The organism is Undibacterium sp. 5I2 (genome assembly GCF_035019605.1).
Classification (GTDB): Bacteria; Pseudomonadota; Gammaproteobacteria; order Burkholderiales; family Burkholderiaceae_D; genus Undibacterium.
This window is the reverse complement of the sequence record NZ_JASJVS010000021.1, coordinates 1-57,671: the sequence shown is the minus strand read 5'-3', so window position 1 is coordinate 57,671 and position 57,671 is coordinate 1. Positions and strand designations below refer to the sequence as shown.

General features: G+C 54.0%; 49 protein-coding genes and 1 riboswitch (1 of these 50 running past the window's edge). Of the genes, 22 read left to right on the top strand and 27 right to left on the bottom strand.

Going from position 1 to position 57,671, the window contains the following annotated elements; translation table 11 throughout:
* The 3 genes from QN359_RS09590 to QN359_RS09580 form a co-directional block, all read left to right on the top strand.
* On the top strand, nucleotides 1-714 hold the 3' portion of the coding sequence (locus tag QN359_RS09590; RefSeq protein ID WP_322247653.1) for a FadR/GntR family transcriptional regulator. It extends 45 nt beyond the left edge of the window; the window shows 714 of its 759 coding nt (coding positions 46-759); the start codon falls outside the window, past its left edge; the stop codon is at nucleotides 712-714.
* Between the two features lie 162 nt (nucleotides 715-876).
* Entirely contained in the window at nucleotides 877-1,791 is a 915-nt protein-coding gene (gene kdgD, locus QN359_RS09585; protein ID WP_322247654.1) for a 5-dehydro-4-deoxyglucarate dehydratase, read from the top strand.
* Between the two features lie 128 nt (nucleotides 1,792-1,919).
* Entirely contained in the window at nucleotides 1,920-3,494 is a 1,575-nt protein-coding gene (locus QN359_RS09580; RefSeq protein ID WP_369124409.1) for an aldehyde dehydrogenase (NADP(+)), read from the top strand.
* Between the two features lie 30 nt (nucleotides 3,495-3,524).
* On the opposite strand, the gene QN359_RS09575 is transcribed toward QN359_RS09580, so the two are convergent.
* From QN359_RS09575 to QN359_RS09550, 6 genes are all read right to left on the bottom strand, one after another.
* Nucleotides 3,525-4,661, bottom strand: a complete 1,137-nt coding sequence (locus QN359_RS09575) for an aldose epimerase family protein (protein ID WP_322247655.1) — start codon at nucleotides 4,659-4,661, stop codon at nucleotides 3,525-3,527.
* 57 nt (nucleotides 4,662-4,718) lie between these two features.
* Nucleotides 4,719-6,071, bottom strand: coding sequence for a TRAP transporter large permease (locus tag QN359_RS09570; RefSeq protein ID WP_322247656.1), 1,353 nt, complete (start codon nucleotides 6,069-6,071; stop codon nucleotides 4,719-4,721).
* On the bottom strand, nucleotides 6,071-6,556 hold the full coding sequence (locus QN359_RS09565; protein ID WP_323493326.1) for a TRAP transporter small permease: 486 nt from the start codon (nucleotides 6,554-6,556) through the stop codon (nucleotides 6,071-6,073). The genes QN359_RS09570 and QN359_RS09565 overlap by 1 nt, the downstream gene beginning before the upstream one ends.
* A gap of 61 nt (nucleotides 6,557-6,617) precedes the next feature.
* The gene (locus QN359_RS09560) at nucleotides 6,618-7,613 is read right to left on the bottom strand and encodes a TRAP transporter substrate-binding protein (RefSeq protein WP_416200177.1); all 996 of its coding nucleotides are present in this window, start codon (nucleotides 7,611-7,613) and stop codon (nucleotides 6,618-6,620) included.
* Between the two features lie 8 nt (nucleotides 7,614-7,621).
* Nucleotides 7,622-8,500, bottom strand: coding sequence for an SMP-30/gluconolactonase/LRE family protein (locus QN359_RS09555; RefSeq protein ID WP_322247658.1), 879 nt, complete (start codon nucleotides 8,498-8,500; stop codon nucleotides 7,622-7,624).
* A 7-nt stretch (nucleotides 8,501-8,507) separates the two neighbouring features.
* Nucleotides 8,508-9,314, bottom strand: a complete 807-nt coding sequence (locus QN359_RS09550) for an NAD(P)-dependent oxidoreductase (RefSeq protein WP_322247659.1) — start codon at nucleotides 9,312-9,314, stop codon at nucleotides 8,508-8,510.
* A 594-nt stretch (nucleotides 9,315-9,908) separates the two neighbouring features.
* Between QN359_RS09550 and QN359_RS09545 the strand changes: the two genes are divergently transcribed.
* From QN359_RS09545 to QN359_RS09535, 3 genes are all read left to right on the top strand, one after another.
* On the top strand, nucleotides 9,909-11,030 hold the full coding sequence (locus tag QN359_RS09545; protein ID WP_322247660.1) for a porin: 1,122 nt from the start codon (nucleotides 9,909-9,911) through the stop codon (nucleotides 11,028-11,030).
* Between the two features lie 277 nt (nucleotides 11,031-11,307).
* The gene (locus QN359_RS09540) at nucleotides 11,308-13,140 is read left to right on the top strand and encodes a DUF4153 domain-containing protein (protein ID WP_322247661.1); all 1,833 of its coding nucleotides are present in this window, start codon (nucleotides 11,308-11,310) and stop codon (nucleotides 13,138-13,140) included.
* A 484-nt stretch (nucleotides 13,141-13,624) separates the two neighbouring features.
* The gene (locus tag QN359_RS09535; RefSeq protein ID WP_322247662.1) at nucleotides 13,625-14,137 is read left to right on the top strand and encodes a GNAT family N-acetyltransferase; all 513 of its coding nucleotides are present in this window, start codon (nucleotides 13,625-13,627) and stop codon (nucleotides 14,135-14,137) included.
* On the opposite strand, the gene QN359_RS09530 is transcribed toward QN359_RS09535, so the two are convergent.
* Complete coding sequence (locus tag QN359_RS09530; protein WP_322247663.1) at nucleotides 14,125-15,624, bottom strand: PLP-dependent aminotransferase family protein; 1,500 nt, start codon at nucleotides 15,622-15,624, stop codon at nucleotides 14,125-14,127. The genes QN359_RS09535 and QN359_RS09530 overlap by 13 nt on opposite strands.
* Before the next feature lie 99 nt (nucleotides 15,625-15,723).
* Here QN359_RS09530 and gabT point away from each other — a divergent pair, with 99 nt between their 5' ends.
* The 6 genes from gabT (at nucleotide 15,724) to QN359_RS09500 (ending at nucleotide 22,912) form a co-directional block, all read left to right on the top strand.
* Nucleotides 15,724-17,007, top strand: coding sequence for a 4-aminobutyrate--2-oxoglutarate transaminase (gene gabT, locus QN359_RS09525; protein WP_322247664.1), 1,284 nt, complete (start codon nucleotides 15,724-15,726; stop codon nucleotides 17,005-17,007).
* 25 nt (nucleotides 17,008-17,032) lie between these two features.
* On the top strand, nucleotides 17,033-18,124 hold the full coding sequence (locus QN359_RS09520) for an ABC transporter ATP-binding protein (protein WP_322247665.1): 1,092 nt from the start codon (nucleotides 17,033-17,035) through the stop codon (nucleotides 18,122-18,124).
* Between the two features lie 73 nt (nucleotides 18,125-18,197).
* Complete coding sequence (locus QN359_RS09515; protein WP_322247666.1) at nucleotides 18,198-19,229, top strand: ABC transporter substrate-binding protein; 1,032 nt, start codon at nucleotides 18,198-18,200, stop codon at nucleotides 19,227-19,229.
* Nucleotides 19,230-19,305: 76 nt separating this feature from the next.
* Nucleotides 19,306-20,592 carry an ABC transporter permease gene (locus QN359_RS09510; RefSeq protein ID WP_322247667.1) on the top strand — a complete coding sequence of 429 codons (1,287 nt, stop codon included), beginning with the start codon at nucleotides 19,306-19,308 and terminating at the stop codon, nucleotides 20,590-20,592.
* A gap of 15 nt (nucleotides 20,593-20,607) precedes the next feature.
* On the top strand, nucleotides 20,608-21,444 hold the full coding sequence (locus QN359_RS09505; protein ID WP_322247668.1) for an ABC transporter permease: 837 nt from the start codon (nucleotides 20,608-20,610) through the stop codon (nucleotides 21,442-21,444).
* 13 nt (nucleotides 21,445-21,457) lie between these two features.
* Complete coding sequence (locus QN359_RS09500; RefSeq protein WP_322247669.1) at nucleotides 21,458-22,912, top strand: NAD-dependent succinate-semialdehyde dehydrogenase; 1,455 nt, start codon at nucleotides 21,458-21,460, stop codon at nucleotides 22,910-22,912.
* Nucleotides 22,913-23,136: 224 nt separating this feature from the next.
* On the opposite strand, the gene QN359_RS09495 is transcribed toward QN359_RS09500, so the two are convergent.
* Nucleotides 23,137-24,330 carry a ParB/RepB/Spo0J family partition protein gene (locus QN359_RS09495; protein WP_322247670.1) on the bottom strand — a complete coding sequence of 398 codons (1,194 nt, stop codon included), beginning with the start codon at nucleotides 24,328-24,330 and terminating at the stop codon, nucleotides 23,137-23,139.
* Between the two features lie 280 nt (nucleotides 24,331-24,610).
* Nucleotides 24,611-25,150 (bottom strand): hypothetical protein, encoded by a 540-nt coding sequence (locus tag QN359_RS09490; protein ID WP_322247671.1) that lies wholly within the window; start codon nucleotides 25,148-25,150, stop codon nucleotides 24,611-24,613.
* A gap of 434 nt (nucleotides 25,151-25,584) precedes the next feature.
* On the opposite strand from QN359_RS09490, the gene QN359_RS09485 reads away from it, so the two are divergent.
* Entirely contained in the window at nucleotides 25,585-25,866 is a 282-nt protein-coding gene (locus QN359_RS09485; RefSeq protein WP_322247672.1) for a hypothetical protein, read from the top strand.
* Here the strand turns inward: QN359_RS09485 and QN359_RS09480 are convergent.
* The 9 genes from QN359_RS09480 to QN359_RS09440 all read right to left on the bottom strand — a co-directional run bounded on the left by QN359_RS09480 (nucleotide 25,848) and on the right by QN359_RS09440 (nucleotide 37,409).
* The gene (locus QN359_RS09480; RefSeq protein ID WP_322247673.1) at nucleotides 25,848-27,101 is read right to left on the bottom strand and encodes an arginase family protein; all 1,254 of its coding nucleotides are present in this window, start codon (nucleotides 27,099-27,101) and stop codon (nucleotides 25,848-25,850) included. The genes QN359_RS09485 and QN359_RS09480 overlap by 19 nt on opposite strands.
* A complete protein-coding gene (locus QN359_RS09475) occupies nucleotides 27,098-27,823 on the bottom strand; it encodes a cupin-like domain-containing protein (protein WP_323493340.1) in 726 nt (241 codons plus the stop codon). Before QN359_RS09475 ends, QN359_RS09480 begins: the two co-directional genes overlap by 4 nt.
* Nucleotides 27,824-27,826: 3 nt before the next feature.
* Nucleotides 27,827-29,695: an ABC transporter ATP-binding protein gene (locus QN359_RS09470; protein ID WP_322247675.1), complete on the bottom strand. Its 1,869-nt coding sequence runs from the start codon at nucleotides 29,693-29,695 to the stop codon at nucleotides 27,827-27,829.
* Nucleotides 29,682-32,162, bottom strand: coding sequence for a hypothetical protein (locus QN359_RS09465; protein WP_322247676.1), 2,481 nt, complete (start codon nucleotides 32,160-32,162; stop codon nucleotides 29,682-29,684). Before QN359_RS09465 ends, QN359_RS09470 begins: the two co-directional genes overlap by 14 nt.
* A gap of 200 nt (nucleotides 32,163-32,362) precedes the next feature.
* Nucleotides 32,363-32,503: a hypothetical protein gene (locus QN359_RS09460; protein ID WP_322247677.1), complete on the bottom strand. Its 141-nt coding sequence runs from the start codon at nucleotides 32,501-32,503 to the stop codon at nucleotides 32,363-32,365.
* A 901-nt stretch (nucleotides 32,504-33,404) separates the two neighbouring features.
* Complete coding sequence (locus QN359_RS09455) at nucleotides 33,405-34,187, bottom strand: 3-hydroxybutyrate dehydrogenase (RefSeq protein WP_322247678.1); 783 nt, start codon at nucleotides 34,185-34,187, stop codon at nucleotides 33,405-33,407.
* 84 nt (nucleotides 34,188-34,271) lie between these two features.
* The gene (locus tag QN359_RS09450; protein WP_322247679.1) at nucleotides 34,272-35,378 is read right to left on the bottom strand and encodes a patatin-like phospholipase family protein; all 1,107 of its coding nucleotides are present in this window, start codon (nucleotides 35,376-35,378) and stop codon (nucleotides 34,272-34,274) included.
* A 139-nt stretch (nucleotides 35,379-35,517) separates the two neighbouring features.
* The gene (locus QN359_RS09445; protein WP_322247680.1) at nucleotides 35,518-36,111 is read right to left on the bottom strand and encodes a hypothetical protein; all 594 of its coding nucleotides are present in this window, start codon (nucleotides 36,109-36,111) and stop codon (nucleotides 35,518-35,520) included.
* A gap of 62 nt (nucleotides 36,112-36,173) precedes the next feature.
* A complete protein-coding gene (locus QN359_RS09440) occupies nucleotides 36,174-37,409 on the bottom strand; it encodes a benzoate/H(+) symporter BenE family transporter (protein WP_322247681.1) in 1,236 nt (411 codons plus the stop codon).
* Between the two features lie 87 nt (nucleotides 37,410-37,496).
* Here QN359_RS09440 and QN359_RS09435 point away from each other — a divergent pair, with 87 nt between their 5' ends.
* Both QN359_RS09435 and QN359_RS09430 read left to right on the top strand, forming a co-directional pair.
* On the top strand, nucleotides 37,497-38,927 hold the full coding sequence (locus QN359_RS09435; protein ID WP_322247682.1) for a PLP-dependent aminotransferase family protein: 1,431 nt from the start codon (nucleotides 37,497-37,499) through the stop codon (nucleotides 38,925-38,927).
* Nucleotides 38,928-39,041: 114 nt separating this feature from the next.
* Entirely contained in the window at nucleotides 39,042-40,238 is a 1,197-nt protein-coding gene (locus QN359_RS09430; RefSeq protein ID WP_416200178.1) for an MFS transporter, read from the top strand.
* A gap of 42 nt (nucleotides 40,239-40,280) precedes the next feature.
* Here QN359_RS09430 and nrdR read toward each other — a convergent pair whose 3' ends face one another.
* Nucleotides 40,281-40,757, bottom strand: a complete 477-nt coding sequence (gene nrdR, locus QN359_RS09425) for a transcriptional regulator NrdR (RefSeq protein ID WP_322247684.1) — start codon at nucleotides 40,755-40,757, stop codon at nucleotides 40,281-40,283.
* 91 nt (nucleotides 40,758-40,848) lie between these two features.
* Entirely contained in the window at nucleotides 40,849-42,099 is a 1,251-nt protein-coding gene (gene glyA, locus QN359_RS09420) for a serine hydroxymethyltransferase (RefSeq protein ID WP_322247685.1), read from the bottom strand.
* 133 nt (nucleotides 42,100-42,232) lie between these two features.
* Nucleotides 42,233-42,363: riboswitch (ZMP/ZTP riboswitch) on the bottom strand.
* 181 nt (nucleotides 42,364-42,544) lie between these two features.
* Between glyA and QN359_RS09415 the strand changes: the two genes are divergently transcribed.
* Genes QN359_RS09415 through QN359_RS09390 form a run of 6 tightly spaced genes read left to right on the top strand, consistent with a single transcriptional unit; the run spans nucleotide 42,545 to nucleotide 50,877 of the window.
* Nucleotides 42,545-43,300 carry an SDR family NAD(P)-dependent oxidoreductase gene (locus QN359_RS09415; protein WP_322247686.1) on the top strand — a complete coding sequence of 252 codons (756 nt, stop codon included), beginning with the start codon at nucleotides 42,545-42,547 and terminating at the stop codon, nucleotides 43,298-43,300.
* A gap of 36 nt (nucleotides 43,301-43,336) precedes the next feature.
* Complete coding sequence (ybgC, locus tag QN359_RS09410; protein WP_322247687.1) at nucleotides 43,337-43,735, top strand: tol-pal system-associated acyl-CoA thioesterase; 399 nt, start codon at nucleotides 43,337-43,339, stop codon at nucleotides 43,733-43,735.
* 48 nt (nucleotides 43,736-43,783) lie between these two features.
* Complete coding sequence (gene tolQ / locus QN359_RS09405) at nucleotides 43,784-44,479, top strand: protein TolQ (RefSeq protein ID WP_322247688.1); 696 nt, start codon at nucleotides 43,784-43,786, stop codon at nucleotides 44,477-44,479.
* Nucleotides 44,480-44,492: 13 nt separating this feature from the next.
* On the top strand, nucleotides 44,493-44,930 hold the full coding sequence (locus QN359_RS09400; RefSeq protein WP_322247689.1) for a biopolymer transporter ExbD: 438 nt from the start codon (nucleotides 44,493-44,495) through the stop codon (nucleotides 44,928-44,930).
* Between the two features lie 9 nt (nucleotides 44,931-44,939).
* Nucleotides 44,940-46,766: an autotransporter assembly complex protein TamA gene (locus tag QN359_RS09395; protein WP_322247690.1), complete on the top strand. Its 1,827-nt coding sequence runs from the start codon at nucleotides 44,940-44,942 to the stop codon at nucleotides 46,764-46,766.
* Nucleotide 46,767: 1 nt separating this feature from the next.
* Nucleotides 46,768-50,877 carry a translocation/assembly module TamB domain-containing protein gene (locus QN359_RS09390; protein WP_322247691.1) on the top strand — a complete coding sequence of 1,370 codons (4,110 nt, stop codon included), beginning with the start codon at nucleotides 46,768-46,770 and terminating at the stop codon, nucleotides 50,875-50,877.
* A gap of 114 nt (nucleotides 50,878-50,991) precedes the next feature.
* On the opposite strand, the gene QN359_RS09385 is transcribed toward QN359_RS09390, so the two are convergent.
* From QN359_RS09385 to QN359_RS09360, 6 genes are all read right to left on the bottom strand, one after another.
* Nucleotides 50,992-51,792 (bottom strand): hypothetical protein, encoded by an 801-nt coding sequence (locus tag QN359_RS09385; RefSeq protein ID WP_322247692.1) that lies wholly within the window; start codon nucleotides 51,790-51,792, stop codon nucleotides 50,992-50,994.
* 307 nt (nucleotides 51,793-52,099) lie between these two features.
* Nucleotides 52,100-52,435, bottom strand: coding sequence for a hypothetical protein (locus QN359_RS09380; protein WP_322247693.1), 336 nt, complete (start codon nucleotides 52,433-52,435; stop codon nucleotides 52,100-52,102).
* A 91-nt stretch (nucleotides 52,436-52,526) separates the two neighbouring features.
* Nucleotides 52,527-52,661 (bottom strand): hypothetical protein, encoded by a 135-nt coding sequence (locus tag QN359_RS09375; RefSeq protein WP_323493401.1) that lies wholly within the window; start codon nucleotides 52,659-52,661, stop codon nucleotides 52,527-52,529.
* Nucleotides 52,662-52,687: 26 nt separating this feature from the next.
* Nucleotides 52,688-52,951 carry a hypothetical protein gene (locus tag QN359_RS09370; RefSeq protein WP_322247695.1) on the bottom strand — a complete coding sequence of 88 codons (264 nt, stop codon included), beginning with the start codon at nucleotides 52,949-52,951 and terminating at the stop codon, nucleotides 52,688-52,690.
* Nucleotides 52,951-53,631, bottom strand: a complete 681-nt coding sequence (locus QN359_RS09365; protein WP_322247696.1) for a DUF6624 domain-containing protein — start codon at nucleotides 53,629-53,631, stop codon at nucleotides 52,951-52,953. The genes QN359_RS09370 and QN359_RS09365 overlap by 1 nt, the downstream gene beginning before the upstream one ends.
* 370 nt (nucleotides 53,632-54,001) lie before the next feature.
* On the bottom strand, nucleotides 54,002-54,187 hold the full coding sequence (locus QN359_RS09360) for an RRXRR domain-containing protein (RefSeq protein ID WP_323493570.1): 186 nt from the start codon (nucleotides 54,185-54,187) through the stop codon (nucleotides 54,002-54,004).
* Between the two features lie 707 nt (nucleotides 54,188-54,894).
* Between QN359_RS09360 and QN359_RS09355 the strand changes: the two genes are divergently transcribed.
* Nucleotides 54,895-55,446 (top strand): translocation/assembly module TamB domain-containing protein, encoded by a 552-nt coding sequence (locus QN359_RS09355; protein WP_322247698.1) that lies wholly within the window; start codon nucleotides 54,895-54,897, stop codon nucleotides 55,444-55,446.
* Nucleotides 55,447-56,395: 949 nt separating this feature from the next.
* Here QN359_RS09355 and QN359_RS09350 read toward each other — a convergent pair.
* Nucleotides 56,396-57,451: an IS110 family transposase gene (locus QN359_RS09350; RefSeq protein WP_322247699.1), complete on the bottom strand. Its 1,056-nt coding sequence runs from the start codon at nucleotides 57,449-57,451 to the stop codon at nucleotides 56,396-56,398.
* Nucleotides 57,452-57,671: the final 220 nt, after the last annotated feature.

The following is a 57,671-nucleotide window of genomic DNA, read 5'->3' as shown; positions in this document are numbered from 1 at the left end:
AAACACCGCAACCTGGCGCAAAGCGTGGTGGCGGCCATGACAGCTGCGATGCAAGATGGCAGCATTGCACCCGGCGATAAATTACCCACCGAATCGGAAATCATGCGCTTGCAAGGCGTCAGCCGCACCGTTGTGCGCGAGGCGATTTCGCATATGCAGGCGGCCGGCTTGGTGGAGACGCGCCATGGTATCGGCACCTTTGCCCTGGCACCGCAAGCGAGCCAGCATCTCGGGCTCGACCCGAGCACCGTGGTAACCATGCGCGATGTGCTGGCAATTCTGGAATTGCGCATCAGCTTGGAAACCGAGGCAGCCGGCTTGGCAGCGGGCCGTCGTAGTGAGCCGCAACTGCGGCAATTGCGTACCGCGCTAGACGCGTTTCAGGCTTGCGCGGCAGCGGGTGGCGATACGGTTGCTGCTGATGTGCAATTTCACCTCGAGATCGCGCAAGCTTCGGGAAACCGCTACTTCTACGATATTCTGCATCACCTCGGTACCAACATTATTCCGCGTGCTCGGGTGAATTCAGCCAAGTTGGCGCAGGATGAACCGAATATTTACATGGAGCGCGTCAACCGTGAGCATGAAGATATTCTCAATGCCATCACCCGTCAAGATGCCGAATCGGCACGCGCGGCCATGCGCACCCATCTTAGTAACAGTCGCGAGCGTTTACGTCGCGCCCAAGAGTTGAGTGGGCCGACGGCGCGTTAAGGTGTAGTCCAAGCACCGGCCGTCCGGCGTCCGGTGCTTGCGTGGGGTAAAGCACGCAAATACTTGCACCTTTTCATTTGATGTTGTACGATGACCGATAACAGGCAATGCGAAGGGCCATGCCTTCGTCTTTTTTAACATCTTTTCTCGGCTGACTACACTATGATGAATCCACAAGACCTCAAGCAAATCCTTTCTTCCGGCTTACTATCTTTCCCGATTACCGATTTCGATGCGCAAGGCGACTTCCGTGCCGATACCTACGCCAGTCGCCTCGAGTGGTTGGCACCGTATGGCGCGACGGCCTTGTTTGTGGCTGGTGGTACTGGTGAATTTTTCTCTTTGACACCGGCCGACTATAGCCAAGTGGTGAAAGTAGCGGTAGAAACATGCCGTGGCAAAGTACCGATCTTGGCTGGTGCCGGTGGCCCAACGCGTACCGCGATTGCCTATGCTCAAGAAGCGGAACGCTTGGGCGCGCATGGTATTTTGCTCATGCCACATTATTTGACGGAAGCTTGCCAAGAAGGTTTGGTTGCGCATGTCGAAGCGGTATGCAAATCCGTCAAATTCGGTGTGGTTGTTTACAACCGCAATGTTTGCCGCCTCAATGCGCAATCTTTGCTGCAGTTGGCTGATCGTTGCCCGAATCTGATCGGTTTCAAAGATGGTATCGGCGACATCGAATCGATGGTAACCATACGTCGCAAGCTAGGTGATCGTTTCAGCTACCTTGGTGGCTTGCCGACGGCGGAAGTGTTTGCCTCGGCGTATAAAGCGATTGGTGTGCCGGTGTATTCGTCGGCGGTCTTTAACTTCATTCCAAAAACAGCGATCGATTTTTATGAAGCGGTGAAGAATGATGATTTCGCCACGACCGAACGCATCATCGACAGCTTCTTCTTGCCTTACCTTGAAATCCGTAACAAAAAAGCCGGTTATGCCGTCAGTATCGTCAAGGCCGGTGCCACTTTGGTCGGTCATGATGCTGGCCCGGTGCGCAGTCCTTTGACCGACTTGAATGCCGCCGAGTGCGAAGAACTCAAGGCATTGATTTTGGCGCAAGGCCCACAGTAACGCGATAACAACCACGACCGGCGCATAGTCCTTACTGCGCACGGTCAATAATAACGGCGCACCCTGGCAAAAATGTTCGGGTGCGCCGTTCCGCTGAATATTGATAGGAGTATATTTTGACGACGACAATGATTACTGGTGAGATGTTGATTGGCCATTTGGATGTGCGCGGCAGTGCCAGCGCTTTTCGCGCAACGAATCCAGCTACCGGCTTGGCATTCGGCCCGGAATTCGGTTCAGGTACGATCGCTGATGCCGAGCTGGCCTGTGAGTTGGCGGCCAGCGCGTTTGACCTCTATCGCGCTACCAGCTTGGCTGAACGGGCGACGTTTTTGGAAACAATCGCACAAAATATTCTCGATCTCGGGCCGAGCTTGATCGAGTGCGCGATGCAGGAATCAGGTTTGCCGCAGGCGCGTCTGGAAGGCGAGCGCATGCGTACCGTCAATCAACTGCGTTTATTCGCCAAGCTGGTACGCGATGGCCGTTGGTTGTCGGCCACGCTCGATTCGGCCTTGCCGGAACGCGTACCGGCGCGGCCGGATTTGCGGATGCGTAAGATTGCTTTGGGCCCGGTTGCGGTATTCGGTGCCAGTAACTTCCCGCTGGCGTTTTCGGTGGCCGGTGGCGATACCGCATCGGCATTGGCTGCCGGTTGCCCGGTAGTGGTGAAGGCGCATGGTGCCCATCCTGGTACTTCGGAATTGGTGGGACGGGCGGTTCGCGCGGCGCTGCAAACTTGTCAGTTGCCGGAAGGAGTGTTTTCCTTGTTGCAAGGTGATGGACGTACCGTTGGTCGTGCCGTGGTTACGCATCCAGCTATCAAGGCTGTGGGCTTCACCGGTTCACGCCAAGGTGGCCTGGCATTAGTGCAAATGGCGGCGCAACGGCCGGAACCGATACCGGTGTATGCGGAAATGAGCAGTATCAACCCTATGTTTTTGTTGCCTGCAGCTTTGGCCCAAGCTGCAGCGGCCATCGCTACTGGCTTCGTCGATTCCTTGATGATGGGTGCCGGTCAATTTTGCACCAACCCTGGTTTGGTACTGGCCTTGGATGGAGCGGATTTGGATTTGTTCTGCAGCACCGCAGCAACCGCGCTGCAAGGCAAGGCCGCGGCAACCATGCTCACGCCCGGTATTCATGCCGCCTTTGGTCATGGGGTGGAGAAATTATCGAAAGCCGCTGGCGTCAGTTTGCTCGCGCGCGGTCAAGCGGGCGACGCCGCTTGTGCCGGTCAGGCGGCATTGTTTGTCACCGATGCAGCGACTTTCTTGGCGCATCCGCAGCTCGAAGAAGAAGTGTTCGGTGCCAGTTCGCTGATCATTCGCTGCCAAACTCTGCAACAATTTAATGAGATCGCCGAATACATCGATGGCCAACTGACTGCCACGCTGTTTTTGCGTGAAGAGGATAGAGACGCGGCCTTGGCCTTGTTGCCTGTTCTTGAACGCAAGGTTGGCCGGATATTGATCAATGCTTACCCGACCGGTGTGGAAGTGTCGTATGCGATGGTGCATGGCGGTCCATTCCCGGCTACCTCAGACAGCCGCAGCACCTCGGTGGGTGCCGAAGCGATTGAACGCTTTTTGCGTCCGGTTTGCTACCAGGATTTCCCAGCCTTTTTGTTGCCGGCGGCTTTGGATGACGACAACTCCCTCGGTCTGTGGCGTCTGCGTGATGGTGAGCTGACGCAAGCTTAAGTACTGAGTTCAGTTCAGTAACGACCGGGTTCAGTCACCACGCTCGGCACTGAACTGAAAGCGCATCTGACCATGACAGCTTTGCCCCGGCAATAGCACCGTGCAGGGGAAGGCCGGGTGGTTGAGCGCATCGGGGTAGTGCGAGGGTTCCAGGGCGAAAGCACTGCGTTTGCCGTAGCTCGCCCCGTTTTTTCCTATATCGCGCGGGATCGCGCCTGCCAAAAAATTACCAGAGTAAAATTGCAGGCCCGGTTGATCGGACCAGAGCGTCATGCCGCGGCCTGATTGCGGCTCACGCAGCTGGGCGTGGAGGCGCATTTGTTTTCTCTGCGTTGGCGTCTCAACTGGCGGCAAAATATAATAGGCATCATAGCCGCCGGCGGCCAGCAGCGCCGGATGCGCGGCGGCGATGTCGCGTCCTATCGCTTTTTTCAGCGTGAAATCCATGGCAGTGCCTGCGACGTCGAGCAAGCGTCCGCTCGGTACCAACTGCGGCGTCAATTCCAGTATCTGTGGTGCTGGCAGTAACAGTTGATGATTGTCGATGGAGGCGCTCAGGTCTCCTGATAAATTCCAAAAAATGTGGCTGGTAAAGTTGGCGGCCGTTACCTGCGCACCGGCCTGGGCGAAGAAGCTGATGGACAGACTGTCCTCGTCGATTGCATAGCGCACCGTCAGTTGCACGTCGCCGGGAAAGCCATCATCGGCTTGGCGGAACAGCAGGCGCATGTCGAGTAATTGTTCCGAGTGTTGTGTGGCTTCGAACACGCGCCCGCGCGAACCATTGGGGCCGCCGTGGATGGTGTGGCGGCGTGCTGGCGTTTCTGCGACATCGTTGATCGCTAAGGAGTAATGCTGACCATCGAGATCGAATTGGCCTTTGTTGATGCGATTGGCATAGCGGCCGATAAATGCGCCCATCGAGGCTTGCCCTTGCATGGTTTGTTCTATGTTTGGATAGCCTTGCACGACATCGGCAAGCTGGCCGTCGCGATCCGGCACCAGCAGTTGCACCACGCGTGCGCCATAGTTGGTGATGCTGACTTGCATGCCATGCTGATTGCGCAGGGTATAGAGCGCGCTGCGACGACCGTCGATCAGGGTAGCGAAATCGCCAGGCTGTAAGGTGGCATAGGCAGGGGTTGGGAGGCTGGTGTGGGCAGGCATTGCGGGCGGTCTTTGTGTTCAAATTGGTGGCTGGATTGCCCAGCCACCAAGCGGGACTTATAACACCGGATGGCCGGTGATGAGGGTCGGTAACCAGGTCGAGAAAGCCGGCACGTAAGTGACCAGATTGATGGCGATAAAAATCGCTAAATAATATGGCCAGGCGGTTTTGGTGGCTTCACCGATAGAGATATTACCGATGGCACAACCGACAAATTGTACTGTGCCAACTGGCGGATGGACCAAGCCTAGGGCGCAATTCAACAGCAGCATCATGCCGAACTGTACCGGGCCCACGCCCATGGCAATCGCCAAAGGTAAAAACAGTGGCGTCGTGATGAGGATATGCGCGGCCATGTCTAGGAAGATGCCGAGAAAAATCTGGATCATGTTGATGTAGAGCAGCATCAGCCAAGGCGTCGAGGTAGCATGCAATAAGGCGGCTTCGATGGCATCGGGAATTTCCAGATACGCCATTTGCCAGCGCAACATGTTGGATACGCCGATGAGCAACAGAATCACGCCGGTGGTTTTCGATGCTTTCCGCAAGGCCAGCATGACTTTGGCTTTGCTCATGGTACGGTAAATCACACCGGTCAAGAACAAGGAGTAGGCCACGGCAATCGCCGCCGCTTCGGTGGCTGTCGCTACGCCCCCCATGACACAGCCGAGAATGACGACGATCACCATCAAGCCGGGAATAGCGGCAATGAAGGTACGCAGTACCGTGGTCCAACCGGGAAACTTGGAAATCATCGAGCTGCCATCGGCCCGTTTCGGGAAGCCGTTTTTCGATGCTTGCCAGTAAGCAGCAACGAGCATGCACACCATGATCCAGAATACCGGTACCAGACCGGCAAACATCAAGTCGCCGATCGAGACGCCATGAATGCTTTGGCCACCTATCATGCCGCTGGCTGCTTGGGCTGCAAACGCGTAGATGATCATATTGTGCGAGGTTGGCATCAGTGCGCCGGTCAACGAAGCATGCGTGGTGACATTGACGGCATAATCAGCGCTGTAACCTTCGCGTTTCATGACTGGGATCAAGACCCCACCCATGGCTGAAGTATCAGCAATCGGCGAGCCGGAAACACCACCGAAGAGCGTGCAGGCCATGACATTGGCTAAGCCCAGTCCACCTTTCATGTGGCCGACCAAGCTGCGGGCAAAATTGAGAATCTTGTCGGCGATACCGCCATGCAGCATCAATTCACCGGAAAAAATAAAGAAAGGAATCGCCAGGAAAGAAAATACATTCATTCCTGAAATCATCATTTGCAAGGCGGTTGCCAGCGGCAAACCTTCTACTGCAAAGGTGGCCAGACAGCTTAAGCCGATGGCGAAGGCGACCGGGACGCCGAGTACGAGAAAGAGCAAAAAGCTCAGGGAGAGGACAATCAGTTCCATTATTCCGCCGATGGTGTGGATATGAAGAGCGCAATCAAGTGCTCAAAGGAAAAGGCAATGATCAGGCTGCCGGAGATGATGGCTGGCAGGTAGCGATAAGCTTCAGAAATACCGAGCGTGGGGATTTGATCGAGATGGGTCGACAGGCCCATCTGGATACTGCCCCAGACCAAAATCGTGGCAAAGCCCAAGGTCAGTAATTGCACTACCACGTGGCAGAGAAATTGTGCCTTGAGTGGAAGCATTTTGACCACCGAGTCGAGGCCGATATGGCCGGCATCATGGACGCCGGCAGCGGCACCGAACATCGCCACTGAAATGACGAGTAATAAGGCGACCTGTTCCACATAGGCCGGTGCCGAGTTAAAACCATAACGCATGATGACGCCATAAATGACGACCAAGCCCAACAAGGCCAGACAAGCACTGGCCACACTCAAGACCGCACCGGCTAAGCGGGCGTTGAGGGACATGAAGTAATTCATACAATTCTTTCCAGTCGTACTAATGCCGTCGCGCGCGCATAGCGGCGACGGCAGCATAGACTTATTTGGTATTGACGATGCCTTGAACGAGTGCTTTCAGTTCTGGTGTGGTAGCGAATTTGTCCCAGACTGGTTTTTCTGCCTCTACGAAACTTTTCTTATCGATGGCGCTGCTTGGGATGATTTTTGTCCCGCCTTTAAGAATGGCTGCACGCGCATTTTTTTCGCGTTCATCCCATAAAGTGACGTAGTACTTGACCGATTCCTTGGCCGCTTTACGCAGCGCTGCTTGCTCTTGTGGTGTCAGCGTATCCCAAATCTTTTTCGAGAACACCAGCACTTCGGGTGTCATCACATGCATGGTTTCAGAAAAATACGGTGCCGATTCAAAATGTTTGGCTTCTTCATAAGAAGGGATATTGTTTTCGGCCGCATCGACCAAGCCGGTTTTGAGGCCGGAATAGACTTCGGCCATCGGCATTGGTGCCGGCGACGCGCCCATGGCGGTAATCATGCTGACTTGCAAATCAGATTGTTGTACGCGGACTTTCAAACCCTTCATGTCGGCGACCGATTTGATTTCTTTTTTCGCATACATCGAGCGTGCGCCGCTTTCATACAAAGCTAAACCGATGAAGCCGGCTTTGTCGAAGGAGGCCAGAATTTTATCGCCTTCCGGGCCGTACATGGTTTTACGGAAGTGGGCGAGGTCGCGGAATATGAAGGGAAACGATGGGATCATGGTTTCCGGTACGATACCGTTGAAGGACGCACTGCTGACACGTACCATATCGATGGCACCGATTTTAACTTGTTCTACCGTGTCTTTTTCCGAACCCAGCGAGCTGTCACCGAAGACCTTGATTTTGCTTTTGCCAGCAGTGGCTTTGCTCAGTTGTTCACCCATATATTTAACGGCCATATTGGTCGGAAAATCTTTCGAGTGGACATCGGCGGAACGGTAGTCACGCGCGCCGGCACTGATGCTGATCATGCACAGTGATGCGCTCATCATCAGATTCATCCAAGTACTTTTTTTGCTTGTTGTATTTTTCATGTCTCTTCCTAGGGTTGAAATGGCGTTTCGAGTAAGCCTCTTACGCCTGGTTTTGTGATGAATACGGCACCGTCTAATGCGCGCTCATATCCTGGTACTGCTTGTGCTGGTGTGATGGAGGTGATGAACAGATGTTCCATACTTGGCCCACCGAAGGCGCACATCGATGGTTTGCTGACCGGTACAGTCAGCGAACGATCGTATGTGCCATCCGGCAGAAAACGATGCACCATGCCGGCATCGTTCGCGCAAATCCAGTAGCCGCCGTCGGCATCGACAGCCGCACCATCGGGGCGACCCGGGTGCTGCTGCATATCGATCAACGTGCGCTGCTGCGACAAGCTGCCGTCGGCAGCCAGCGCAAACGTCCAGACTTGCTGCACGTCGGGGTGGGAATCGGACAGGTACAGGGTCGCGCCATCGGGACTCAATCCCAGGCCATTGCCGGTGATTAAACCGCTCACCAGTGGGGCAGACAAACCGCGTTGGTCATAGCAATACAGCGCGCCATCGCGGGCCGCCAAACTCATGTCGCGTACCATGCTGCTGACCCAGAAGCGCCCAGCGCGGTCGCAGCGACCATCATTGAAGCGCATGCCGGTACGGGCAAATGAGATGTCTTGCAGCAGATCAACGCGGCAAGCACCGTCTGCTTGTGGGTGTAAGTGAAAGATCCCGGTTTCCATCGCGGCCAGCAGGCCACCGTCTGCATGCAGAGCGATGCAGGCGAGCCGCTCGGGCATGGGCCAAGCTTGTCCCTCAGAACTGGTCCAATCGTAGCGATGCAAGCGCTGCGCTTCGATGTCGACCCAGTACAGCACCTGTTCGGCGGCACACCAGAGTGGACTCTCGCCGACTTGGTTGCGGGTGGGGCTTAATACACGCATGCTCAGCCTAGGCGAATGGACCGGCAGTGACAAAGCCACCACCTTGAAATTGTGTGACCGGATCGTTGAGATCGGGTGCCGTGGTAGTGGCCAAGATGGCATCGCGGAAAATATCCGAGCTGTCTTGTGGCGTATAGCCAACATGGCGCGCCTTGGCATTGTCCCACCAGGTCACGGCATTGTCCGACATGCCGAAAATAATGGTGTGACCCAATACCGGTGTGGAGAGGCAGGCGCTGATGAGGCGATGTAAATCGGCGAAGCTGAGCCAACTGGCCAGCATGCGCCGATCGCGCGGCACGGGGAACGAAGAGCCGATACGGATGCAGGCGGTTTCTATGCCGTAGCGATCAAAATAAAAGCGTGACAAGTCTTCGCCGAAGGCTTTGCTGACACCGTACATGCTATCCGGGCGCGGCGCTTGCTCGGCCGTGATGGTTTCACTTTGACGATAAAAGCCGGTGACGTGGTTGGAACTGGCGAAGAGTATGCGTTTGACACCATGCTTGCGAGCCGCTTCGTACAGATTGTAGACCCCGAGTATGTTGGCTTGCAAGATAGGTTCGAATGGTCCTTCGACTGATACGCCACCGAAGTGAATGATGGCATCGACACCGGCAACTGCCGCGTCCACCGCGGCCGCGTCGGCCAAGTCGGCGAGCACAATTTCTTCACCTTCAGCGGCGGGGCCGAATGATTGGCGGTCCGACAAGCGCAAGACGCTGCAGTTGGCTTTAAGCGTTTCGCGCAGGGCCAGGCCCAAGCCGCCAGCGGCACCGGTTAACAAAATTCTGTGATGTGTCCTGACTGTCATGATTTGCTCGATTAATGTTTTGTTTTATGGCAATTGTTAACTTATCCCTCAGTACCACAGCGATGCGTATTCCTTATCGCAGTTGTATGATGTCTCGTTCTTGATGGAAAAGCTGTCTGCTATTTTACTGATTCATGTTGTGCGATGTCTGATGTGTTTCGTAGTATGAATATTGAATTGTACCAAGTCAAGAGTTTTAAAGGCCGATGAAAAGAAAATGCTGCACTGTTGGCCACGGCGTTCACGCACGCGTCGCGACAGCGGCTATGTACAGAGAGAATTGGTGAGTAATTGCTGAATTTAAAGGGTATCAAAGCGCGGCTGCGGTCTGGGTAAAGCAGTCAGGGGCAGAGCATTGCCAAATGGCGGGTGGACCTGGGTGTTGTAGGATAGCCGCGCCAGTGTTGCGAATTATTTGAAGACTGATTATACTCATTTCTGTTGTACGACAACGTATAACTGTCACGCTCTCTGATACGCAAAGAACTTGCCTCAAAGACGCGGTGCGCGGAAGTCCGCTGATGCGCAGTGAGCACAATGATGGGCGGATTCTTTCTTCGCACCAATATAAAAACGATATTTTATGAGACCAATATGAAAAAAACCCTCCTTGCCAGCGCCTTGTTTGCCGGATTGTGCAGCCTGAGCCACGCGCAATCGAACGTCACGATTTACGGCAACATTGATCAGTATCTCGGCTATATCAGCAGCAGCAGCGGCACACATGTAGTCGGCTTGAATGACGGTGCCTTGTCGCGCAGCCGTTTGGGCTTTCGCGGCACGGAAGACTTGGGTGCCGGTTATCAAGCGAAATTTACGCTGGAACAGGGCTTGAATGCCAATACCGGTGCTTCCGCAGATAGCAACCATTTGTTTGATCGTCAAGCATGGGTCGGTATCAATACGCCTTACGGTGAATTCCGTCTTGGTCGCCAGAATACTGAAATTCAACAAATCGGTTCGGCCATCGATTACACCGAACGCACGACCATGGGCTCGGTCATCAATTCTTTCGGTGTGCCTTCGCGTTATGAAAACGATATTTCGTATAAAAGCCCACGGCTAGCCGGGTTTCAAGGCGCCGTACATTACGCCTTGTCCGAACAAGCGGGTGGCGGCGTTTCTCAAAGTGCTGTGATGCAGCTTGGCCTCGATTACACCGATGGCCCGGTGCGTGCCGGTTACGCCGGTTTATCTGCCAAACCGGCACCGACCGGGGCAGTGCGCGAAAACATCGTCTACCACAATATCTATGCCGATTATGATTACGGCCTGGGTAAAGTGTATCTGACTTACGCACGCACCAATAACGTGACAGCCAACGCCAGTGGTCTCGATGCCGCGGCCATCCTGAGCAATACCGCTAATCCGAATAATTTGTTTCCCGGAACGGATAAAAATGCTCTGCGCTTTTACAATATCTACCAAGCTTCGGTCGATTATCGTATCAATGCACAATGGCGTGTCGGTACCTTGTATGGCGTAATTAAAGATACATCCGGCGGCAATGCCGGTGCCAAAGGCGGCAACGTCGGTGCCTTTTACGATATGTCGAAACGCACGACTATCTATGGTTTCGCCAACTACATGAAGAACGAAGCCAATGGTGGTTTCCGCTTCAGCGGCTCGGCCGGTCCGACGGCTAACTTGGCCGGTGCCGATATCAACGGTCAAAGCCTGACTGGTTTGCAAATCGGCTTGTTGCATCGCTTTTGAGTGACATTCGATAGAAATTAAAAAACGGGCCACGCGCCCGTTTTTTTGCGAATTTTTTTTCTCTCAGATTGCAGTAGCTTGCGTTGGGGCAGAAAGCCATAGCCGTTTTCTGCAAGCTTTTGCCCGGTCGACTGTCGATAATGCAGTGATTCGCTTGATCGGATTGCTCAGCATGGCGAACGGCATGCCGCGATGCCTGCGCCTTGCCAGGGAAGCGCAGCACTGGCCGGTTTGCCTCGTCGGTCGTGCCGCCTGAGCAAGTTTACGGAGTGCACCCATGCGCCATGTAGAAATTCATCACAACAGCGGGATGTCAGCCACGATGCGTGCAGCAACGCGTCTGTTATGCGGACTCTTACAGGGCATCGCGCTGTCTTTACTCTATCGTGCGGCGGAACGGTATGTTTGGCCCGCCACCGAAGCGACGCTGTTCGCGCCGTTGGTATTAATGGCACTCTATCTACCACCTATGTTCAATGCCAGCTTGGGGTACGTGAGCGTGAGGCGATTGGCGCTCTGGATGAGTGGGCTGATTGTGCTCTTGTTGGCACTGGCGCTATACGATATCTGGCGTGGTGGGGCTTATCATGGCAACGGCTTCTTCGTTCTCACGCATAGTGCGGCCCGCTTTCCTGCTCCAGGATTGGTATTTTTTTTATTTTTCGGCTTATTCCTTGCGCATGTTTTGCTACTTTCCAGCAGTCTTGACGGCCGCCGTATCGCCAGCTATGCGACGTACTTTGAGGTGGCTTGGAAGTTGTTGATACAACTGATGTTTTCGGTATTTTTTGTGCTTGTTTTGTGGCTGGTGCTGGGTGTCGGTAGCGCGCTGTTTATGTTGCTTAAACTCAGTTTTTTTGAGCAAGCTCTGGAGCAGGCTTGGTGTGCGATTCCTATCACGGTGTTCGCATTCTCTTGTGCCATGCATCTGACCGATAGCCGACCGGCGATCATTCGTGCTATCCGCAGCTTGTTATTGGTCTTGCTGGCGTGGATATTGCCGGCAGCGACGCTGATTGTGGCCAGCTTTTTGCTGAGTTTGCCATGGACTGGTTTGGAGGTCTTGTGGGCCACCCGCCATGCGACAGCATTGCTGATTTTCAGCGCCATCGTATTGATTGTCCTAATCAATGCGGTCTTTCAGAACGCTGCAGTGGCCGGCGAAGTCGCCGCGCCGATACGCTTGAGCGCGCGTCTGGCCGCCTTGCTGCTGTTACCGATGCTGATCTTGGCGCTCGATGCGGTCTGCTTGCGCGTGCAGCAATATGGCTGGTCGCAAGACCGCATCGCCGCCGCCGCTTGTCTGATACTGCTGAGCTGTTATGCCTGCGGCTATGGGTGGGCGGCCTGCCAGCGGCGCAACTGGCTGACGGCGATCGCCCGAGTGAATGTGCTGAGCGCTTTCTTGTTTCTGGCAATACTGCTGGCACTGTTTTCGCCATTGGCTGACCCGGCCAGACTGGCGGTCTACGATCAAATGCGCCGCTTTGCCAAGGGTGAGGTGTCGGTAGAGCAGTTTGACTTCGATTATCTCCGTGATGAAGGTGCGCGTTATGGCCGGGATGCACTCGAAGAATTGACGCGCTGGTCGATCGGGCCGGATGCGGTTTTGGTGCGCCAACGCGCCGCCTTAGCCTTGCAGAAACAGCCTCGTCAAGCCGTGCCCATACAAAAAATGCCAGCAAGCGAGCTGGCTGAAAATGTGCACGTTTGGCCGCAAGGCGTTGCCTTGCCGGCCTCATTTTTGCAGCAAGACTGGACTGCCATGCCGAGCAGTTGGCGCTTACCTCGGTGTTTGCTGTTTACCGCGCACTGCGATGCCTATCTGATCGATTTCAATCGCGATGGCAAGCCCGAGGTATTGCTGATCGCGCGTGAGCGCGCCGATGCCTCCGTGCTATTGCAAGAGACGGTAGAGGGACATTGGCAAAAACTCGGTCAGTTGCTGCCGACTTGGATGGCTTGTCCGGCGTTGCATCAGAAATTGCAAGCAGGAGAGTTTTCCATGTTGCTGCCAGCGCTCAGCGACTTGGAAATATCCGGTCAACGGATCAGCATCGAGCGCACACCGCAGCCGCAGTCGACCAATTGTGCAGCCTTGTCAAAATAATCCTTGTATCGTTTTCTCATTGATCACAGCCAATTCCACTGCGATGTAGTCCGCGCATCTCTGCGCGCGGAGTAAAATAACAACTTAATGGATCGTCGCAAGCGACGATGGAAAAGACTCTGGAAGGGGTTGGCATCCTCTCCCGTCGCGTCGCTCCTTCGTCGCGCACCGGCCAAAAGAGGCTGTCGCAAAAGCCTGATGGACGTTTTTTACACCTGAAACACCGCATACCTCGTCATTCCTGCATGCCACAGCCTCGTCATTCCCGCATGCTTTTGGCGGGAACCCAGCGTCGTTTTTTACACTGAAAATGCCACAATTTCTGGCATTTTCAGTTAAGCACGAACGCCGCTGGGTTCCTGCCAAAAGCGCGCAGGAATGACGTGGCCACCAGTTGGGGTAATGATACCGACTCACTACCCTTTTGCGACAGCCTCTGAAGGCCGGGGTTTCAAACCCTAGTCAGATTTTTGATGGAGCTCTTATGTATACCGAACGCTTGCTGCTACGCCGTTTCACCCTCGATGATGCCGCCGCGTATTTGCCCTTGGTAGCGGATCCGGCCATCCTGCGCTACACGGGCGAAGCAGCGCTCACGTCGGTCGATGCGGCGCGGGAAATTTTGCAGACCCGCCCTTTGCGTGATTATCAAGTTCATGGCTTCGGTCGCATGGCTTGCATCGAGCGGGCCTCGGGACGCTTGATAGGATTTTGCGGACTCAAATATCTCGATGAGATACAGGAAGTCGATATCGGCTATCGCTTTTTGCCCGCTTGCTGGGGAAAGGGCTATGCCAGCGAAAGCGCCGCTGCCTTGCTGGCGCAAGCTTTTGAGCTGTACCAATTGCCGCGTGTAATCGGTTTGGTACAGCCGGACAATCTGGCTTCGGCCCAAGTACTCAAAAAACTCGGTTTGCAATATGAAACAAGCATCGATCACGTCGATGGCACACCAACATACGATGTCTATGCGCTGGAGCGCGCTCAATCCGCTTGACCGGGCCAATGCTGCTTGATAATCGCTGCCAAGCGATCAAAAGCCGGGATGATTTCTTCGCTGGGAACACAGGCATAGCCGAGCAAGAGCCCGGGCTTGGCGGTGGCGGCATGCATGTAATAGCGCGACAGGGGCCGTGCCACGAGGCCGATGGCGCGCGCCGCTTGGCTGATGGCCATATCGTCACACTGGGCTGGTAATTGTACGGCCAGATGCAGGCCGGCTTCGCCGCCCAGAGTAGGTAATTGGTCGCCGAAATGACTGGCGATCGCTTGCTGTAATAAATCCAAACGTTCGGCATACAGCACACGCATGCGCCGTATATGCGCGGTGAAATAGCCTTCTTGCATGAACTCGGCCAGTATTGCCTGAGTAAACATTTGCCCGCCACGATATAGTTCCGAGTGCGCCGTCGCCAAGCCGGCGGCGATGTGGGTCGGTGCCACCAGAAAGCCGACCCGTAAGCCGGGAAACAAGGTTTTCGTAAATGTTCCCATATAGAGCACGCGCTGATTGCTATCCATGCCTTGCAGGCTGGCCAGCGGCCGACTGCCATAGCGAAATTCACTGTCGTAATCATCTTCGATGATCCAACTCTGGGCGCTGGCAGCATATTCGAGCAGCAGGCGGCGGCGCGACAGGCTCATGACGGTGCCGAGCGGATATTGATGCGAAGGCGTGACGACGATGAAGCGTGGTGCTTGCCATAAATCTTCCGGGCGCGGACACAGGCCTTCGGCATCGACCGGAATGGCCACCGGCTGTATGCCTTGTGATTGCAAGACACTGCGTGTGCCCCAGTAACAGGGATCTTCGAGCCAAGCACGGTCACCGTATTCGCCCAGCATGCGCGTGATGAGGTCGATCGATTGGTGGATGCCGGTGGTGATCAGTATCTGTTCGGGCGTGCAGTTGACCGAGCGGACTACGCGCAGATAATCGGCGATGGCCACGCGCAGCGGTAAATAACCACCGGCTTGACCATAGGTCAGCAATTGAGCCCGTGAGCGACGCCATACCTTGTTTTGCAAACGACTCCAGATTTTATTCGGAAAGCGCGTCACATCGGGCACCCCGGGCATGAAAGCACCCCATTGTAAATCGCTGACGCCGGCATGCGAGAGCAAGGATTGCCCACGTTCCGATAAGCCAGGCCGGTTGCCACGCTGTTTGGTTTCCGCACTGTGTTCGTGCTGGTGATGGACGCCGAGATTATTTGGTTGTGTATCTGCAACAAAACTACCGGCCCCATGACGGGTTTCCAGATAGCCTTCGGCGATCAATTGCTCGTATGCATAGGTGACGGTATTGCGCGACATATGCAGTTCTTGCGAGAGGTCGCGCGAAGACGGTAATTGCAATCCTGCCGGTAGCATGCCCGACAAAATCGCGCTGCGTATCACTTGATATATCTGGCGGTTGACTGGGCCGCCGTTTTCTCGGTCTATGCGCTGCAGCAAAAAATCAGGTAAAGAGGCGATACGCAAAGTGGCTCCATCAAATAATCAATAGTGGATGTATAAGATAGCACCAAAGCGCCCTTAATATGAGTCATCCATTTGTAACAATTGATGAGGATCAAACTGATGTCCAGCCCGAACAAAACCAATCGTGATTTGCAACAAAGAAAAGATGCCGCCACGCCGCGAGGCGTCGGTGTGATGTGTCAATTTTATGCCGCCCATGCGCAGAATGCTGAAATCTGGGATGTTGAAGGTCGTCGCTATATCGATTTCGCTGCCGGCATTGCGGTCTTGAATACCGGTCATCGTCACCCGCGTCTGGTCGCCGCCATGGAGGAACAACTCGGCAAATTCACGCATACCTGTTACCAGATCGTGCCCTACGAAAGCTATGTCACGCTGGCTGAACAGATCAATCAGATCACGCCGGGCACGCATGCCAAGAAAACGGCGTTTTTTTCCACTGGTGCCGAAGCGGTGGAAAACGCCATCAAGATTGCCCGTGCCGCGACCGGTCGTAGTGCGGTGATCGCTTTTTCCGGTGCCTTTCACGGCCGCACCATGATGGGCATGGCGCTGACCGGTAAAGTGGCCCCCTACAAACTCGGTTTCGGCCCGTTACCGGCAGAAGTGTTCCATGTGCCATTTCCGGTGGCCTTGCACGGCGTCGACAGTGACGCGGCGATCGCGGCGATTCACTCTTTGTTCAAGGTCGATGTCGATCCGAAACGGGTAGCGGCAATCCTCATCGAGCCGGTCCAGGGTGAGGGTGGTTTCTATGCCGCGCCGCCGGAGCTCATGCGTGCGTTGCGAGCCTTATGTGATGAACACGGCATGCTGCTTATTGCCGATGAAGTACAGACTGGTTTTGCTCGTACCGGCAAAATGTTCGCCATGGAGCATTACGACGTGCTGCCCGATTTGATGACCATGGCCAAAAGCCTGGCCGGTGGTATGCCGTTGGCGGCTGTCTGCGGTCGTAGCGAACTCATGGATGCGCCGGCACCCGGTGGTCTCGGTGGTACCTATGCCGGTAATCCTTTGGCGATCGCTTCAGCTTTAGCGGTGTTGGAAGTGATACGCGAAGAAGCTTTATGCGAACGTGCGCAAGTACTTGGCGATCGTTTGCAAGCGCATTTGCAAGCCTTGCGTGTGGCCGTGCCGCAGATTGCCGAAGTGCGCGGACTTGGTGGTATGGTAGCGGTAGAATTTCACGACCCGAAAACGGCGAAGCCTGATGCCGAGTTCACTAAAAAATTCCAGATGCGTGCCCTCGAAGCCGGTTTGCTGTTGCTGAGCTGCGGCACTTATGGCAATGTGATTCGCTTCCTGTTCCCATTGACCATCAGTGATGCACTCATGGAGGAAGCCTTGGCCATCTTGAGCGCGACCCTGACGGCAGCTTGAGCGCATCACTGAGACAGGAATCATAATGAATACGACAAAACACGCGCTGGTTTCATTTCGTGGCATACAAAAAACTTACGATGGCGAGAATCTGGTCGTCAAACAGCTCGATCTCGATATCGAGCAGGGTGAGTTCTTGACCTTGCTCGGGCCTTCGGGTTCGGGCAAGACCACTTGTTTGATGATGCTGGCCGGTTTCGAGTTCGCCACCGCCGGCGAGATTTATCTCGATGGCCAGTTACTCAATAAAGTCCCTCCGCATAAGCGCAATATCGGCATGGTGTTTCAGAATTACGCCTTGTTTCCGCATATGACAGTGGGGCAGAACGTGGCGTATCCCTTGCAGGTGCGCGGCATGGACAGTGTCACCCGCAGCGCCAAGGTGAAAACCGCGCTCGATATGGTACAGATGGGGAAATTCATCGATCGCTATCCGGCCCAATTGTCCGGCGGCCAGCAGCAGCGCATCGCGCTCGCACGTGCGCTGGTGTTCGATCCGAAATTAGTGTTGATGGATGAACCGCTCGGTGCGCTCGACAAGCAATTGCGTGAGCATATGCAGTTGGAATTGAAGGCCTTGCATCAACGCTTGGGTTTGACCTTTGTGTATGTCACGCATGATCAAAGCGAGGCACTGACCATGTCGGATCGCGTGGCGGTATTTGACCAAGGCATCGTGCAGCAATTGGCGGTGGTCGATCGTTTGTATGAATATCCGGAAAATCAGTTTGTCGCCGGTTTTATCGGTGACAACAACCGTCTGCGCGCCAGCGTGCGCACGGTGCAAGGCGACTTGCTTGAATTGCTGCTGCCCGATGGGTCCACTTTGTGGGGCAGTAATGCCAACGCAGCGGTGCCAGGACAGGCCGTGGTGGCTTGCATCCGTCCGGAACGGATACGTTTGATCAGCACACTGGGTAGTTTTGCGAATGTACTCAAGGCTACGGTCAAAGATTTGATTTACTTCGGTGACCATGTACGCGTGCGTTGCGCGATTTCTCAACAAGAAGACTTTTTCATCAAACTGACCCTCAGCGATCCGGCCTTGTCGGGTCTGTCTGAAGGTCGGCCGGTATGGTTGGAGTTGGACCCCGAACGTTTGCGCGTTTTTTTATAAAACGTGCACGCTCAAACATAATAATAATCAGCTGTTTTTTTCGCTCTGTCGTTTACTTACCTTAGGAGTCACCATGCACCATGTAATCAAACCTGCCTTGCTGTCGCTGGCCTTATCATCTTGTTTTGCGCACGCGGCTGAGATCACCGTCGTCAATTTCGGCGGCGCGAATGGCAATGCCCAAAAAGCGGCGTATGTCGAACCGTTTCAAAAAGCCAGCGGAAATAAAATCGTCACTGTTGAATACAACGGTGAGATGGCAAAAATCAAAGCCATGGTGGAAGCGCGTAAGGTAAATTGGGATGTGGTTGAAGTGGAGTCCGGTGACATCGGCCGCGCCTGCGAAGAAGGTTTGTTGGAAAAAATCGATATCGCCCGCTTCGGCAAAGCCAGCGATTTTTTACCGGAAGCCTTGCATGAGTGTGGTATCGGCGCCTTCGTCTGGTCGACCGTCTTGGCGTATAACGCCGATAAATTCAAAACCGCACCGCAGGGTTGGGCCGATTTTTGGGATACCAAAAAATTTCCCGGCAAGCGCGGCATGCGCAAGGGCGCTCGCTACAATCTCGAATTCGCTTTGATGGCCGATGGCGTGCCGACCAAGGATGTATATAAGGTCTTGGCGACCAAGGCTGGGGTTGATCGCGCTTTCAAAAAGCTCGACGCACTTAAAGCCAACATTCAATGGTGGGAAGCCGGCGCCCAGCCGCCGCAATTTTTAGTCGCCGGCGATGTGGTGATGAGTACGGCCTTCAATGGTCGCATCGATTCGGCACAGCGGGAAGGAAAAAATCTCAAGATCACTTGGTCCGGCAGTATTTTTGATCTGGATTATTGGACCATCCCTAAAGGTTCAGCCAATAAAGAAACCGCGGAAAAATTCATCGCCTTTGCCTTGTCGGCCGATGCACAGAAAAACTATGCGCAAAAAATTGCCTATGGTCCGGTAAATCTGCAAGCGACCAAAATGCTCGACGCGAAAACTTTGGCCGATCTGCCGACTTCGCCGGCCAATTCCAAGGATTCAATTCAGCAAAATCTGAAATTCTGGACCGATCACGGTGAAGATTTGGAACAACGCTTTGCCGCTTGGGCTGCGCGCTGAGTGTCTTTGCGCATTTGGTAACTACGGATGCCGCTTGTTGTGAGCGGCATCTTTTGATTTTTTTAGGCAAATTGAAATGACCATCGCATTGTCTGTCAAGCAGATCTCCGCGCCGCCGTTGCCGCTGCCATCCGAGCGGGCCAAGCTCAAGCGTGAATTACGCGCTGCGCAACTGAAAAAGAAACTGATGGCGCTGACGCTGATAGCGCCGCTGGCAGTATTTTTATTGATTATTTTTATCGTACCGATCGCAGTTTTGTTGGTGCGCGGAGTGGAAAATCCTGAGGTCGCCGGCAGCTTGCCGACTACCTTGCAAACCCTGGCCGACTGGGATAGACAGTCGCTGCCGACAGCACCGAGTTTTGCCGCGCTGGTGGCTGATCTGAGCGTGGTCAAAGCGAGCGGTAACGGCGGCACACTGGCGCGTCGTATCAATTCAGAAATTCCCGGCGCCCGTTCGATAGTCATGAGTACGCTGCGCGCCTTACCCTTGCATGATGAGCAGGGCGCGCCACTGGCGGGCGAGCAAATCAAACCGGCCCTGATTGCCTTGCATGAAGAATGGGGGCAACTCGACTATTGGCAAGTGATCGCCAAGAACAGTCATTTTTATTCACCGTATTACGTGCTGGCCTCCTTGGATATGAAGCAGGATGGCCAAGGCCATATCGTGCCGGTCGAGCAGGAACAAGCCGTATATCTGAAGATTTTTTCACGTACCTTTTTCATCAGTCTGGTGGTCAGTTTGTGTTGTCTGGCGCTGGCTTTTCCGCTGGCCTATTGCTTGTCTTTGATGAACGAACGGCGTGCCAATCTGTTGATGATCTTGGTGCTCATTCCATTCTGGACTTCAATCTTGGTACGGGTCGCGGCCTGGATCGTGTTGCTGCAGTCTGAGGGCTTGGTCAACAAGACCTTAATGGCCGCCGGCTTGATACAGTCGCCGTTTGAATTACTGTTCAACCGCTTCGGTGTGATTGTATCGATGACGCATATTCTGCTGCCGTTCATGATACTGCCACTCTACAGCGTGATGAAAGCGATTCCGGTCACCTATATGCGTGCCGCTATTTCGCTCGGCAGTCATCCGTTCGCCGCCTTCTGGCGCGTGTATGTGCCGCAGACTATACCGGGTGTGGCGGCCGGCAGCCTGTTGGTATTCATACTCGCGCTCGGCTACTACATCACCCCGGCTTTACTGGGTGGCCCGAACGAGCAAATGGTCAGTTACTACGTCGCGTATTTTACGAATGTGACAATTAATTGGGGCATGGCGTGCGCGCTCGGCAGTTTATTGCTGGCGGCAACGCTGGTGTTATATGCGGTGTATCAGCGCTTCACTCAAACGGCAGCCAGCCAGTAATCAAAAGGTATTGCGATGAAATTGACTCTTCCCTTATTTCCCCCGTATGTGTCGGTGCTCGAACGCGTGTGGTTTTTTATGTTACGCTCTACCAATGCTCTGACCTTACTGTTTTTGGTATTGCCCATCTTAGTCATCATTCCGCTGTCGTTTTCCGATAGCAGTTTTCTGTCATATCCGATACCCGGTTATTCGTTGCGCTGGTATCAGAATCTGTTTGCCTCAGAAGAATGGATGCGGGCTTTGAAAAACAGTTTCATCGTCGCGCCGGCCGCCACCGTGATTGCTACCGTGCTCGGTACTCTCGCTGCAGTCGGTTTGAACAAGGCCGATTTCGGCGGCAAGGCACTGTTGATGGCCGTGCTGATTTCGCCGATGGTGGTGCCGGTGGTGGTGGTCGGGGTCGGGATGTACCTGTTCTTTGCCAAGATTGGTTTAGCCGATAGCTACATTGGCTTGATATTGGCCCATGCCGCGCTCGGTGCACCATTCGTGGTGACCACGGTGTCGGCCACGCTGCAGGGCTTCAACCAGAATCTGGTACGGGCCAGTCTGAGTCTCGGTGCCGGACCGTTGCAGACGTTTTTCCGCATCACCTTACCGGTGATCGCGCCAGGCTTGATCGCCGGTGCCTTGTTCGCCTTCGCCACTTCTTTCGATGAAGTGGTGATCACCTTATTCATCGCCGGTCCTGCGCAAACCACTTTACCGCGGCAAATGTTTACCGGTATTCGCGAAAATATCAGCCCGACCATCGCCGCCTTGGCCACCATACTGATCCTGTTTTCCACTGCTTTACTGTTGGCGCTTGAATGGCTGCGCGGACGCAGCAAAGCCGCTGCCAAATTTTAAATTGGAGTTGACCATGTTACCTTTGAACGATCCTAGCTTATTCCGCCAACAAGCCTATCTCGATGGCGTCTGGTGCGATGCCGACGATGGCAGCACCATCGCCGTCACCAATCCGGCCACCGGTGCCTTGCTCGGCCACGTGCCACACATGGGAACGGCCGAAACGGCACGCGCCATCGCTGCCGCCGCCCGTGCCTGGCGCGCGTGGCGGGAAAAAACCGCCAAAGAACGCAGCGCGATTCTGCGCCGTTGGAACGATCTGATGCTGGCTAACAGCGAGGATCTGGCGCTGATCATGACGGCCGAGCAGGGCAAGCCGCTGGCCGAATCGCGTGGCGAAATCACGTATGCCGCCAGTTTCATAGAATGGTTTGCCGAAGAAGCCAAGCGCGTCTGTGGCGACACCTTGGCTTCGCCGTGGAGCGATCGCCGCTTGATCGTGCAGAAAGAACCGATCGGCGTCTGCGCGGCGATCACGCCGTGGAATTTTCCGGCAGCGATGATCACTCGCAAAGTGGGCCCGGCGCTGGCGGCCGGCTGTCCGATTGTAGTCAAACCGGCCGAAGCAACGCCGTTCTCGGCCTTGGCCTTGGCCGAGCTCGGCCAGCGTGCCGGTTTGCCGGCTGGGGTCTTGAGTGTGATTACCGGTGCCGCGGCCGAAATCGGTGCCGAAATGTGCCGCAATCCGGTGGTGCGCAAGCTTAGCTTTACCGGTTCCACCGCGGTCGGGCAATTGTTGATGCAGCAATGCGCGCCGACCATCAAGAAACTCTCGCTCGAACTCGGTGGTAATGCCCCGTTCATCGTCTTCGAGGATGCTGATCTCGATGCCGCGGTTGAGGGGGCGCTGGCCTCGAAGTATCGCAATGCCGGGCAAACTTGTGTGTGTGCGAATCGCTTCTATGTGCATAGCACCGTGTACGAGGCTTTTGCCGAAAAACTGGCGGCAGCGGTGGCGCAGTTGGTGCCAGGTGATGGCATGCAGGCCGGTGTCAATCAGGGCCCGCTGATCGACCAAAAAGCGGTCGCCAAGATCGAAGCCCATATTGCTGACGCTATTGCCCACGGCGGACGCGTGCTCACTGGCGGCGCGCGCCATGCCTTGGGCTTGAGCTTCTTCGAACCTACCGTGATCGTCGATGCCAGTGCCAGTTGCCGCGTGGCGCGTGAAGAGAGTTTCGGGCCACTGGCGGTGTTGTTCCGCTTCAGCAGTGATGAGGAAGTGGTGGCCTTGGCCAATGACAGCGAATTCGGTTTAGCCAGCTACTTTTATGCGCGCGATATCGGCCGTATCTGGCGCGTCGCCGAGGCGCTGGAAAGCGGCATGGTTGGCGTCAATACCGGCATCATTTCGAATGAAGTGGCACCGTTCGGCGGCGTCAAGCAATCGGGCTTGGGACGCGAAGGCTCGCACTACGGTATGGATGATTACTTGGTCATCAAATACATTTGTCTGGGTGGTTTGTAAAGCGTAGTTCAACACAGTGGCATGCGCTCGGCTTGCCTGCTGCTCACCGCGCTGGGATAGTGATGTCCCACGCGGTGGCGAATTGTAAAGTGGCCCCCTAAGTCCAGACAATTATTCAAAGAGTTTAAGATAGTGTCCTATGATCACCATGAAAATTTTTCACGTATTTTCGTTTAATTTCAATCTTAATCGGAAATAACGCAAGAGCATGGTTTGCTCATTTCTCAACAATGTGGCAGTTGATTAATACGCTCAAGTAATTTCATCACCAAATGGCTATCATCCTCTGGAACAACACCACCAATACTTGTAAGTGCTGTTTTCAGTTCTTCTACAGGCAACATGACCGATACTTGATGAACCTTATTCGTCAATCCTCCGCGCAATAGCAGTTTTTCAAGTTGTTGTAATGTAAATCGTGCTTCACGGCGCTCGTACATGGAAGAATTCAACGCTGCAATTCCAGCAGGAATCAGCGCATCACCACCAAAATCTTTAATTTGTGATGGTTTTACACCTGAAACAGAATCGCTTGAACTCAATTTTGGCCGGTAATCTTCCCTAGGGGGCTTAGACTCCTCTATGAACTGACTTATTTGTCTGGCAAATTCGGGATCAATTGCTGCATGAGACGAAGGATGTTCACTACTTATATCGACCATCGGCATAGAAGAATTAACTCTTAACTTCGCAGCACGGATATCACCTGAAGTTAAAGCACGGTTCTCACTCTGCGCGAGATTTTTTAATTCTTCACGCTGCGCATCTGGCAGAGGCCGATATTGCTCTAACAACGATGCAAAAGGAATAATGCCGGTTTTTACCACATCTGCCCATTTCGGATCGAGCATCGCCAAAATGCGAGAAACGTACTGGCTGCCACTTCCAGAACTCTTTTTATGAACCAATTGTCCAATATCTTTTTTGCGCAGATCAGGGTAATCTTCTAATAATTCCTGAATGTACACAGCAGTTTCAATATCACTCAAATCACTGCGTTGTAAATTTTCCGCCAACTGTGCCAAGCGCAATTTAGAAGCTGTCAAATCTTGCCGAATAATGGCAGGTATCTGTTCAGAATTAAGAACCCCCTGTTCACGATTCAAACGAAACGCACGCCAGCGTCGTTCACCAGCAATGATGGTGTAGCGCTCAGTGTCTTTCCGCACCACGATAGGCTGAATAAGCGAATTAACGGCGATATCATCTGCCAAATCTTGCAATGCCAATAAAACATCGCCGTCAATTTGGCCGTCAACCGGACGAAAAGACGAACGAGGTTGCCTTGGATCAGGGTCAATATCGTCCAAGTCAAGTAGAGCACCTATGCCTGATTCGATCGATGTATCCATATTGTTCAACATATCCAAGGTATTTGTCGCAGGCGCTTTTTTAGTTGATAGTCCACTACGTTTCATATATCAATCTCCATTTCATGATGGACAGAACACATAAAGCGGTATTTCAACATTGTGTTTCCCGTGTTCTGCCTGTCGAATATGATTAAACTGGCAAATAGCTTTTGAAGCACATAAGCAACTACTATCTTCTAAGTAGGTTCGGCACAGTTATCGCTCCGAATTTTTTATACCAGTTCACGAAAACACTTTGTGTTCCATCATCCGCTGCAGCGTCGTAGTGTATTAGTTATATTAAAAATACTATTAAACACGGTATGAACAGCATTTAAATATCAGATCAGCTTGTTTGGCGCGCGGTCATTTTAGCCGGAGGGTAAATATACTGAACCCACCAAAAAATCGCGGTATAACAAAAAGCCGCATTCGATATACTGCAAGAGTCAGCAGTGAGGGCCAGTGCAAGCGCTAATTCTTGGGGCAACTGGATGTTCACTTGCTCCCATCCGGTTTTACCAGTAGCACCGCCAGCGAAGCTCATCGATGTTTTTGGCTTTCTCCAATGTAAGCCGTGTTCCCACGGACGTTCATCCAAAAAGCGTCTCATCATGCTTTCAAACATAACGGTCAACGAAGGGTAGAGAAAAGGGGTAATCCCCTTTAAGTAGGTATAAATTTGTGTCGGGCAGCGGGTAGGAACTGCTTTTAATGCTTCTAAACGTGTTTTAGGACGTCCAATACGTTGGCCATGTAACGACTTCGTGACAAGTTCTTGTGACATACTTATCGCATTGGTTTCAGAAGTAAGCAATGCTTGATCCTTGACAAGAGACGATTCCCACGAATTATCCTTTGGTAAGGAAGGCTTGTTTGCGGTCATATTTAGCCTTGAGTCAATACTCTATGAAAGTGCCGCAATCATATTATGAAGTTATGCCTTCGTGCAACTTCGATCATTTCTGACTAGGTTCCCGCCAAAAGCATGCGGGAAACACCGCATACCTCGTCATTCCCGCATGCTTTTGGCGGGAACCCAGCGTCGTTTTTTACACTGACAATGCCACAATTTCTGGCATTTTCAGTTAACCACGAACGCCGCTGGGTTCCTGCCAAAAGCGCGCAGGAATGACGTGGCCACCAGTTAGGGTAATGATACCGACTCACTACCCTTTTGCGACAGCCTCTGAAGGCCGGGGTTTCAAACCCTGGTTAGATTTTTGATGAAAATATCATTGACTCTTTTATCCCGTCAAAACAGCGGTCTGGTCCGTCGCCTATGCGCGTGACTTCCTTGTAAAGACTTCCGGAGATACGATGGAAAAGCCAATTGACGACCCGAGCAAACCCATCGCCATCGGCGGTGCGCTCATCTTCCTCGATGGCGACACCCGTAACCCCGACGTTTCGTGCGTGTTTGCCGACTCGGTAGTCGTGCTCAACGACACCTTACGGATTCACAACGGGTGGATGGATATGATTGATTTTCTGGGGATGTTGTGGCTGATGAATCGCCAAGCCGACAGTGTAAATTTGCTTAAGGAAGCGCTGGCCGCAATCGCTGATAGGCTGGCAAGTGTTCAAACGATAGGCGAATAAAGCATGTGTTCGGTCGATTGAGCATGGCGCAAATGGAAGAGGTAGCGACTAGCCAAGCGAGCGGCTACCGCCGCAGTGCCATGTGCTCCTTGCGTCGCATCACCTATTTCAACGAATTCCATGCCGATGATGCGAAACTCACGAAACAATCGCTCAAAACACGCCAGCAGCGGGTAAAAGCTTAGCCCGCCTAGCACTGGTGTTGCGGTCTCGGGACAGTCGGCGAGCGCGAGTGCATCAACGTCAAACGTGACGAACCAAGGCAGAGATGGGTCCATGCCGTCGAGAAGCCGTTGGTAACCCTTAGTCTCGGCTTCAAAAGCCGACAACACTTGTAGTTTCGGATCCCGCAAGCAAGCGACTCGTTCGATCGGTTGATGGAAAAAATCTCGCACACCGACCTGCCACAGTGCTTGCACATGTGGCATTTGACGTACCCAGTGCATCACATTGGCGTGATTGAGTTGTTCGTCGCAGGGCGCACCGACTGCGTAGAGATCCGGGTGCGCGTCGAACTGCAGCACGCCTAAGCGTGGATAGCGCTGGGCAAGTGCACCGATGCTATAGTAAGCCAGCGCATGATCGCCACCCAAGATCAATGGCCTTGCTCCACGGTCAACGATCATCCGACAGATATGCGCGGCACGTTCACCAATTTCACTTCCGCGATCCTGAAGCGGCTGATGGATAACGTCACCGACATCAAACAGGCGCAGTGCAGCCGTGTCGAGCTGACAAGCGAAGTCGAGATCTAACAGTATCCCGCGCCGTTCCGATGTCCCGAGCGGTGACTCAATCGACTGGGCCAAGTGCGCGCGTACCCGGCGACCGCCACCGGCCACCGAAACACTACCTTCGGTCGTGGTCGCAATTGGCACGTGTAATACGACCAGATCGTCGTCGATGAGCGTATCGAGGTCGTGCACTGCCAGTGCACATCCGGCGGGGCGGGCGGCGGGCGTACACAGGCCGCCACCGAGCAGGTCGACTAGTTTGTCGGGCAGCAGAAACAAGTACTTCACCAGCATATCGAAAACACTGAGGCCCAAGCAGTGAATCAGCACGTCACTGGTTTGAGGTTGTGCTGCGGCAATGCCATCCAACAGTGTCGCAATACGATCAGCCGCGCGTAGACGCTTACCACCAAAAGGAAGGCTGATCTCAATACGCCCGTTGCCAATCGATTCCCAGCGCAGTCGTGGGTGAACCCGGTAGTTGATACTGTCTAGCGTCATGTTCGCCCCTTTTCTAACCAAGGCAGTAACGACGTTAGCCCTTGCGCATGCGCAGCCTGTGCAAGCTGTTGGTGTATGTCGGGCGTCGCGAAGTTGCGTGTAAGACCCAACGTTATGCCTTCATTGCTGACTTCGTGCCACCAACCGGCCGGTATCAAAAGTAGCCCACCTGGATTTAACTCTACGTAACGCCATAGCCCTTTACTGCAACGCTCACGCAACACAGCAAGCGCTGCGGCGCGATGTCTGTCGTAGTCGGCCAGGAGCAGCCCCGGAGGATGCAGCGCGATACGTTTGCGACCATGAATCACTGCCAACCAAGCATGGGTATCGAGCACATCGTAGTGCAAGCTGGTGCCCGACCCATCCGGTCCGATGAAAATCCACAATAGTGGCTTGAACAGGCGTTGTGGCACACGTTGCAGTACATCGGGCTGCGCTTCGGATGGCTCGCTGAAGTCTGACAGCATTTCCGGATGGCGCTCGAAGAAACGCCAACCGGGCGCATAGAGCGATGCCAAAGGTTTCTCATTGTCATGCAAGGCCCGCAGATAATCGGATACCTTGGTTTTACCTGCCGGCTCGCCCTGTGCGTTGCTCAACTCCAGCACTTCATCAGCTAAGTTGGCGATGAATTCCCAAGTCCAATGGCGATGCGCTCGCCAGTGGTTTGTCGCAGACGTATGCAACACGGGTTCAGATGGAAACAAGGTTTCAGGCATAAATTAACTTTGAAACAAGCTGCTCGATTGATGACGATCATCCGAATCGTCCTCGTGATGCTGTAGTCGCTGGAACAAGCTACTCGTGGCAAGCAACTCCTGAGGCGTACCGGTCTCAACGATACGACCTTGATCCATCACCACGATCAAGTCGAAGCGTTTGAGCGTGGCCACGCGGTGCGTAACGACAATAACAGTGTTACCAGACATCTCGTCGACCAAGTGGTCTAAGATACATGCTTCGGCGATCGTATCCACAGATGACGTCGCCTCGTCGAACACCACCAACGGTGCATGTTTGAGTAATGCACGCGCAATGCTCAGGCGTTGTCGCTCGCCGGTCGATAATGAGGCGCCGCGTTCGCCTACCTCGGTATCTAGGCCCTGCGGCAATCCTAGTACCAGTTGCCGTGCCTGTGCCGCCGACAGCGCATGCTCAATTGCCCCAGGCACTTGTTCTGCTGCGCTGTAGGCAACATTTTCGCGCACGCTGCGATTAAACATCAGTGCATTCTGCAGCGCCTCGCTGGAGGCTCTGGCCAACTGCTCTGCCGAACAGTTTGCCAGTGGTGCACCATGTAATTCAACGCGACCAGAATCCGGTAGCAGATCACCGCGCAGGACTGCCAGCAGGCTTGACTTGCCTGATCCGGACGGCCCGACAATGCCAACCTTGCTGCCTGGTTCAATCTGTAAGCTCACGTTGCGTAATGCCGCAAGCTTGTTGTAGGAAACTGTCACGTTCTCCAGTAACACCCCGCCAGGCTTGGGCAGCGGCTGGCTGTCTTGGCCTAAATCAATGTCGATTGCCGCCAGCTCACGCAATCCCGAACGCAGCACACCCAAGGCATCAAAAAGGTCTACAAAATGGAACGCGACGGATTCGAAATGCCAGCTTAGCGCAATGATCAGTGAGCAGATCGTAATCAACTGTGGCAGGAGGAGGTGACCGGTGCCGTACTGTTGTACGGCATAGAGCGTAACAGCCAAACCGAACAGCCACTTGAACGCTGCTTCGATCAGCAGAACGAACACCCAGTAGCTGCGTACGCGTCGACAGGCGTACAGGTCAGCCTGTAAGGTCGTGCCGAAACGGCGGCGCTCCATCGCCTGCGCGGTAAAGCTGCGAATCAGCGGAATGTTGGTAACAAGCTCGGCGAGCTCAGCGATAACTTGCGCGTGTGCATCACTGGCATCTTCGACAATATTCATCCCGGTATAGGCCAAATAGCTCGACAGCAGTAAGGCCATCAGCATCCATGTTCCGGCTAGCAACGCCATCGGTGTCGATACACCTGCCATAACCAGACTGGCTAAGACAGCTACGGAGAAAAGTTTGACCAGCGTATCTGTGGCCGTACAAACCACGCTTGGCAAATTGCTCGAAGTAAGCTCAATGCGCTCGACAAGATTACCTACGGAATTATCAGCCACTTGCCGTGGGTGTGCATGCATCAGACGAGCACTCAGGTGGTCGGTTACGACAATCCGCAGATTCTGGCTCGCATAGAGGCGCGCCAAGCTGTGCAGCGCTTGTAGTAATGGTCCGGCAAGCCAAAGTGACATTAAGGTCAGTAGCAAGAACGTGACTTGTTCACGTCGACCGATCAGTGCCTGTTCGGTAAGTTGCCCGAGTAGGAATGATTGGCCGACATGGCAAGCTGTTGCCACGAGCGTCGCGACCACCATCGCTGCTGTGCTGCAAGGTGCGCCAGCACGAATGGCGGCCCACAGATAGTGACCGACGTGCTCGCCACGCTCGGCCAACGCGATCGTCTTTGGCACTGCGATGTCCAATTTGGCAAGGCGCGCCACACTGTGCTGCCACACCCATTGTACTGCCGCGCGCAGGCGCGGTTCAGCGCGGCGCAATCTGCACCCCACCCAATGCAGCAATTTGGCATACCAGCTCGACTAGCGCTTCTGCTTGCACCTTATCCGATAGTTGCTGCTCCAATGTTTCGAATGGTACCAGTTCACCGCTGGCCAACGCAGCGCAGAGATGAGAGAAGACGCTATTCGGCCGCCCCCAAATCACACGACCTCGTACGAACAATGCTTGGCGACTGGCGACCTCAGCTGTAAGCAATGGGCACGATGCGTGTATGCGCAGCACACAACGCCGCAGTGATACCAAGTCCGATGCGGCCTTCGGCATAGCGCCCAATTGTGGCGGAGTGATGACGTAGCCGTTGCTCTGGACGGCCAGACGACGCAAGCGGGCCCATTGTTCAAGCGTAATCGGCGCTTGTGCTATGGCCCTCAATGTGCGCTCGTCGGGTACCAGTAAACGTAATGCCTCGGAACACTCGAGACGCATGTCATCCGGAAATATCGTCAAACCCATCGTGCACGAAAATTCGCGCGTTTCGAGAATGTGAAAATCACCCATGGGAATGAACAGCAGATCGCCGGGCTGTAACTCATAGCGCTGCGCGTAGGGAAGTAAGGCTTCATAGTCCGTTGTTGCCAATGTGCCGCCGGTCAATTCAATGTAACGCGCGCGTGGCCAAACGTAAGCGACCTTCGGTGCCGGCCCCAGATGCCACAACAGCGACTGGTCGGTATCATCGTGTACGCCGAAAGGTGTGAAGCCATAGTTGCCAACGAACATGTAAAAATCTGTGCCGCAGACCGGGGCAACGTCCAGCGCAGCGAACAAGGGATCCAGCATTTGCACCTGCATGTGCTGCGCGAAGGACTCACACCACGCCGACAAGCCATTGAACGTCACGCAGTAGTGCGGCGATCCACTCGCCATGGCGAGTCGCTGCTGCAATGCAAGGTCCGGATTGTTAGCCAAGTCGACCAAAACATCAGTAATGGTGTAACGCTGACCACCATCGACCCAAGCGCGTGTGCGCGGCAGTTTCTCCGGGGTGAAGCGGGTAAACATGGCGCCAATAGTCTCGCGCACCTGGTCGTACCCTGGCATCACTGAGGGCAGGTGGGTTGGTAAACTTAAGTGCTGAGACGTGGAAACGAGTCGACGCGCCCAAGTTGCGTCGATGTTCATGCTGTCCGTTTCGAGTGAATGGGAAGCAGACGTGTCAGGCAGCCGACTGCACTCCTTTACTTCCGCTGCCAAACGAAGCCCGCCTAAGCGAGCCAGTTGGCGTACCACCGCAGAGAGCGCGTCAACAGATACAACGCCGTCGAGCTCGCGGTGCAGTTGTACGATGGAAAACGCCGTGTAGGGCAACGCCGCTACCAAGCGCCGCGTCATTTCATTACGTGCCAAGCGCACGCGGTGACCGCGGACGAACAGCAGCAGATCGTCATCCTCTTCCAGTTGACTCAAAGGGAAATCAGGGTCGCGTTCCCACAAGTGCTGCGGTGACATACAGGGCTCAGTGCAGCGCAGGAAGGAATAGCGTAAATGCCGACGACTGCTGGTCTGAGCAGTATATTCGTTGCTGGCACGTCGCAACCATGCGGCCAAGGACTCACCATCAGTTTGAGTACGCACAATCACCTGATCCAACGGCCCCCTCATGCGTTCTTCGTCGATTGCGCGTTGCATGACTTGCTTGGCTATTGATGCGTCTGGGTACTTCGAAATCGCACATGCCACGCCGATAGAGAACCCTTCGGTGCGGCCGATATGGTAATAGTGCGGCGGCAGCAGGAAGACGTCGCCCGGTTCAATCGTGAAGGTACGTCCGTGCGGAATGAGCTTCTGTGGCTCAAAACAGTTCTTCCTGATGCCGTTAAGACGGTGGAATTCTTCGATGCCGAACAGCGTCATCTCCTTGGTCGTTGGCCCGGCATGAAAATGCACTACCGAAGTATAAGGGTCATCAATGTGGATGCCGAACGGGGTATAGCCATAATTGCCGATGAATAGGGTGACCTCAATCGTGCTGCGCGCCACACCTTGCATTTCTACAACAGGCGCGAAAACGCGTGCCGCCAAGCGCGCAAGTGTGTCGGACCATTGCTCTGCTCCATTTACTACAATGCCGAACTTACGCCCGTTTGTCGCGCGGCTAACAAAAGCCTCAAAGCTTTCGCCAAGCAATGGCTGCGCATACAAGACCTCATTCTCGTACTGGGGGCTCAACATACCATCGATATACACGCGAAAAAGCCCGCTGATTGCTCGCTCAGCATCGGCCGAAATACCTTCAAACAAGTCGAAAAACACATGTTCCTCAAGCAACGTGGGGTCGAAGCACTGCTTGAGGAGCAACGGCTCCATCCGTCGTGGTGACTTAATCGGGTCATATTCGAGCTCGGCCACGGTTTGTTCATGCGCGCCTATGTGCTCATATAAACAGGCTAAGTTTTTGATAGAATCAAGAGATAATAATTCGCGTTCAACAGCAATTTTTGGCATGCCAGAGCACTCCTAGGTGACGGCTGATCGAGAAATTAACGGGAGAAAGAAAGGGAAAAGAAGCATCCCTTTCCTTATTTTGCCTTAGTGCAAATTAAATCGTCGTGGAATTAGCCGTTGTCAATAATGATGCAATGTATCTTTCTCAACAATAGCGACATAACGCCTATGGGATGTTATCTGCATCCCCCACCGCATTACTAAGCGCGGATATGCCGGACTGGGCGCGCCAACGCGATCTGCGGTGTGTCTTGCACTACCTCTAGACCCAAGTCTTCGACCGAAGCGGCTTGTTGGGCGATGATTTCGGTATCGACCATGGTAGTTTGATTTTCTTGCATGATTTTTCTCCAATCAAAATAAAGGGGTTAAAAATTACTGTGAGCAATCAATTTGCTCGATTCCAGTCTAATGGAAGAAATTTAATAATGCAATTATTAAATTACATATACTTACTACCTACACTTACTTGACCTGATGGATGCTCAACTCAAACCTCGGATGCTTTATCGCACCGGCACAGGCGTTGAACACTTGTCCTCGTATTTCCCTTCTTAGCCCGGCATTGTTGCTAAGGAAGCGCAGATTTAATCCAAGCGGTTTGTCCGTCGCCACTGAGGCGCACTGCTGCGTTGCCTTTCACTGTCAATAGCTCGCTATTGACAGCAAAAGGCGCCTTGCATTGCATCCTCATTGGCAACGGACAATTCCACAGCGATTAAATCTGCGCTTCCCTAAGCAATATAGAGTCGCTAGCTGTCTGGAGAGGGGGGGCGCGATCAGAACAGTGCGTTGGTGGTACGCATCGATGTGCACATGTCTGGGGCGGGCGTAGCGGCGAGACAAAAACTGCTGGCGCGGCAGGTGCCAAGTCAAAGTCTGTGACCCGTGAAACCCCTGCTATAACGACGCAAGGGGTTTAGCTGTGGGAGGGTTCATTTTCTGACGTTGGAATTTATCAGATGTGCGGGTCAAACCTCTGCGTTCAGAGGCTATCGCAAAAAGGGTTTTCAGTCGGTATCATTACCCCAACTGGCAGACTCATCATTCCCGCGCGCTTTTGGCGGGAACCTGGCGGCGTCCGTGGTTAACTGAAAATGCTAGAAATTTTGGTGTTTTCAGTGCGGAAAGTGACACTGGGTTCCCGCCAAAAGCTTGCGGGAACGACGTTAAGACCGCTTGGGGTAAGGATGCCGACTGAAAACCCCTTTTGCGACAGCCATCTTTAGGATGGGGAAGATATCACTGCATGTGCCAACCATGACTGACCGTGATCGATTGACCAGTCAGCGCCGTGCTGCCGAAGGCCGCCAGGAACACGGCGGTCTGGGCGACGTCTTGGACGGTGGTGAATTCGCCGTCGACGGTGTCTTTGAGCATGATGTTTTTAATCACTTCGGCTTCGCTGATACCGAATTCTTTGGCTTGTTCCGGAATTTGTTTATCCACCAAGGGCGTACGCACGAAGCCTGGGCAAATCACGTTGGAACGAATGCCATCTTTGGCACCTTCTTTGGCGACTACTTTGGCCAAGCCTAGCAAACCATGTTTGGCGGCAACATACGGTGCCTTGAATGGCGAAGCCTCATGTGAGTGTACCGAACCCATATAAATGATGCTGCCACCTTTGCCGGCAGCGATCATGGCGCGCATACACGCGCGGGTGGTGAGGAAGGCGCCATCAAGATGGATGGCCTGCATTTTTTTCCAGTTTTCCAAGCTCAGATCAACGATAGGGCTGATGATTTGTATGCCTGCATTGCTGATCAAAATATCGATGCCACCATAGGCGGCGACGGCGGCCGTGACGCCTTGGTCGACTTGGTTTTCATCGGTTACATTCATGGCCACGGCCATGGCGGTGCCACCGGCTTGTTCGATTTCGGTGGCGGTGGCGCGGGCGGCTTCGAGTGCCATGTCGGCGATGACAATTTTGGCACCATTGCGCGCATATTCCAAGGCGATTTCTTTGCCGATACCACTGGCGGCGCCAGTGATCAGTGCAACTTTATCTTTGAGTAGCATGGGATTCCTTATTGATGGTTCAATTGAAAACATGTCTGTGTTGGTGTACTCGCAACAGCGATCAGTTCATTATAACGGGCTGTTTTATTCCTGCGGCAATTCGTGAATGATCAGTCCGGCATGTGGCGGCAGTGGTTGCAGCCAGGCCTGATGTGCGAGCGCCCGTTGACAATCGTGTTCGCCGGCAGCCCAACGCGCTTGCACGGTATTGCTGCTGAAATCGACATCTTTGAAATAATGGTCATCGGGCAGGGCTTTCATGATCAGGTTGACGACATTGATCGTGTGCTCACAGCCCATGGCTATGAGCGCTTGCAAGTGTTTTTGTTGTTTCACGTTGGCGGGCAATTGCTCGGCCAAGGCACGAATGGCACGTTGCAAATCTTGAATTCTTTGCTGTGCCAATAATTGTTCTTTCGAGCGGCTTGCATATTGTATGTTTTTATACCGTGCCATCGCTTCGGCGATCGATTCCGGCCGGGTTTCGGTCGGGTCCCATAAGTCGACCATGAAGCATAGCGCATCTTTGCGGCTGTGTTCGGCCAAGAACACTTCCAGTGGGGAATTGGAGTAAACACCCCCGTCCCAGTAAGCGCGTCCATCGATTTCCACTGCCGGAAAGCCGGGTGGCAAGGCACCGCTGGCCATGATGTGTTCTGGCAAGAGTACTTGCTTGGTATTGTCGAAAATGGCACTTTGGCCATTATCGAGATCGACTGCGCACACGGATAAGCGTATCGCTCCACTGTTGAGGTAATCGAAGTCGACGTATTTTTCCAAGGTCGTTTTCAATGGCGAGGTATCGTAGAACGCTGTTTGGTTCAGCGCAACTTTGGCGTGGATGTCCCAGGCCGCACCAGGACGTGGCTTGAAAAAACCGTCGACGCCATTGACCAAGGTCCCGATGGTGTTGACGGTATTGTTGATATTGATCCAAGGTGCCATCGTCGGCCAGAAACTGGCGCGGTGGGTGGCGTCGGGTGCCAGACTATCCCAAAAATCACGCAAGCGGCTCACGCGTTGTTCGGGTGGATTACCTGCAATTAATGCGCCGTTGATGGCACCGATCGAGGTGCCGATCACCCAGTCCAAAGGCATTTTGGCTTCGTGCAAGCGCTGATAAACGCCGGCTTGGTAAGCGCCTAAGGCACCCCCGCCTTGCAGAATAAAGACGGTACTTTGCTGTGGCATGAAAACCCTTTCGCTGTTTGCAACGCGGCATATTTTCTCCGCTGCCTCAGATGATAGCGGAATATTAAGAATAAGGTAATGAGCACGCTGTGATGTGACAGGACTTGTATTCTTTTTGCAAAATAGCTTACAGGGAAGCTTATCGATGCAAGCGATGCCAGAACGAGGCCAAGCTGTGCTCAGTCTGTTGCTCGATATCATCTTCGTGTATCGCTTCTTCCGCGCTGCTCGCATCCACTTCTTTGATGCGCTTGCTCTTCAGGCCGGGTGCTTGCTTGGTCGCTGGGGTCGCGATCAATCCCTCACCAAGTTGGTACGCCGCAATGGCCGCCGCGACGGCGGGATCGGCGGCGTGTACCGGTGGTTGTTGATCTAATGCCATGATTGCAATCGGCAAAACGGTATGTTGCGTTGCCTCAGTGGCGGCTTGTTCCAGAGTGCTGATGATTTGCATCGCAGCACTATTTGACAGCGCTACTGTTGTACTCGCCGGCGCTGTGGTGGCGGCCAGTTGCGCCGCTTGGCTCGACAGGACCACCACGCTGGCGGCAGCGTTGCTGCTGACGCTGTTGGTGCTGCTGGTGCTGCTAAGCATCGCTGTTGGCGTGGGCGTCGCAGCCTTGATCGGTTCCGCTGCCAGCGCTACGGCCGCCACACTCAGTTCAGCCGTAGTCTGCGCGCTGGCATTGACGGCGACAACAGGGGTGAGCGGCAAAGGCAAATTGATAGCCATGATAGCTGCGCTTGGAGGGTGAGGATGTTCTGTTATCGGCAGCATACGGCCAGAGTTGAGGTTTATTTACTAATTCTGCGCAGCAGGTAGTGACTCAAGCAACCGATGGCGATGCCCCAACAGGCGGAACCGAGTCCGAACAGGGTCAAATTTGAGGCTGTGACGATAAATGTGATCAGCGCTGCTTCCCGTTCTTCCACGTTGGCCAAGGCATTGACCAAACCGCTCTGTATCGCACCGAGCAAGGCCAGTCCGGCGACCGTGCTCACCAAGGCATGTGGCAAACGCCAGAATAGGGCGGTCAGACTGCCGGAAAAACTGCCTATTAACAAGTACAGCAGACCGCAAGCGATGCCGGCCAGCCAGCGTTTTTCCACTTGCGCATGGGCTTCGGGGCCGGTACAGATGGCGGCGGTAATCGCGGCCAGATTGATGCCATGGCTACCGAAGGGTGCCAACAAGAGACTTAGCAAGCCGGTGCTGCTGACCAGAGGGCTTAGTGGAACTTGTTCGTAGCCAGCGGCACGCAAGACGGCGATGCCGGGCATTTGCTGGCCGGAAAGGCCCAGTAGCAGCAGTGGCAGACCGAGGCTAAGCATGGCTTTGAGGGAAAAAACCGGGGTGGTCCAAAGCGGCATGCTCAGCCCACCTTGCACATGGGCCAAGCTGGTGCTGCTGTCGCCATTCTCACTCAGCCAATACAAGGCCACGCCAACTACCAAGGTGATGAGAATCGCGTAGCGCGCCGAGTAGCGTTTGGCCAGCAGGTAGGCCACGAACATCGCCGCCGTCAGCCAGGCGGCAGGCTCGCCTTGGCCGTGCAGATTGCCGAAAATATCGGTACCGAAGCGGAATAAGATGCCAGCCAGCATGGCGGCACATAGGCTCTTGGGCAGCAACAGCATGATTTTTTCAAACAAACCGCTCATGCCTATGAACATCATGCCGGCCGCTGCCAGCATGTAAGCGCCGATCGCTTCGCCATACGAAACGCTGGCCAGCGCAGTGACCAGCAAGGCGGCACCAGGTGTATTCCAGGCGCAAATCACGGGGCAGCGGTAACGCCAACTGAGCCAGATGCAGCCGATGCCGGAACCGATGGAGACGGCCCAAATCCAGGAATTGATGGCTGTGGCCGAGAGTTGGGCGGCGGCACCGGCCTGTAACATCAATAACATGGGACCGGCATACGACACCAAGACGGCGATGAAGCCGGCCAGTAAGGGGGCGAATAAGTCGCTGCTTTGCAGGCGACGGCTGGGGGCGCTCGAAGTGCGCAAAGGGGCAAGTGTTTTCATGCCCAAAGTATAAAGTGCATGCAGGCAGCGTTTGCGCACAGTGAAAGACTCGCTTATGCTATACAGATGTAAAAAAAAGGATCTGTGATGCAGTACAGTTATCGACAATTAGCCGAGCGGATCAGCGCTGAAATTGAGCGTGGCCACTATCGCCCCGGCGCGCGTCTGCCGTCGTTGCGCAGCGTATCAGAGCAGCACTCGGTCAGTATTTCTACTGCCTTGCGCTGTTATCGTTATCTGGAGACCCGCGGGGTGGTCGAGGCGCGCGCCAAATCGGGCATGTATGTGGCTGATCGTGGGCGTGTCGACCTGCGCCTGCCAGTGACGGCGGTGGTCGCACGCGCACCGGTGGCGTATGACAAGCTGGTATCGCTGCAACATCGCCTGACCGAACTTTACTCGCTGACCGAACAGGATTTGCCACTGGCTTTGCATCTGGCCAGCGCGGCACCGGACTGGTACCCCTGTGCCGCCTTGGCCGAGATCGCGCGTCGTCAGTTGCAACGTCATCCTACGCGCTTGGGGCAATACCCGACCGGCACCGGCTGGCCCGCTTTGAAGCAGGTTTTGCTCAAGCACTTGGGCGACTGCGGGGTCGATTTGCAGCCGGCCGAGCTGTTGATCACCAACGGCAGCACGGAAGCCTTGAGTGTGGCATTGCGCGCCGTGGCACAAGCTGGTGAGACCGTTATCGTCGAGTCGCCGGTGTATTTCGGCTTGTTGCAGATGTTGGAAAACCTCGGCTTGCGTGCGCTGGAAATACCGTGCACCGTCGCCGGCGGGCTGAGCTTGGAAGCACTCGAATATGCGCTCGAGCATCATGAGGGCGTGCGTGCCATGGTGGTCATGCCGGCCTTTCAAAATCCGCTCGGTTCTGCGATGAGCGATAAAAACAAGAAACGTTTGCTGCGCTTGGCCGAGCAATATGACATCAGTGTGATCGAAGATGATGTGTTCGGCGATATCACGCCGCACCAGGAACGGCCGACACCATTGAAGGCTTGGGATAGGCAGGGCCGCGTGATTTACTGTGGTTCCTGTAGTAAAAGCGTGGCACCGGCGTATAGGCTGGGCTGGGTTGCCGGCGGGCGTCACCATAGTCGTATCGTCAGTTTGAAATTGAGTCACTCGCTGGTCACACCTTGGTTTGAGCAGGTCGTGCTGGCAGAATTTTTACAGTCGGGGGCCTTGTATAGCCATTTACGCAAATTGCGCGAGCGTTTAGCTGCCAATATTGCGCGCGCCGTAACCGTGGTGGCACATAGTTTTCCGCGCGGCAGCACGCTCGTCAGCACGGCCGGCGGCTGGTGGTTGTGGCTGGAATTGCCGCCGACGATAGATTGCCTGGCCTTGTTGCGACGCGCGGTCGCGGAGGGCATTGCCTTCACGCCCGGCATCGTGTTTTCGCATACCAGCAAATACGCGCATTGCCTGCGGCTTAATATTGCCCGGCCCTGGAGTGCGGAGCTGGAGCGCGGTATTGTCCGTCTGGGGGAGCTGGCGCAGCAGTTCGTTTGAGCACGGCGTTTCGGCTGATCGGAAGGATTTTGGTTTTTCCTCTACAATCGGGATTCGTATAGTTGCTGCTCGGCAGATTTCTTCCGTCTAGTGCTGTGCTTTTGTGAAATGAGAATGAGCATGCAAGTAAGTACAGGCGCGCCCGTGCCCGCCCCAACGATCAGCAGCGCGATGACCATGCTCATCGCGCTGGCCTGCGGCCTCATCGTCGCCAATTTATATTACGCTCAACCGCTGGTCGGCCCGATCAGCGTCGCCCTCGGCCTCGATCGGCATGCTGCCGGGCTGATCGTCACCTTAACTCAGATCGGCTATGGCGTCGGTTTGCTGTTAATCGTGCCACTCGGCGATTTGTTTGAAAATCGTCGTTTAATTCTCATCACCATGCTGATCGGCATTGTCGCCTTGATCGCCGCCGCCTTTGCCACCACGCCAGGAGTATTTTTGACCGCGGCCTTTTGCATAGGCATCGGGTCGGTGGCGGTACAGATACTCGTGCCGCTGGCGGCGCATATGGCACCGGAAGAAAGCCGCGGTCGCGTGGTCGGGAATGTCATGAGCGGTTTGATGCTGGGCATCATGTTGGCACGCCCAGTCGCCAGTTTCATTACCGAATATTCTTCGTGGCAGCGGGTATTTCACATCTCGATTGCGATCATGGTGGTCTTGGCGTTAGTGCTCTCACGCATCTTACCGCCTCGCGTGCCGAACACAAATTTGCGTTACAGCGCTCTGTTGGCATCGATGTGGCACCTGACCCGCAGCACGCCGATTTTGCGTCGCCGTGCCCTGTATCAAGCCGCTTTGTTTGCCGCCTTCAGCGTGTTCTGGACCACCGTGCCCTTGTTGTTAGCTGGCCCGGTCTATCATCTCTCGCAAGCCGGCATCGCCTGGTTTGCCTTGGCTGGCGTGGCCGGTGCGATTGCCGCCCCGATTGCCGGACGCTTGGCTGATCGCGGCTTGACGCGGCCGGCTACGCTGGCCGCATTGGTGTTGGCCGTGCTGGCTTTCTTGCTCAGTTTACTGGTCGCAGCCGGCACCACACCGGCGCTGGGCTGGCTGGTGGTGGTCGCGATTTTGCTCGATTTCGGCGTGGCCGCCAACCTGACCTTGGGTCAGCGGGCGATTTTTGCGCTCGGTGCAGCGTATCGCTCACGCCTCAACGGCATCTATATGGCGACGTTTTTCTGCGGCGGGGCACTCGGTTCTGCACTCGGTGCCTGGGCTTATGCGGTTGGCGGCTGGGCCGGTGCGGCGTGGTTTGGCGCGGCACTGCCGTTGCTGGCTTTGCTATATTGCTTAAGCGAATAAGGCGGCGCGGATTAACTCCGCGCTTGTTCACTCGGCCCACGCTTACTTGGTTTTGCCGGTGCTTTTGTTGTCGAGATCGACTTCCTGTATCGCTTCGGCAAATTCAGAAATATCTTCAAAGCTTTTGTACACCGAAGCAAAACGGATATAGGCGATTTTATCGAGGCGTTTGAGTTCGCGCATCACCAACTCACCGACCTGTACCGACAGCACTTCGCGCTCGCCAGTGGCAAGCAATTTTTCTTCGATATGCTGAATCGCATGATCGACTGCTTCGGCCGAAACCGGTCGCTTGCGTAGTGCCAACATCAAACTGGCACGCAATTTTTGCGATTCATATTCGGTGCGGCTACCATTTTTCTTGACGATGACCGGCATCATCAATTCTATCCGTTCATAGGTGGTGAAGCGTTTGTCGCAGTGGGCGCAGCGCCGACGACGGCGCATCACGTTCCCTTCTTCCGAGACGCGGGTATCGATGACCTGAGTATCATCGTGATGGCAATAGGGACATTTCATGCAGCGCGGCCCAAGTTTAGTTCGGTGAATTAGCGGATCTTGCAAAAACGCCACTCTGAAGAGTGGCGTTATCTGTATGCAAGTTCGGGACTTACTTGGCGTAGACCGGGAAAGCAGAGGTAAGTTTCTTCACTTCGACTTTGACGCGTTCGATATTGGCGGCATCATGCGGCTTATCGAGCACATCGGCGATCAGATGACCGACTTTGATTGCTTCGGCTTCTTTGAAACCGCGGGTCGTGAAGGCCGGGCTGCCGAGGCGGATGCCGGAAGTGACCATGGGTTTTTGCGGATCGTTAGGAATACCGTTTTTGTTGCAAGTCATGTGGGCCGAACCGAGGATGGCTTCGGCTTCTTTACCGGTCAAACCCTTAGGACGCAAGTCCACCAGCATGACATGCGATTCGGTGCGGCCGGAAACGATGCGCAAACCGCGTTCGGTCAGTGTTTGCGCCAGAGCTGCAGCGTTTTTGACTACTTGTTCTTGGTAAGCCTTGAATTCCGGGGTCAGCGCTTCTTTGAAGGCAACGGCTTTACCGGCGATCACATGCATGAGCGGCCCACCTTGAATGCCGGGAAAAATTGCTGAATTGATTTTTTTGGCAATCGCTTCATCGTTCGACAAGATAATACCGCCGCGTGGGCCGCGCAAACTCTTGTGCGTGGTCGATGTAACCACATCGGCAAACGGCACTGGGTTAGGGTAGACGCCGGCGGCGATCAAACCCGCATAGTGGGCCATGTCGACCATGAAATAGGCACCGACCTCTTTGGCAATTTTGCTGAAACGTTCGAAATCGATACGCAAGGCGAAGGCCGAGGCGCCGGCGATGATCAGTTTTGGCTTGCTTTCGCGTGCCAATTTTTCCATCGCATCGTAGTCGATGTCTTCCGCTGCATTGAGGCCATACGAAACCACATTGAACCATTTGCCCGACATATTGAGTGGCATGCCGTGGGTCAGATGACCACCTTCGGCCAAACTCATGCCCATGATGGTGTCGCCCGGGCTCAGCAGCGCAAAAAACACGCCTTGGTTGGCTTGTGAGCCGGAATTTGCTTGTACATTGGCAAAATTAGCGCCGAACAATTGCTTCACGCGATCGATTGCCAATTGTTCAACCACGTCGACATGCTCACAACCGCCGTAGTAACGCTTGCCTGGGTAACCTTCGGCGTATTTGTTGGTCAATTGCGAACCTTGCGCTTCCATGACGGCTGGCGAGGTGTAGTTTTCCGAAGCGATCAGTTCGATATGCTCTTCTTGACGCTGGTTTTCCAATTGAATGGTGGCAAAAATTTCCGGATCGATGGCGGCGAGGGTATGATTTTTAGCAAACATGGTTTTCCTGATTTATCTGTTGATTGATTGAACAAGCGACACCAAGGGCATACAAAATTTTATTTGATACCTGTGTCGGAGGTCTTCGGCGAGGCGTCTTGGACGCGAACGAAGACAAGCAGCCTCATTACCATCAGGCTACCCAGGCGCACGGCTGGAATCGAGGAACTGATTCCGAAATCTCACGCTTCCCGATGGATCTCCATCTTTAACGGTGGCCCAGACCAGCCAAGCACCGTGTTTTCGCCAGTCACGTGAGACGAAATGGTGCAAGAATTTTACGTGATACCCGCGCAATCGGCAAGCGCTGCGCCTGATTTTTTCTTGCTTTTGCTCATGTGTGCGGCGCAGAAATCAGTCGCGTCGGCAACCGACTATTGAAAATCCCTTAGAATAGCTCCATATCCGCATCTCAATGTACGTCCAATTAAAAGGAATGATGAACATGATCGTATTAATTACCGGTGCCAGCTCAGGTTTTGGCGAAGAAATGGCACGTAAATTTGTCCGTGAGGGTCATCAGGTGATTGCTGCGGCGCGTAGAGCTGATCGTTTATCTGCCTTACACAGCGAATTAGGCGAGAATTTGTTGCCGGTCGAAATGGATGTGACGCAAAAAACCTCGATTCAGGCCATGTTGGCCGGCTTGCCCGCTGCTTGGCGTGAGATCGACGTACTCATCAACAATGCCGGATTGGCACTCGGTACTGAGCCGGCGCATCTGGCTTCGCAAGATGAGTGGGATACCATGATCGACACCAATGTCAAAGGTTTGGTCACGGTCACCCGCGCCGTCTTGCCCGACATGGTGGCGCGCGACCATGGCATGATCATCAATATCGGCTCCATCGCCGGTTCGACGGCTTATCCTGGCGGCAATGTTTACGGTGCTACCAAAGCTTTTGTCGATCAATTCACTAAAAATTTACGCGCCGATATGGCCGGCACTGGTGTGCGCACCACGAATATTGCACCTGGCCTATGCGGTGGTACGGAATTTTCGAATGTCCGCTTTCGTGGCAATGACGATGCCGCGGCCAAAGTGTACCAAGGAACGGTCCCGCTGACCGCCATCGATATCGCCGAAACAGCTTTTTGGATCGCCACATTGCCGGCACACGTGAATATCAACTATATTGAGATGATGCCGACATGTCAGGGCTACGGGCCTTTGAATGTTCAACGCCGCACCGCGCCCTGAGCGCAGCGCGACAGCTTTACAAAATGAAATCAGACTATGCGCAAATTTGACTGGCAACTGCGGGTGTATTACGAAGATACTGATGTAGGGGGCATCGTTTACTATGCCAACTACCTTAAATTTTTCGAGCGGGCACGCACAGAATGCTTACGTGCAACCGGGGTGAATCAGCAGCAATTGCTGAGCGACGAAGGCCGAATGTTTGTCGTCAAAGATTGCGCAGTCGCGTATCATGCACCAGCCAGGCTCGATGACGCCTTGCGCGTCAGCGTTGAGTTGAAGAAACTCGGGCGCGCCTCCTTGGAATTTTTCCAGCAAGTTTGGTGCGCCGAGCGCCTCTTGGCCAGCGGCACCATCATGGTCGCGTGTGTCGATGCGCACAGTTTGCGACCGGCGGCGATACCGGTGTCCGTGTTGGAAAAAATTTCACTCTGAACCGGCCTGCCGTCACCTCAACTCTTTTTGTCTTTATCTCACCCCCCTATGACCGCAACCCAAGATCTTTCCTTCATCAGCCTGATCGGCAATGCTTCCCTTCTCGTACAATTGGTCTTGCTCTTGCTGGTGGGCGTATCGCTGACCAGCTGGACTTATATTTTCAGTAAGATGTTTGCAATCAAAAAGGCACGTGCACAAACTGAACAGTTTGAGCGCAGTTTTTGGTCGGGTGGCAATTTGATCGATCTGTATCAGGAAGCCACGAATAACCGCCGTCACGGCAAAACGCCGGTCGGTGCGATGGAACGTATTTTCGAAGCCGGCATGAGCGAATATCAAAAAGTCAAAAATGCCAATAAGGGCACGCTTGAAGCCAGTGCCATGCTCGACGGCGCACGGCGCGCCATGCGTGCTGCCTATCAGCGTGAAATGGATAGCTTGGAATCACACTTATCGTTTCTTGCTTCAGTTGGCTCGGTTTCCCCGTATATCGGCTTGTTCGGTACCGTCTGGGGCATCATGAATTCTTTCCGTGGTTTGGCCAATGTGCAACAGGCGACTCTGGCAGCGGTGGCACCGGGCATTGCTGAAGCCTTGATCGCCACGGCTATCGGCCTGTTTGCCGCCATTCCTGCCGTGTTGGCTTACAACCGTTATTCGCATGACATCGATCGTCTGGCGATACGCTTTGAAACCTTCATTGAAGAATTCTCCAACATACTCCAACGGCAGTCGCGCTGAGGGTGGGGTAAGAATGACTTCTCTGCGTGGCGACCGTAAACGTAAATTCAAAGCCGAAATCAATGTGGTGCCGTATATCGACGTCATGTTGGTATTACTGGTCATTTTCATGGTCTGCGCACCGATGACTAACCCCAGCGTGATCAATTTGCCGACCGCTGGTCAGTCAAGCCAGCCACCGAGCGCGTACATTGAGGTCACGGTACAAAAAGACGACAAGTGGGGTATAGGCATCAAAAGCAAGGTCAATGCCACCACCGCAGCGATACCCCAAGAGGAAACCGCCGACCGCTCGGTGCTGATGAGTAAATTAAGCCAATTCCATACCGATCAACCGGAGTTGGCGGTGCTGGTGTCGGCAGATAAAACGGTAGAGTATGACAAGGTCATACAAATTATTTCTGATGCAAAAAAGCTCGGCATTAACCGCGTCGGTTTAGCAACCAAGTAAGCGAACAAGATGACTAAGCTTTATCTGTCTGCGCTGTGCTCGCTCACTCTGTGGTGTGCAGTCTCTGAAGTTGTTTTGGCGCAAGATCTTGCCAGCACCGAGAGTCCGCCGCCACTGACCGCGCCACCGCTACCGCAAACCACAGCTCACGGACGTTTTCATTTGCAGGCACCAGACTCGAGCTGGGCCGATTTACTGCGTGAACACATTCCTGAATTTTCCACCACGTCTGAAGCGCAAAACCAGACGCCCTCGCTGCTGCGCCGCTTACGTAGCGATATCAGCGGCATTTTGGCGACCGAAGGCTACTTTTCGCCGCAAATCACCATCGACACCAGCGCGCTACGAGTGGCCGGCAGCAGCGAATCAAACCTGACCGTCGAGGTCAAGGCCGGGCCGCGTACCGTGATCGAAAATGTCACCATCAATATTAACGGTCCGCTGCGCAGCGCCATCGATGCGGCCGAGGCAAAGGCGCTGGAGCGTCAGCATGGCTTGCTGATGGATTGGTCGCTGGCGGTCGGCGATCCCTTTCGCGAGGAAGACTGGAGCAGTTCAAAAAACCAGCTGACCGACAGTTTGCGTGCCGATGTCTATGCCGCCGCAAAAATATCTTCCAGCGCCGCCAAGATCGATGCCGACCAGAATTCCGCCGCCCTCAGTCTTGAAGTCGACAGCGGCCCCGCGTTTACGCTCGGCTCTTTGCGCGTCAATGGTTTACAGCGTTACCCGGCATCGCTGCTGGAACGCTTTCGACCGCCGCAACGCGGCGAAAGCTATTCTCGTTCGCGCTTGCTCGACTTCCAACGCGCGCTACAGAATTCAGCTTACTTTTCCACCGTCACAGTCGCGATTGATCCCGATCCCGAGCAAGCGGCGGAAGTGCCGATTGATGTCACGCTGCAAGAACGCAAACCGCGCGACCTCAGCTTTGGCCTCGGTTACAGCACCAATACCGGATTTCGCAGCGAAGTCGCTTACCGGGATAGAAATATCCTGCAACAAGCTTGGGATTTACGCAGCGCCGTGCGGATAGAGCAAAGGCGCCAACTCGGTTATATCGATATCTATCTGCCGCCCGATGACAACCGCGTCGATTCCTTCGGCGTCATCGTCGATCGCGAAAATGTTTCTGGGGTACAAACTACCCGCAATGCCTTGGGCGTGAAACGCACCACCACGCGTGGGCGTATCGAGCAAAGGCTGGGGATGAATCTGCTGCGTGAAAAAAGCACGGCGGAAGGCCAGCTCGAAGACAGCAGCAAAGCATTTGTACTCACTGCCGGCTGGACTTGGCGCGATGTCGACGACACCTTTGCGCCGCGGCGCGGTGAAATTTATCAGTTCGATCTGGCCTTATCAGAAAAAGCCGTATTTTCCGACCAAAGCTTCTTGCGCACCTATGCCAAATACCAGCGCTGGGTACCGGTAGGGAAAAGCGATAACCTGATTTTTCGCCTCGAGGCCGGCCAAGTATTTGCCAATAGTGAGCACGGTATTCCGCAAGACTATTTATTCCGTACCGGTGGCAGCACCTCGGTGCGCGGCTATGCATATCAAAGCCTGGGCATCGTGCAAGGCGTCGCCGTCACAGGTGGGCGCGTGATGAGCGCCGCCAGTGCCGAATATGTGCATTGGCTCAACCAAAGCTGGGGTGTTGCCAGCTTTGTCGATGTTGGCGATGCCGCCGACAGTTGGCGCGCGCTCAGCCTGCGCCAAGCCATAGGGGTAGGGGGGCGCTACCGCACCCCGGCCGGCCCGATCGCACTCGATCTCGCCTACGGCCGCCAAACCGCCAAGCTGCGGCTTGATTTTTCGATTGCGATTGCGTTTTAATATGACTTCATCTGCCGCTGTCAGCGTACCCAGCGCTCCTACTCCCCCCAACCCCGCTCCAAATCGCTCGCGGCGCTGGCGCACACTGCTGTTGATCTCGCTCACGCTGCTGCTGATGCTGGTCGGCAGTATGTGGTGGGCGCTGCACACCGCCAGTGGCACACGCAGTGTATTGGCGGCCGCCCAAGCCGCCAGTGGCGGCAAGTTACGCGTCAGCGGTGTCGCTGGCAGTCTCGATGAGGGCGTGCAAATTGACGAACTCTCCTTGCGTCTCGCGGCACTACATGTCGATATCAGTGGCTTGGCATTACGCTGGGATATGCCTGCTTTATGGCAACGTCGCCTGCATGTGCAGGAGCTGCATATCAGTTCGTTGCGCATTGCCAGTGCCCCCGACCCCAGTCCATCGGTGTTGCCACAGGACTTGAGTCTGCCGCTGACACTGGAATTCGATCAACTGGCCTTGGGGCGATTGCAACTGGCGCAATTGGTAGCGAACGGAAAATCCCAAGAAACCCTCAGCCTGAGCGCCCTGACGGGCCAGTTCAGCTATCGTGCCCAGCAATACCGTGGCCGTTTGGCTTTTACCAGCCCATGGGGCAGTGTGCGTCTGGACTCAGCGACGCTGGCCAGTCGCCGTCCGTTCGCTCTTAGTGCCAGCGGATTGTTGCAAGGAAAAATAGATACGCAACTGCCACCGGCAACGGTGCACGCCGACTTATCCGGCAACTTGAGCGCCTTGATAGTCGGACTGCAAGCCAGCATAGACGAAGGCCAACAGCAATTGCTGGCTGGCGATGCCAGACTGGTGTTGGCACCGTTTTCGCCGCAAATGCTGAGCAAGTTGCATCTCGATATACGCCACCTCAACCCGGCGCACTGGGCTGCTACTGCGCCACAGGCTGATCTACGTCTACGCGCCGATGTGCATCCCGATGATAAAGCTGGCGCGCCCAGCGACCGTCTGCGCGGCAACGTGTACCTGGCCAATGCCAAACCGGGTTTGCTCAGCGACCACGCCTTGCCCCTCAAAGAACTCAGCAGTGATTTATTGCTGCAGGGGAAATCCTTAAACTTAAGCAATTTGCAAGCCTATTTCTATGGTGAAGGCCAACTGCAAGGCGCTGTCGATGTGGTACTTGAGCCAGGCTTACCGAAAGTGCAAGGACAATTACAATTACAAGATATTAATCTGCAGCAAATTGATCAGGCGTTTCAACGCACCCGCATCGACGGCAGCATCAAGGCGCAGACGGTGGCTGGACAGCGCATTACCATGCAAACCGAGCTGCGCGAAGCGCGCGCACACTTAACGATGCAAGGCGAGTACGTGCTCGCCTCGCAATTACTCAAACTCGACGCCTTGGAATTCCAAGCCGAGCAGGCGCGTGTCAGCGCCAGCGGTTCGCTCACACTCAGTGGCGAACAGCGCTTTCAATGGCAGGGCGTAGTGGCCAATTTTGATCCGGCACGTTGGTTGACGGTACCGGTCGGTCGTTTGCAAGCGAAGCTGGCAGGTAGCGGAAGCTTACTGCCACAATTGCGTGCGCAAGTAGACGTGCCTTTATTGCAGGGCAATTTTGCCGGCCAAAGCGTCGATGCCAGCGCCAGCCTGCTGTGGCAAACGAATCAATTACAAGTGCCCCAATTGGCCGTGCAATGGGGTAAAAACAGCGTACACGCGCAGGGTAATTGGGGTGTGCGCGGCAATAGCTTGAAACTCGAGGTCGATGCGCCCGAACTGAGCGCCTTACAAACCCTGCTAGAGAGCATGCAGATCCAACTCAGCGGCGCGCTCAAAGCCCAAATCGCGCTGCACTATGATGCTACGGCACCGGCCGCCGATATCACGCTGCAAGCCCACGACATCCATTTGCAAAGCCAAGAAAAAAGTCTGGCCTTGGCCGCCTTCGATGCCAATGTTCAACTCGCTCCCGGCCTTAACGGTGCCTTGAATGGTACAGTCAAAGCAGAAAAATTGCGCCTGAGCGGCTTGCCCGAACAGTTTCCCACCGAAGCGCTGGACACGCTGCAGCTTCACCTCGCCGGCACACGCAGCGCGCATACCTTGAGCCTTGATGCCGCCCTGCCAGAGAAGCAAAAATTCACGCTCAGCCTGGCCGGTGGCTGGTTCGCTGCGACTGCTGCCACTGTGCCGCATTGGAGCGGGCACTTGAACAGCTTAGACTTGAGCGTCACGCCCGGTTTGCATTTGGTGCAAGCGGCGAGCCTGGAAATTGCCGCGCAATCGCTGAAACTCGGCAAACTGCAATTGCGTAGTGACTTCGCGCAACTCTCGCTGGAACAATTCGATTGGACCCCGACCACGCTGGCCACGCGCGGCAGCATGAGCGAGGTACAGGTCTTACCGATCTGGAATCTGTTGCACCAACAAGACATGCTGACCGGAGATTTACGTCTACGCGCAGACTGGGATGTGGAATTGAAAGACAATGCGCGCGCCACCATCCATCTGCAACGCCAAAGCGGCGACCTGCGCATCAATGATGGCGACGGTGCCGGTACGCCAGTACCCTTGGGTATGACTTTGGCAAAATTGGAGTTAGGCAGCGGCGGGCTGGTGCTCGGTACCGATGCGCAGCGCATTAACTTGACCCTCCAGGCCGACGGCACGCGTTTGGGACAATGGCAGCTTAATGCCGAAACGCAATTGAGCCGGCAAAACGGCGCGTGGAGCATCGCTTCGCACAGCCCTATGAGCGGCAAACTGCATGCTGCTCTGCCAGATTTACAATGGGTAGGACCGACCCTGAACCCAGGGCTGGCATTGAAGGGTAAACTCAATATCGATGCCAACTTAAGCGGCACCCTGGGACTACCGCATTATCAGGCGCAAATTGCCGGACGCGAGCTGGAGCTGGCGCTGGCTGCCGAGGGTTTGCTGCTGCCCAACGGCAGTCTCGACGCGCATCTCGAAGACCAGCACTTGACTTTAACGAATTTGCAGTTCTCCAATACCATCAACTCCTTGCCTGATCACGAGCTGTTCCGTGATGTCGATTTGCTCGGCAAGCGCGGTGAATTCAAAGCCAGCGGCGAAATCGACATCGGTGCTGAAACCGGGTCCATTCGTGCGCAGTGGCAGAATTTTCCTTTATTGCAGCGCAAAGACCGTTGGTTGGTGGTCAGCGGCGAAAGCAGCATCGTCGAGACCAATGAATTATGGGTTTTGAGCGGCAAAGTGACGGCTGACGGGGCGTATTTCAAATTACCGAAATTACCGCCGCCGAGCTTATCGAGCGATGTCGTGGTCACGCGTCGCGCCGATCAACTGGCACGCAAAAACAGCGCAGCGGCGGCCGCCAAGAAAACTTTAAAGACGCGTCTCGATGTCAGCTTCGACATGGGCCGGCGCTTTGTCTTCGTCGGCCGTGGCATCGATACCGGCTTGGCTGGCAGCCTGCGTTTGCGCTCGATCGACGGCAGCCCCTTGCAGGCGATCGGTTCGATACGCACCGTCAAAGGTGTCTATGAAGGCTATGGCCAGCAATTGGCAATCGAGCGTGGCATCTTGAATTTCCAAGGTGCGCCGACCAATCCGGGCTTGAATATACGTGCGCTGCGTCAGGGTGTGGCAGTTGAAGCCGGGGTTGAGGTGGTCGGCACGGTCGCCGCACCGAAGGTGCATCTGGTCTCGGAACCGGAAGTACCGGATACGGAAAAATTATCGTGGCTGGTGCTAGGACGCGGCTCCGACCAACTCGCCGGTGGCGACGCCTCTTTGCTGATGTCGGCCGCCAGCGCGATTTTCGGCGGCGATGGCAGCCGCAATGTTCCGCGCGACATCGTGCAGAGTCTCGGTTTCGATGAGTTCTCGATAGGTGCCGCCGGCAGCGGCGCGTCGTCGCGCGTGCCGGGACAAACCGTGGCCGGTGCCACCAACAGTAACAGCACCAGCGGTAGCAGCGATCAAGTCGTCAGCGTTGGCAAACGCCTGATGCCCGGCTTGGTGCTGTCGGTCGAGCGCGGTCTCGGCGACGCCACCGGCGCCTTGAAATTGAGCTGGCAACTGACCCGGCGCATCACCATCGTTGGTCGCGCCGGCAGTGAATCGGCGGTCGATGTGAATTATACGTTTTCGTTTAATTGAGGGTGTGGGTTCGAGGGGGGGGCTGTTGCATTGTGTGGGAAGGAATTCAAGCCGGTTCCACCGAGATTCAGTCCATGCTTGCCTGCGCGTAACTGATAGTAAACAGAGACAATTTTATGTCAGCACCCTCGACCCGATAAGCCGATGGAAGAATAGCTTGGGCATTTTTTTATGTAAACCTGCACCAACCAAAAGGTTTTTAAATTGGGATGCGCTGCAATTGGAGATGTGTAATTTTTCACATATGCGATTTCTACATTTGTAAATGGTATCGGCCGTTCTGATACTTGATTTTGGCCTGTGTTTATCCATAAAACAGGCAATTTGCTTGAAATTCCAATTCATTATTAACAAAAAACATATTTCACGTTCGTATTCTGTCAATTTTACATTGCCGACCTGGAAGGTATCATCTGCATTTTCAATGCAGAACCCCCTTTCGAATTCGATAGCGTAATTCGGTATGAGTGAATAAATAATCTTTATATCTATTTCATAGGCATCGTACATCAATCCCAAAATTGATTCGGATGGATGATGCTTGATCATGTGTTTATTAAATACCAGTGCCTTTATGCCGTCGACGTGTTCAAAAATGTCCAATGTTCTTATTTTGTGGTTCATATTGGCGTAATGAAGGAGACGTCGGTCACTCTTGACATAGCTGTCGGCAAATCGTGCGGTAGCTTCGCATGGCATATCGTGATCCATCCTGTTTTTCACGTCCGCACCGTTGGCGAGACCAACGAGATTGGCGTAGGAATCGCTGGAAATGAAATGCTTGGAATCCACATCTTTTATGCCGACGATCATATCTGATTGATTGGAAATGAATTGTATGGATTCCTTTAATTTCTCTATGTAGTCAGTTTGCTCAACCGTAAAATTTTTTTGCGAAACCAAGCGGTACATCATAAAAAAGTCCTCATTGAGTTTTCCAATCGGCGATGCAGTCGCGACGATGGTGGATAAAAATTATTTATTTCGCAATGATTGCCTGTTTATTATTTTGTTCTACTGTAAGCAGGGTTTTTGCAGAACGTCTTTTGTAATGCATCCGTGCTGCAAAATGATGACTCTTTGCGCCATGGCGATGGTATCCGGACGATGCGCGACGATAATGCGTGTCAGCGGGATTTTTTGAATGGCTGCGTACACTGCTCGCTCATTCGGTACATCCAATTGACTCGTCGCCTCATCAAGTACCAGTCATTTCGGTTTGTTATACAATGCGCGTGCCAACAAAATACCTTGCCTCTGGCCGCCAGACAAGGCGCTGCCAAGATCGCCGATCAAGGTGTTGAATGCCCATCGGCATAGCGGTAATTTCGTCGTGAACGGCAGCCAGCAGCGCACCAGCTTGGGTTTGCTGTTGACTTGGTGATGGAACGAAAAAACTGATATTGTCCGCGATCGAACCTGCGAACAAGCTGTCGTCTGGCATCACTGTGCCAAGTAGTCGCCGGTAATTGGAGAGACCAAGCTTGGTCAGCTTGATACCACCGACCAAGATTTCCCCTTCCGTCGGCTCCAACAGACCGAACAACAGCTTCAACAAGGTCGTCTTGCCACTTCCTGATGGTCCACCGACGGCAACGTACTGGCCCGCTGGGATAAGACTGCTTCAATTCCGTATCGAAGCTATCGCGTTAGCGTCGCAGCAAGTCTGAAATAGCTTGTTGTGCGCCGCTGTTGTCAACACGGATACGCTCACTGGACAGCACGAACATGACTTCGCCGGCACGTATGGCTTGGCCCTCCTGCACATGTCGCTCAATGATCATGCCGGATTGACTTGGCACGACCCGGATCACCCCCGTAGTCGGTAGCAGTACGCCTTGGGATTGCGCCTTACGACTGGTGCTGAATAAAAAAGAAAGGCAATGATTGCAATAGCGATGCAAACAAAGAAGCCATTCAGCACGACCTGGCTCAGCGGCTGTGTCAAGAGCACGGTGCCATATTGTCGTGTGCTTAAGTGTGCAATGGTTTGATGGAGAAACAGCGCTTGCTGCTTGTCAAAATCCGACTTGAGCGCTGCTCTGCTTTCTATCCCGGCACTGGCGTTGTCCATCACTGTACCGCCGATGGTTCGGTCATTTTTAGAATACGTGTGCCAGATAACTTCAAATACTCGGCTAAGGGAATGAGTCCAAGTGCAGCGCGTCGCCGGTCAACCTGTGCATGATCGTCGACAGGCATGAGCGTGCCGTCTGAGCTGATTTGGGTTCCGTAAAGCTGAGCGAGACCCAGACCGATGCGCACGCGGTCTTCCAACATGGCTAACTCACTTGCCAAGGCATCGTTCTTGTCGACCGCATCGCGTAGCAGAGGTAAATACTTTTGTTGATCTTCAAGATTGGCATGTTGCAAGACCAAAAAAGCATTCTGACTTGCTTGGATGCCGACCAAGCGCGCACCCGGCCAGCCGTACTGCTCGATAATTTCGGCCAGTCGCCCCATATTGCTCGCATCGATCGTTGCCTGTAGGCGTGCCGCAGCCGCATCGATAAATGGCTTGTTGCGGTAGCGTTGGTCGGATCGACCCATGCGTTCGAGATCCATGATGGTTTGCAATTTTTTTGAATCAAGAGTTTCTTTTGTCAATGTCAATTCATTGCCAATGAAATCGAAGTTGACCGCACCATCGACGGTCGACATCAAGGTGATCTGCACATTCCCCTTGGCGCGTAAAATGCCATTTTCGTCGTCGTTCTCAATTTGATTGGCGTGAATTCGATAGTCAGCCTGCATCCCTACAGGCAGTTGTATTCTGGCTACTTCGTTTCCGCCTGCGTGGACTGCAATAATACTGCGGGACAGCGGTTGTTGTTGAGCACAAGCCTGCTTGATCAATATAAAAAAAAGTATGCTGAAGAAGATGATATCTTTTTTCATCAGATTTGCGCGTGAAACCTCGGCCTTCAGGCCGAGGAGGCAGAGCGCGGAACGCGCAGCGTTCCTTGCTTTGGTGGCGTGCCTGTCACGTCCATGTTTGCCACCAGTGAATAACTATACCCATCTGCACGCTGAATGATCTTGCAGTGCTTATGCGATATGCCTTGTACGACAGATTCTTGCGTTTGTATGTTGAAACTGCCACTTGCGCGAACTGCTACGCGGCCTATGTACTGGCCGGTTTTCTTTCCTGTCGGAAGGCACTGTCAGTAACAGTACGGTCAAGCAAGCGTATAGCAAACGGGAACAGGCGATGCACGCGTGCCCGGCCTGCTGCGAGCAGCTTGCGCGCCCGTTTCTCGCTGCATGGCATCAGCGGTTCTTGTGTTCTGCTTAGTACAAATACAGCCATTTTTGTATCTCCAATATGAAATAGCAGATGTAATCTGCATTTCCCTATGCGCTTACGCGCCTGGTGACGGGCACCTGACGGTGCCGCTCCCCTCGACAATGTCACAACGCAGCTTCGGTTCGGAATGCTCACCCGCACTCTCCGATGAACCTTGCAGCAGAACGTTTCGTGCTTACCCTATGCTTGTCTGCTTCTGCTGCTTGCAGAGCTTGGAACTGAGGAAGCATTCCAATGTGAGTCTTGTACTTCGTTGCAACGTAGCGCGATGCTTTGCGCTCAGTCTGGTCAACCGAGCTTTTTCAAGCTCCGGCCTTGAGAGGCTGTCGCAAAAGGGTATTGAGTCGGTATCATTACCCTAACTGGTGGCCACGTCATTCCTGCGCGCTTTTGGCAGGAACCCAGCGGCGTTCGTGGTTAACTGAAAATGCCAGATATTATATTGTTTTCAGCGCTGAAAACGACACTAGGTTCCCGCCAAAAGCATGCGGGAATGACGCGGTATGCGGTGTTTCAGGTGTAAAAAAACTTCCATCAGGCTTTTGCGACAGCCTCTTGAGGCCGGGGTAATTGACTTGAACTCCATTAGGTTGATTTATCGGAAAAATTTCCGATCTGTTTATTTTATTTATGAAGAGATTTCTTGTTAAGTCCATTTTTTATGACTTGTTATTTGGCAATTTCCTTCTTTATCGGGCTTGAGCGGTAAAGTGACGGCTGACGGGGCGTATTTCAAATTACCGAAATTACCGCCGCCGAGCTTATCGAGCGATGTCGTGGTCACGCGTCGCGCCGATCGGCTGGCACGCAAAAACAGCGCAGCGGCGGCCGCCAAGAAAACTTTAAAAACGCGTCTCGATGTCAGCTTCGACATGGGCCGGCGCTTTGTCTTCGTCGGCCGTGGCATCGATACCGGCTTGGCTGGCAGCCTGCGTTTGCGCTCGATCGACGGCAGCCCCTTGCAGGCGATCGGTTCGATACGCACCGTCAAAGCTGTCTATGAAGGCTATGGCCAGCAATTGGCAATCGAGCGTGGCATCTTGAATTTCCAAGGTGCGCCGACCAATCCGGGCTTGAATATACGTGCGCTGCGTCAGGGTGTGGCAGTTGAAGCCGGGGTTGAAGTGGTCGGCACGGTCGCCGCACCGAAGGTGCATCTGGTCTCGGAACCGGAAGTACCGGATACGGAAAAATTATCGTGGCTGGTGCTAGGACGCGGCTCCCGCCAGTTTTTCCATATTGAGCACATCGATCGCAGTTGAAGCCTTGCCGCGTTGGCATCGACTGGCGCGATCTGGCGGTAGCGCTGGTCGGATTCCCCCATCGCTTCTAGCTTGCGAATGGCTTCCACCTTGTGTGCATCCAAAACTTGTTTCGTCAAGACCAGTTCATCGCCGATCAAATCGATCTCACTGGCGCTGCTACCGGCCAAGTTCAAAGTAATCTGCACATTCCCCACAGCGTGCAACACACCCGCGGCCTCATCGTTCGCGATGTGATTGGCATGAATTTGGTAGTTCGCTTTCAGTCCTATCGGAAGCTGAATTTTTGCCACCTCTTTGTCTTCTGAGCGGATGGAAATGATGCTGCCTGTCGCGGGTTCTTGTTCTGCCGAACAGGGCTCTGTTTGTCCAAGAAACAGCAAGCTATGTAAAAGAAAATGTCGTGTCATGTTTAATAATTGAAACTTTTCCAAGCCATTAAATAGTGTCAGTTCCATGTTGGCGGGTGCTAAGCGAGTCATGGCACACGGCAAAGTAAAATTGAGCGAAGCAGCGCGCAGGTTGACGGAGATGGCAAGAATTTATATCATCAAAAATCTGACTAGGGTTTGAAACCCCGGCCTTCAGAGGCTGTCGCAAAAGGGTTTTCAGTCGGTATCATTACTCCAACTGGCCGACATGTCATTCCCCCATGCTCTCGCCTCGTCATATATGGACTCGCCTGTTTGTGCAAGCAGAATTTCGTCAATAAACAAAGAATTGAGTTGCTGTCATATATCCGACTTCAGGGGACTCAGATGTTCATCATCTGAGTCATTCGTACCCTGAGCCATAATGGATAATTCGCTACTATTAGTGACCTCATCATTCCTACGGTTTCAACACCGATGACGTTGACGGCCTCTCCAATAGTGAGCTCGGCTCTTTTGCCCATTAACTAATGCCTACTACGCAAACTCTGACAAGTTTGTACTACAAGCTCTGTATTTTAACTGTCTGCCAGTTCTGGCTGAAACATCGTTTTGTTCTTTAAAATTGCCACCACCATGCGGGCGTTCTTATTCGCCACTGCAACACTCGCTTTGTTCACGCCAATCCGCTCTGTCAGCTCTCTGATCCAGATGCTATGCGGATCATTCTTGTGAAACTCCCCCGTGATCTTATTCACTCGGGATGCTGCCTGGACGCAGGCTCTTCCCCCGTGAACCAACAGCTGTCGGATGTAGCAATCCCCATGCTTGGTAATACTGCCCAGCATGTGCTTTTCACCGCTGGAATGCTGCTTCGGAACTAATCCCAAGAAGGCGGACAAATCACGACCTTTTTGAAACTCGCTCCCATTACCAATTTTTGCAACGATCGCCGTTGCTGTGAGCGGACCAATTCCTTCGATGCTTTGCAAACGTTTTGACGCGTCATCTTCTTTCGCTAATTTCTCCAGCTGCGAGGTATGGTAAATAATCTCTTGCTCTTCTTTTTCTAAATCCGCTTTGAGTTGTCTAAATAATTTCTTTTCAGTAAGGCTTAATCGGTCGCACGCATCGTCCAGTAACTCTGCAAGCTTTTTCATGAGATGCGTCTGACCTTTGGGCATCACAATCCCACTCTCGGCCAAGACGCCGCGCATCATATTCATGCGTGCAGTGCGTTGCTTGACGTAGAGACTCCTTACCCGGTGCATGGCTTGAATCGCTAATTGCACGTCGGTTTTAACCGACACAAACCGCATACTCGCTTTCGTGACGGCTTCGGCACAAGCAGCGGCATCGTTGGCATCATTCTTTTGGTGCTCAGCATATTTCTTTACTTTTTCTGGGCTCATAAGCTTGACGTCAAACCCCAGCTTGATCAGTTCTTTAGCCCAAAAATGTGCGCCACCGCATGCTTCCATTCCAATCAGGCACGCCGGCAACTGCATCATAAACTGCAGAAATCCTTCTCTTGATATCCGCTTTTTCAGTATTCTCTTGCCCTGACTATCTGCCCCGTGGATTTGGAAAACATTTTTTGCAATATCAATCCCAATTACTGTAATATTTTTCATGACTCGCCTCCTTTAGGTTAAATGAAATCAGTAATCTCATTTTGGCACACCGTGATGCCGTTAGAAAGTGGGGCGAGTCCATACCATCATTCCTGCGTAGGCAGGAATCCAGTGGCACGCTAGTGCCTTCAGGGTGGGAGGGGCGATCAAGGGCACTTTTTTTCTGTTAAATCAACACGTCCTGCTGCGCCTGAGCAGCACAGAGATAAAAGGCGCGTGC

Bases quoted from the DNA above. Each gene is read 5' to 3' on its own strand.
- kdgD (WP_322247654.1), top strand. From the start codon at position 877: ATGATGAATCCACAAGACCTCAAGCAAATCCTTTCTTCCGGCTTACTA.
- QN359_RS09580 (WP_369124409.1), top strand. From the start codon at position 1,920: ATGATTACTGGTGAGATGTTGATTGGCCATTTGGATGTGCGCGGCAGT.
- QN359_RS09575 (WP_322247655.1), bottom strand. From the start codon at position 4,661: ATGCCTGCCCACACCAGCCTCCCAACCCCTGCCTATGCCACCTTACAG.
- QN359_RS09570 (WP_322247656.1), bottom strand. From the start codon at position 6,071: ATGGAACTGATTGTCCTCTCCCTGAGCTTTTTGCTCTTTCTCGTACTC.
- QN359_RS09565 (WP_323493326.1), bottom strand. From the start codon at position 6,556: ATGAATTACTTCATGTCCCTCAACGCCCGCTTAGCCGGTGCGGTCTTG.
- QN359_RS09560 (WP_416200177.1), bottom strand. From the start codon at position 7,613: ATGAAAAATACAACAAGCAAAAAAAGTACTTGGATGAATCTGATGATG.
- QN359_RS09555 (WP_322247658.1), bottom strand. From the start codon at position 8,500: ATGCGTGTATTAAGCCCCACCCGCAACCAAGTCGGCGAGAGTCCACTC.
- QN359_RS09550 (WP_322247659.1), bottom strand. From the start codon at position 9,314: ATGACAGTCAGGACACATCACAGAATTTTGTTAACCGGTGCCGCTGGC.
- QN359_RS09545 (WP_322247660.1), top strand. From the start codon at position 9,909: ATGAAAAAAACCCTCCTTGCCAGCGCCTTGTTTGCCGGATTGTGCAGC.
- QN359_RS09540 (WP_322247661.1), top strand. From the start codon at position 11,308: ATGCGCCATGTAGAAATTCATCACAACAGCGGGATGTCAGCCACGATG.
- QN359_RS09535 (WP_322247662.1), top strand. From the start codon at position 13,625: ATGTATACCGAACGCTTGCTGCTACGCCGTTTCACCCTCGATGATGCC.
- gabT (WP_322247664.1), top strand. From the start codon at position 15,724: ATGTCCAGCCCGAACAAAACCAATCGTGATTTGCAACAAAGAAAAGAT.
- QN359_RS09520 (WP_322247665.1), top strand. From the start codon at position 17,033: ATGAATACGACAAAACACGCGCTGGTTTCATTTCGTGGCATACAAAAA.
- QN359_RS09515 (WP_322247666.1), top strand. From the start codon at position 18,198: ATGCACCATGTAATCAAACCTGCCTTGCTGTCGCTGGCCTTATCATCT.
- QN359_RS09510 (WP_322247667.1), top strand. From the start codon at position 19,306: ATGACCATCGCATTGTCTGTCAAGCAGATCTCCGCGCCGCCGTTGCCG.
- QN359_RS09505 (WP_322247668.1), top strand. From the start codon at position 20,608: ATGAAATTGACTCTTCCCTTATTTCCCCCGTATGTGTCGGTGCTCGAA.
- QN359_RS09500 (WP_322247669.1), top strand. From the start codon at position 21,458: ATGTTACCTTTGAACGATCCTAGCTTATTCCGCCAACAAGCCTATCTC.
- QN359_RS09495 (WP_322247670.1), bottom strand. From the start codon at position 24,330: ATGAAACGTAGTGGACTATCAACTAAAAAAGCGCCTGCGACAAATACC.
- QN359_RS09490 (WP_322247671.1), bottom strand. From the start codon at position 25,150: ATGACCGCAAACAAGCCTTCCTTACCAAAGGATAATTCGTGGGAATCG.
- QN359_RS09485 (WP_322247672.1), top strand. From the start codon at position 25,585: ATGGAAAAGCCAATTGACGACCCGAGCAAACCCATCGCCATCGGCGGT.
- QN359_RS09480 (WP_322247673.1), bottom strand. From the start codon at position 27,101: ATGACGCTAGACAGTATCAACTACCGGGTTCACCCACGACTGCGCTGG.
- QN359_RS09475 (WP_323493340.1), bottom strand. From the start codon at position 27,823: ATGCCTGAAACCTTGTTTCCATCTGAACCCGTGTTGCATACGTCTGCG.
- QN359_RS09465 (WP_322247676.1), bottom strand. From the start codon at position 32,162: ATGCCAAAAATTGCTGTTGAACGCGAATTATTATCTCTTGATTCTATC.
- QN359_RS09460 (WP_322247677.1), bottom strand. From the start codon at position 32,503: ATGCAAGAAAATCAAACTACCATGGTCGATACCGAAATCATCGCCCAA.
- QN359_RS09455 (WP_322247678.1), bottom strand. From the start codon at position 34,187: ATGCTACTCAAAGATAAAGTTGCACTGATCACTGGCGCCGCCAGTGGT.
- QN359_RS09450 (WP_322247679.1), bottom strand. From the start codon at position 35,378: ATGCCACAGCAAAGTACCGTCTTTATTCTGCAAGGCGGGGGTGCCTTA.
- QN359_RS09445 (WP_322247680.1), bottom strand. From the start codon at position 36,111: ATGGCTATCAATTTGCCTTTGCCGCTCACCCCTGTTGTCGCCGTCAAT.
- QN359_RS09440 (WP_322247681.1), bottom strand. From the start codon at position 37,409: ATGAAAACACTTGCCCCTTTGCGCACTTCGAGCGCCCCCAGCCGTCGC.
- QN359_RS09435 (WP_322247682.1), top strand. From the start codon at position 37,497: ATGCAGTACAGTTATCGACAATTAGCCGAGCGGATCAGCGCTGAAATT.
- QN359_RS09430 (WP_416200178.1), top strand. From the start codon at position 39,042: ATGAGCATGCAAGTAAGTACAGGCGCGCCCGTGCCCGCCCCAACGATC.
- nrdR (WP_322247684.1), bottom strand. From the start codon at position 40,757: ATGAAATGTCCCTATTGCCATCACGATGATACTCAGGTCATCGATACC.
- glyA (WP_322247685.1), bottom strand. From the start codon at position 42,099: ATGTTTGCTAAAAATCATACCCTCGCCGCCATCGATCCGGAAATTTTT.
- QN359_RS09415 (WP_322247686.1), top strand. From the start codon at position 42,545: ATGATCGTATTAATTACCGGTGCCAGCTCAGGTTTTGGCGAAGAAATG.
- ybgC (WP_322247687.1), top strand. From the start codon at position 43,337: ATGCGCAAATTTGACTGGCAACTGCGGGTGTATTACGAAGATACTGAT.
- tolQ (WP_322247688.1), top strand. From the start codon at position 43,784: ATGACCGCAACCCAAGATCTTTCCTTCATCAGCCTGATCGGCAATGCT.
- QN359_RS09400 (WP_322247689.1), top strand. From the start codon at position 44,493: ATGACTTCTCTGCGTGGCGACCGTAAACGTAAATTCAAAGCCGAAATC.
- QN359_RS09395 (WP_322247690.1), top strand. From the start codon at position 44,940: ATGACTAAGCTTTATCTGTCTGCGCTGTGCTCGCTCACTCTGTGGTGT.
- QN359_RS09390 (WP_322247691.1), top strand. From the start codon at position 46,768: ATGACTTCATCTGCCGCTGTCAGCGTACCCAGCGCTCCTACTCCCCCC.
- QN359_RS09385 (WP_322247692.1), bottom strand. From the start codon at position 51,792: ATGATGTACCGCTTGGTTTCGCAAAAAAATTTTACGGTTGAGCAAACT.
- QN359_RS09375 (WP_323493401.1), bottom strand. From the start codon at position 52,661: ATGATCATTGAGCGACATGTGCAGGAGGGCCAAGCCATACGTGCCGGC.
- QN359_RS09370 (WP_322247695.1), bottom strand. From the start codon at position 52,951: ATGGACAACGCCAGTGCCGGGATAGAAAGCAGAGCAGCGCTCAAGTCG.
- QN359_RS09365 (WP_322247696.1), bottom strand. From the start codon at position 53,631: ATGCAGGCTGACTATCGAATTCACGCCAATCAAATTGAGAACGACGAC.
- QN359_RS09360 (WP_323493570.1), bottom strand. From the start codon at position 54,187: ATGGCTGTATTTGTACTAAGCAGAACACAAGAACCGCTGATGCCATGC.
- QN359_RS09350 (WP_322247699.1), bottom strand. From the start codon at position 57,451: ATGAAAAATATTACAGTAATTGGGATTGATATTGCAAAAAATGTTTTC.